Genomic DNA, 57,671 nt, shown 5'->3' on the forward strand with positions numbered 1-57,671 from the left:
CAAATACCATTTCAGCAATTTAGGAGTTTGAAGAATGATTGCTAACGAAACAGTTTCGTCTTACTTGTCTCGTTTAGCATCTAACGCCCCCACCCCAGGTGGGGGGGCTGTAGGTGCTTTACATGTTGCACATGGTGCTGCTTTAATCAGCATGGTTGCCAAATTTACAGTGGGTGAACGATTTGAACATGTTCAAAATCAAATCGAACCATTGATTATTCAATCTGAACAATTAATAGAAGAAGCTTTGCTGATTGCAGATCAAGATGAATATTTATTCAATGATTTGATTCAAGCTTATCGTTTACCACGCGATACTCAAGAACAAAAAGCGTATCGCCTGCAAGTGATTCAGGCCGCCACCAAAACAGCGACCATCCCGCAAATCCGTACCGTTAAGTTGTCTGAGCGCATTTTGCAAAGTGCTGATACCTTGGTTTTAATAGGCAATAAAAGCGTCATCAGTGATGTGGCAGCGGCGGCTGAATCAGCCAAAGCTGCACTTGCAACGGCTTTGGTAACCTTGGAAATCAATATCAATTCTATTGAAGAAAAGCCAACCAAATCTGAATTGATAGATTATGCCAAACTGGCTGAGAAATTGATTCAATTTGCCGACACCATCACGGGCAAAGTTCGTCAAAAACTCAAACCCCAACCCAACAATGATGGTCAGCTAAATTCAACACTCAGCGGCAAACCAGTCGCAGAAAAGCTCAAAACCACCATACAACATCAGGTCGCTGTTTTGGCTCAACAAGATGTGACAGCATGTCTTGCTGTGATTTTGGCAACCGATAATGAAGCCACTATTTGGTATGTCAATTCCATCAAAAAAGCTGCTCAATCACAAGGCATCAAATGTGAGGTCTATACACTTCACAATCCAAGTGAAGAAGCATTAAAAACCCTGATTCTTGAATTGAATCAAAACACTGCTGTACACGGCATTATTTTACAAACGCCTTTGCCAAAAAATATCAATATCAATCATTTGATTAATTTGATTGATAAAAATAAAGACATCGATGGTGCCAATCCGTTGAGTTTGGGCTATTTAAGTGCGGGGCAAAAGGCTTTTGCACCTGCGACGGCTCGCGCTGTCATGGAAATTTTAGACTATTATGATATTCCATTGGCAGGTGAAGAAGTCACAGTGATTGGGCGCTCGAATGTGGTAGGCAAACCATTGACGCAACTGTTACTGAAACACAATGCGACGGTCACTTTATGTCATTCACACACACAAAATTTATCACAACGCACCAAAGCTGCCAAAATCGTGGTCGTGGCGGTGGGACAAATCAATTTATTAAAAGATAGCCATATCACCACCGATTCTATTGTGATTGATGTTGGCACCAATATTGATGAAAACGGCCGATTGGTTGGCGATGTCGCACCAGAAGTAGCAGAGATTGCACATGCTCTTACTCCCGTTCCCGGTGGCGTGGGCACGGTGACGACCACTTTATTGTTGTTACATACTGTGGAAGCGGCAATGAGTTTAAGCAATGCCAATGTGTTAAATGTCGCTTAAATCATTTCATTTATAAAGAAATTCTCCCATTTTTAATGGGAGTTTTTTCTTTATATCGAGCCAATTTGGATTTCAACCATAAAGCCGCCAAAACCATATTGCTTCGAACACACAGCCAATATCTGCAACTTAATCAGTAAAAATACCAATATGAAATCTGTTTTTATGACAAAACCACTCATCAATCATTGCGCCTCATATCACAACCACAGTCATTTTTCGCCCACACCATCAGGATAAAAATGACATGGAACAGTTAAATTCATATTATGAATAAAATGATTTAACAAGCGCCCTGTAAACTTTACAGGCCGCTTGATATATCTTATTACCCTTACAATAAATAATCCAAACCAATATCCAAATACGGCGCACTGTGCGTCACATAGCCCATTGCTAAAAAATCCACGCCCGTTTCAGCAACCGCCACTGCAGTGGCTGGAGTCAAACCGCCTGAAGCTTCTGTTTTGCATTTGCCCTGACACATGGCGACTGCTTGCTTGAGTTGTTCGATATTCATATTGTCCAACAACACCAAAGCCACACCTTCTTGCAATACCGCTTCCAATTGCTGCAAAGTATCGACCTCAACTTCTACTGCAATCAAGTGCCCTGCATACGCTTTGGCTTTTTGAATCGCCTCTGCCATGTCTCCGCCAGCCAAAGCAATGTGGTTGTCTTTAATCAAAATTGCATCGTCCAAACCCATACGATGGTTACGCCCACCGCCCACACGCACGGCATATTTTTGCAAAGCACGCAAACCCGGTATAGTTTTACGAGTACAAGTCAATTGTGCATTTGTATGGGCGATACTGTGTTGAATTTGCTGGGTGATGGTGGCAATACCACTTAAATGAGTTAAAAAATTCAAAGCCGTGCGCTCTGCCGCTAAAATGCCACGCGCATTGCCTTGGATACTCGCCAATACCATTCCTGCTTCTAATACATCACCATCTTGCACTTGCGCTTCAAACAAAACATCCGATTGCAAGGCTTGAAAACTCAAACGTGCCAATTGCATGCCACACACCACGCCGCTTTCACGCGCCACCATGTGTAAAGTCGCTTGCTGATCAATGTCTATCATTGCCTCGCTTGTCACATCACCACGGCGACCCAAATCTTCAGCCAAAGCAGTTTGAACCAAAGGTTGTAATAAAAGATGAGGCAAAGTATGGCGCATGACTGTGTATCCTAGAAATATACTCAAAAAGAGATAATATTCTCAAATTGGGCATAAAAATTCAATATAAATATAATAACAAACGTGAAAAATGATTTATGATGATGTACAAATTCGTCACGCAGTTAAAAAACATGAACACATTTTAAACTATTTCAAGACAGCATTATCATTGATTTTTGCCCTAAACAAATAAGGACATTTACATTTTTTGCATTGGGAATCAACCATACATTCAAAGCCATTGACATATTAAAAATAAAAATTATTTATATACTCAAAAAGATACATATCTAAATACTCAAAATGAGCATATTTTGATTGATTTCAAATCACTCTTACGAGCATAATCTGCTTTCCTTAAAACGTCACATAGATGTCATAAAAACCATGAACACACATACTTCTGAACGTTTGTCTTATCCGTATGAAAAACCGTCGCTTGAACACATGCAAGCCCATGTAAATGCTGCAAAGCAACAACAAGAACAACAAGCATGTATCTTGCATGAAGCTTGGGCAAAAACACCTGCCAAACTCCAAGACAATGCCAAAGCACAAGCCATTGCCCATCTTCAAAACTTACTCACCCAACACAATGCTGTCATGGTAGCGCATTATTATGTTGCGCCTGAATTGCAAGATTTGGCATTGGCTACAGGCGGTATGGTGGGTGACTCTTTGGAAATGGCACGTTTTGGACAAAACCATTCTGCGCAAACCTTGTTGGTCGCAGGGGTCAAATTCATGGGCGAAACGTCTAAAATTCTCAGCCCTGAAAAAACCGTATTAATGCCCGATTTAGAAGCCACTTGCTCTTTGGATTTGGGTTGCCCTGTCGATGAATTCACCGCCTTTTGCGACCAATATCCAGACCGTACCGTTGTGGTTTATGCCAACACCAGCGCCGAAGTCAAAGCGCGTGCTGATTGGGTGGTCACCTCGTCCATTGCTTTGGAAATTGTGACGTTCTTACACAGCCAAGGCAAAAAAATCATTTGGGGGCCTGACCGCCATTTAGGCAGCTACATTCAAAAGCAAACTGGCGCAGACATGATTTTGTGGCAAGGATCATGCATTGTGCATCATGAATTCAAAGGTTTGGAATTGAGCTTACTCAAAGAAAAGCATCCTGAAGCCTTGGTGTTGGTTCATCCTGAATCGCCTGCCGAAGTTGTTGCTCAAGCCGACGTGATTGGTTCTACCAGCAAATTGTTACAGGCCGCTGTTAATCATTCTGCAAAATCCTTCATTGTCGCCACCGACCAAGGCATTTTGCACGAAATGCAAAAACAAGCACCGCACAAACAATTTTTTGCAGCGCCTACTGCAGGCGATGGCGCGACGTGCAAATCGTGTGCATTTTGCCCTTGGATGGCGATGAATGGTTTGCAAAACTGCATCAGCACATTAGAAGACCAAAGCCATGCAGTCCAAGTATCTCACACCACTTTACATGCCGCTCGTCGTTCGATTCAGCGAATGTTGGATTTTTCTGCCGCTTACCGTGAATTTGGTGTGGCGAAAGATGGCGCGGACTTAAATGCCCACATTTCACAATTTCAACAATGGCTGGAACAAAACCATGAACATGCCCAAAAACTCGTATGATGTGGTGATTATCGGTGCTGGTTTGGCTGGTTTGAGCGTGGCTTTGTCGTTACCAACACATTTATCGGTATTGCTATTGAGCAAAGAAGATTTACACACTTGTTCTAGTAACCGCGCTCAAGGTGGCATTGCTGCGGTGATGGATTTACATGACAGTGTAGAAGAACATGTACAAGACACCCTCATTGCAGGAGCAGGCTTGTGTCATGAAACAGCAGTCCGACATATTGTCAGCCAAGGCAAGACCGCCATTGAATGGTTGTGTGCACATGGTGTGCCGTTTACATATGAGCAAGAAGATGCCACACAATTGCATTTAACCCGTGAAGGTGGTCATGGTAAACGCCGCGTGGTACATGCCGCTGACCACACAGGTTTTTCAGTCACACAAACTTTGCAACAACAAGTGCGCCAATATCCCAACATCGACATTGTGTCACATGTTCAAGTAACACAATTACAAGTGCAAAATGGCGTGTGTGTGGGTTTGTCCATACAAGATGCGCAACAACACAACCACAGCATCCAAGCTGCAAAAATCGTACTCGCCAGCGGTGGCGCAGGTCAATTGTTTGCCCTGACTACCAATCCCATCACCGCCACTGCCGATGGCATGGCTTTGGCAGCGCACGCAGGTTGCCATTTGCATCAAATGGCATTTATACAATTTCATCCAACCGCCTTGGCATTGCCACAAAATCCTTGCTTTTTGATGTCAGAGGCTTTGCGTGGTGAGGGAGCGATTTTGCGTAATGCTATGGGCGAGCGTTTCATGCCCGCTTACGATGAACGTGCCGAATTGGCGCCTCGTGATATTGTGGCGCGCGCCATTGCCGACCAAATTCAAAAAACCTCACAAGTGTATTTGGACATCACACATAAGCCTTTAAGCTTCATCCAACACCATTTCCCGAGTATTTATGAGTTTTGTTTGACACAACATCAATTGGACATCAGCCAACAATGGATTCCTGTGGCACCTGCAGCTCATTATGCTTGTGGTGGCGTGGTCACAGACGAACATGCCCGCACCCATGTAACCCATTTGTATGCAGTAGGTGAAGTGGCATGCACAGGTTTACATGGTGCCAACCGTTTAGCGAGCAACTCTTTATTGGAATGTGTGGTTATGGGCCAACAAGCGGCGCAACACATCGTCAGCAATGGCGCTTGGGATGATTTTGAACCACCCTTTTCTAACAGCTTCACATGGCAAAACATCGATTGGCACATGACACTTGATTTACAGGACGCTGAGGATGATTTTTCACCCGAGCTGTTACAACAACAAATGAGCCAATTTTTTGGCATTCAACGTCAAAGCCAAGCAATGCAAGCTTTGTACCAACGCTTATTGACTTGGTGGCAACAAAGTCTTGCCTCTGAACACAAGCGCCGTTTGATGTTGACCGCCGCCATTTTGATGGTGTATGACGGTTTACAACAAACAACCAACCACGGTGCATTTTTCAATGTGGATTTGGAAGCTGTGGTGGCGTGAGTGGGTACAATGGGCATGAAAAAAGCGTCCTGTAAAGTTTACAGGACGCTTTTTAAACATACACAATCGCTTAACGCTTCATTTGATCAAAGAAATCAGCATTGTTTTTCGATGATTTGATTTTGTCTTGCAAAAATTCCATCGCTTCCACATCGTCCATCGGATGCAAGAATTTGCGCAACAACCACATGCGTTGCAATTGATCGTTTGGCACCAACAATTCTTCACGACGCGTGCCTGAGCGGTTCAAGCTGATGGCTGGGAAGACGCGTTTTTCGGCCAAACGACGTTCCAAATGCAATTCCATATTGCCCGTGCCTTTGAATTCTTCGTAAATCACATCGTCCATGCGGCTGCCTGTATCGACCAAAGCGGTGGCGATGATGGTCAAAGAACCACCTTCTTCCAAATTACGCGCCGCACCAAAGAAACGTTTTGGGCGGTGCAAGGCATTGGCATCCACACCACCGGTCAAAATTTTGCCCGATGCTGGTACCACAGTATTGTAAGCACGTGCCAAACGGGTAATCGAATCCAATAAAATCACCACATCTTTGCCATGTTCAACCAAACGCTTGGCCTTTTCAATCACCATCTCAGCCACTTGTACATGACGCTGGGCAGGTTCATCAAAAGTTGACGATACCACTTCACCACGCACAGAGCGGGTCATTTCAGTCACTTCTTCAGGACGCTCATCAATCAACAATACAATCAATTCCACATCAGGATAATTGGTCGTGATGGCAGTGGCGATGTTTTGCAACATCACAGTTTTACCTGTTTTAGGCGGGGCTACCAACAAAGCACGTTGGCCAAAACCAATGGGCGCAACCAAATCAATGGCGCGGCTAGTGACGTTTTTGTCCTCTTTGGTTTTACCATCGCGCTCTAATTTGAATTGGCGCGTTGGGAACAACGGCGTTAAGTTTTCAAACAAAATTTTGTGTTTGCATTTTTCAGGGTCATCGCCATTGATTTTGTCCAATTTCACCAAAGCAAAATAGCGTTCACCGTCTTTAGGTGTGCGGACACTGCCTTCGATAGTGTCACCTGTGTGCAAATTGAAACGGCGGATTTGACTTGGGCTGACATAAATGTCGTCCGGACCTGCCAAATAAGACGTATCTCGACTGCGTAAGAAGCCAAAGCCATCTGGTAAAATTTCCAAAGTGCCTTCGCCTGTGAAGCTTTCGCCTTTTTTGACCAAAGCGCGGACAATGGCAAATACCAAATCTTGTTTGCGCAAGCGGTTGGCATTTTCAATGCCATTTTGTTCGGCCAAAGTCAATAATTCAGAAACGTGTTGTTTTTGTAGTTCGGAAACGTGCATTTTAATGTGTCAGTATAGAATTTTAATTTAGAAAGAATTGTCCGCATCAAGCTATGGCTAGCAGATGTTATTTTGAGCAGAACACCTAAAAGATCCATTCAGTTTATTTGGTGAATTAAGATTGAAAAGATTACTTGAAGATAACGGAAATTATGATGGTGTATGTACAGATATTCCTTTGCATGCTAATTCTTTTTGACCATTTTTGTCAAGCGGAACACCAAGATACAGTAAAGCGTCCATTCCAAAACATCTTCATCTCTTTAGCAATTTTTTTCCAAACCCACACAAAAACAGTCATACCAATAGCAAAACTAAGCAGTTTGTTTTAAAAAACGCTTTTAAGTTCATTTAATCAATCATCATATAAAAATCCCCAACTTTAGCTGGGGATTTTTTATCAGACTGACTCAATCAATTAATTAAGCAATAGAAGCATCAATAAAAGCGACCAATTGACCTTTTGCCAATGCGCCGACTTTGGTTGCTACATTTTGACCGTCTTTGAAAATCATCAAAGTTGGGATGCCACGCACACCATATTGGCCTGGAATGGCTTGGTTGTCATCCACGTTAACTTTAACAATTTTCAATTTGCCTTCGTATTCAGGTGCAATATCGTCCAATACAGGGGCAATCATTTTGCAAGGACCACACCAAGGCGCCCAAAAATCAACCAATACTGCGCCTTCGGCTTTCAATACTTCTTCTTCAAACGTAGCATCAGATACGTGAACAATCAATTCGCTGCTCATAAACATTCCTTTGGATATTGAATCAATAAATTTGACTTAAAAGGATATAGACACTGCCACTTTTTTTCAAGTATGTTGCCTCGCAATAAATTTTAGGTATAAAGCTTATAGTTATTTATGCTTTCATAAGCTGAGCTTGACGCAGATTATGGCGCCATTTAAATATGGCAGATGCTTTTGATTTTTATAAAAAATCACCAAACTTCTGTTAATTCTCATTTAACACGCTATGCCAAAATCTTAAGACAGGTACCTAAACCACACTGTTAAAAAAATTTATTTCAAGCGCAAATAAGCTTGATTAACATATTCCCAATACAAGTAATTTAAAAATTCTAAGGTTTTAGACAAATCAAAATTTCTAATTTGAAATGGCTTAGGATTGCCAACATAATGCAACACTTGAATATCTTTAAATGCCAAAAAGCGCATTTTAATCAAATCTTCAATGCCCATCACAAACACATTCAAAGTCGGCTCTAATTGCAAATGTGGACTGTCCATCCAATGCGGCCACAAAGCACGGAACACGTCTTGATCATAGCCCACTTGTGCGTCCATTAAAGCCAATGCGTTATGATATTCGGATATATTAGGCTCTATCACCAATAACCCACTGTTCAAACCTTGATGACGCGCCATACGGCTTTGACCACACCAATCCCACACCGCACTGGCATGAGGCCTGTCAAACAAATCATCGATATTGGCTCTGACAATCATGTCTGAATCCAAATACACTATTTTTTCATAATCAACCAAAGACAAAATTTTCAATTTGGTGGCGCTGTGTATGACTTCAATCGGCCAAGCATCTTGAGTCATGCGCTCAATAACATCATCATGATATGCCAATGCAGAAACCACACAAACTTGCATACCTAATTTTTCCAAAGTCATCAAAGTCGCAGCCTCTAAAGTTTCGCTTGCCACAACCAACAAAGGATATTTTGCATCTACATTCAACAAACTTTGTTGCAAAGCCAATACACCAGGCAAATAATGGTCAGTAGTTAAGACCGTTACATAAGTTTTGGTTGGGGACATAGCAAGCTCTCTTGATGACATTCAAAATCATTTGTTTGTCATTATTGCCTTTTGTTCCAAACGCAGACACCACTATTTGAAATATTCATTTCAGGACGGTTCTAATCGGCGATGACAAATGTCTGAGCAATTCTTGTGTGTAAGGATGTTCAGCGGCAGTAAAAATTTCATGCACCGTACCCGACTCCACCACACACCCTTGTTTTAGAACCAACATATCAGATGCCAATGCCGCAATCACATCCAAGTCATGGCTGATAATCACCATGCTTAAATCATATTGCTGTTGCAATTTTAATAATAATTTCAATATTTGTTTTTGTAAGCGCACATCCAAAGCGCTGGTGGGCTCATCCAATAACAATATTTTAGGTCTGACCACCAAAGCACGAGCAATCGCCAAACGCTGTCGCTGTCCACCTGAAAATTCGTGTGGATAACGCTGCAAGCTGTCATGTGGCAAGCCGACATCATCCAAAACTTCTAACAAACGTGCTTGCTGTTGCTCAGGGCTTAAATGGCTTTTTTGAATGAAAAATGGTTCTAACAACGCCGTTTGCATATTCATGCGTGGATTGAACGCAGAAAATGGATCTTGAAACACCATTTGCATGTTTTGTCTGTGGACAACCAAATCATTCAAACCCAAAGCCAGCCAGTCTTCCGCACCCACCACGACTTTTCCTGTCGCAGGCATCAAACGCATCAAAGCTTTGGCAAAAGTGGTTTTGCCACTGCCTGACTCACCCACAATGCCCAAAGTTTTGCCAGCTTGCAATTGTAAAGATAGCGGTTGCAATAACACTTTGTTGCTGTGACGCCACCATGATTGTTTTTGTTGGATGCTCACACTGACATTCTGTACATCCAAAACAACTGCACTGCTGTTTTTTTCTGCCGCAACAAGATTCAAAGCTTCAGGGCGGGCATTCAATAAATCTTGCGTATAAACATGTTGCGGCTGAGCAAAAAGTTGTGCTGTCGCAGCTTGCTCCACCACATGCCCTTGTTGCATCACCACCACCTCATCAGCAAAACGTTCCACCAAGCGCAAATCATGGCTGATGTACAACAATGCCATTTGATACTGGTTTTGTAAACGTTCAAGCAAAGCCACAATTTGTGCTTGCACCGCCACATCTAAAGCGGTGGTGGGTTCATCTGCAATCAACAATTTCGGTTGCGCCGCCACAGCCATGGCAATCATCGCTCTTTGTCTTTGACCACCTGACAATTGAAACGGATAGGCTTTGACCTTATCACAAGCGTCCTGTATGCCCGTTTCTTGCAAAATTTCAATCGCGGCTTGCCAAGCTTGTTTGGCGGTTAAACCCAAATGCTGTTGGTAGACCTCGGCAATTTGGTTGCCAACTGTATACACAGGATTCAAAGCCGTCATCGGCTCTTGAAACACCATGCCAATATCGCGTCCACGGATTTTACCCAGATGTTTTTCAGACAGAGTCAACAAATCTTGCTCTAAAAAATCAATGTTGCCATTCAAACTCACCATCGGATTCAAGCGCATGATACCTTGAGCCAACACAGTTTTACCACTGCCTGACTCACCCACTATCGCTATCTTCTGCCCACGAGCGACCTGTAAATTCACATCGAACAATACTTGTGTTTGACCAAAATAAGCATTCACATTTTTTGCCGACAACAAAACATCCATGTCATTTTTCCTTATGATTTGCAGACTTTATAGCAGATGGATTTGATTTTGAGCAATGCTTGTTACGTTTACTTTGTAGCATAAGCGTTTTAGTATGTTCATTCACAATATTTAAGTATGCATTAAATGCGTTATGTTAATTAAGGAATAAGATATGAAGCAGTATTTATGGATGTTGGGATTGGTTTTGGGATTCAGCCAAGCTGCAAGCGCAGCTCCCGTCAAAGATGTGTCCAAAGAGTTAGACCAAGCCACCTACGCCGCCATCAATGTGTATCGCAATCAAGGCATGACAGGATTGCAAAAAGCCGTCAATGATTGTTATCGCCAAGTCGGTTATGCCACACCGTTTTGCGTGTATTTAGATGCGGCAGGACGTGAAATTGATTTCACTGTCGCGCGCGCTTACAAGGAATTGGGACGCAATGTGTTGCCAAGTACTTTTTTCCAAGCCAAATCTTTTGGTGAGCGCACTGCTTCTTTTTACATTTTGCACCAACACACGCGCAAAGAATCCAACGCACACATGCAAAAAATTCAAAAACAAATCCAAAAACAAGTGAATAAAAACCTGTTCCCACAAGATTGAAATATCTAAAAAAAGCGTCCTGTAAAGGTTTACAGGACGCTTGATCCAGCAAAATTGAATCAATGAGCCAAACGGTATAATTGATACCCAGCTATTGCACCACCCACATCGTAGGCCAAATCTTTCCAACTGAAACCACTGCCTTGCGCACGAGCATCATACAACTCTTTACCCAAACCCATAGAGACGCTAAAGCCAATAGCCGCAGTGGCTCGATGAGATGGCGGCATGTGGTTGCCGTGCAAAGATTGTGCCGCTGCAGCACTTAAACCTGCGGACACGGCAAAATGTTTGACTTTGTCTGGACCGACCCAAGCATCGTTGGCTGAGTGCCAAGTGCTGCAAGCACCTAAGCCCAAGCTGATGATAATGAAACCAATGTAACGAAACCACTTCAACCAATAATCCCTTCCACGTTTTGCCCTTGTATGTGTTGCTCTAATGTTTGCACATATGCTAGCAATTGCTCGATATACGCTTGTTGCTGTTCCATGTAAATTTGCTGCTGCGCCACCAAAGCTTCTTGTTGATGCAATTTTTGCATCGCATCACTTACAACAGGCTCATCTTTTTTATGCACCACCACCACATCACTGATGTCCACACCATGCATGTTTTTGATGTTTGGCAACACATGGAACGTTTGACCGACCACCACTCGCTTACCCAAAACATTGTGAGCGGCAGATTTTTTACGAATAATGCACATTGAATTATTGAAAGTGATGGAATGTATCACACTCAAATCCACTTGATCTATGCCTTGCGCAGCTGCAAAGGCTTGGAATAAGTCCGCACGAGAAGCACTGACATCCCAATGTTCATAATTGACCACGTCAGCCAGCAATTTTAAAAATTGCATGGCCGAGCTTTCACGATTGACGCCACCTTCCCAATTTTGCCAATAACTACAACACAAATCTTCAGCAATATAAATACCGTCCTCTTTTAGCAAAGGAAACAAGCGCACAAATGCAGCAATAATATCAGAGCTGATGTGTGAACCATCGTCAATGATGATGTCAAACTGTGGGCAAATGGCAGTAATTTGATGGACCGTATCATGATTTTTAACATCACCAATGACCACATCAATATGACGACCATTCAACGCAATATTTTGACATTCAGGATTGATGTCACAGCCAACGATGTGTTGAGCATAAGGAAAATAACGCTCCCATATTTCCAAAGAGCCACCGTTACACACGCCCACTTCCAACAAAGACACATCTTCACCTTGAAAAGGCTTCAAAACCTCATCGTAAGTGTTCAAATAATGTTGCCATTTATCCGAACCATTACCAGTATGTGCTGTATTCACTTGACTAAACAATTTCATATTGGCTCCTCAATAGTCATATTTATGCTTCTCAAATATGATGACCCACTAATTGCCTAACAGTTTCAAAATGCCTTTAATTTGTTTGATGCGCTCTTGCACGCTGTCATTGCGCAAATACACTCGCAGCTTATCCGCGCCCAATAATTGGAAATCACGGTTGGTTTGAATCAGTTGTATGATTTGCGTTGGATCTATGTGATTGTGTTTGTCTATCATCAAAGTCATCGACTCAGAATGGGCATCAATGCTGCTGATACCCAATGCTTTGGCCATCAAACGCAAACGGTGTGACTCCAATAAAGTTTCTACCGCTTGTGGCAACAAGCCAAAACGATCGACCAACTCCTCATGAATATCATTGATTTGATTTTGAGTTTCACATGTTGCCAAACGCTTGTACAACACCAAACGCTCATGAATATCTGGACAATATTCTTCTGGTAGCAAAGCCGGGCTGTGCAATTTGATTTCTGTCGTCACACCCAAAGGCGCATCCAAATCGGGCACACGCCCTTTTTTCAAATCACGTACCGCTTGCTTGAGCATTTCGGAATACAAAGTCAAACCGACCTGTAAAATTTCGCCCGATTGCCCATCACCCAAAATCTCACCCGCCCCTCGAATTTCCAAATCTTGCATCGCCAAAGTAAAACCTGAACCCAATTCATCGGCTGCGGCAATGGCATCTAAGCGCTTTTCAGCATCTTTGGTGATGTATTCAGGTGTGAGCAAATAAGCATAGGCTTGATGGTGCGAACGCCCGACACGACCACGCAATTGATGCAATTGCGCCAAGCCAAATTTGTCAGCACGATTGATGATAATGGTGTTGGCGTTCGGAATGTCGATGCCTGTTTCAATGATGGTCGAACACAGCAACACATTGTAACGATGTTGCATAAAATCACGCATCACTTGTTCCAATTCACGCTCACGCAGTTGACCATGCGCAATCGCAATTTTGGCTTCAGGCACCAAACTGCTCAAGCGTTCATACGCGTTTTCAATGGTGTCCACTTCATTGTGTAAAAAATACACCTGCCCGCCACGTTTAAGCTCACGCAAAACCGCTTCGCGAATGGTGCCTTCTGAAAACGGCTTCACAAACGTCTTAACCGCCAAACGCCGACTTGGCGCGGTAGTAATCAATGAAAAATCGCGCAAACCTTCCAAAGCCATAGACAAAGTGCGTGGAATAGGCGTTGCCGTCATCGTCAACACATCAACATTGGCACGCAAACGCTTGAGCTGTTCTTTTTGGCGCACACCAAAACGGTGCTCTTCATCGATAATCACCAAGCCTAAATTGTGAAACTCAATATCAGGCTGCACCAATTTGTGCGTACCAATCACAATATCTACTTTACCGTCCTGTAAGCCTGCCAAAGCTTCTTTGGTTTGCTTACTGGAATTAAAACGCGACAATTGCGCCACTTTCACTGGAAAATCTGCAAAACGGTCGGCAAAGTTTTGAGCATGTTGCTCGACTAACAACGTTGTGGGAGCCAACACTGCCACTTGTTTGCCACCCATTACCGCCACAAATGCCGCTCGCAACGCCACCTCAGTTTTACCAAACCCGACATCGCCACAAATCAATCTGTCCATTGGTTTGCCGCTGATTAAATCTTGGATAGTTGCTGCAATCGCTGCTGCTTGGTCTTCGGTTTCTTCATAACCAAAACCATCGGCAAATTGTTGGTAATCGGCCTCATCCAAAGCAAACGCATGACCTTCTAATGCCGCACGTTGCGCATATAAATTCAGCAATTCTGCGGCTGTGTCATGCGCTTTTTCAGCGGCCTTACGTTTGGCTTTGGCCCAAGAAGCATGACCCAACTTATGCAAATGGACATTGTCCGCAGCGTGTCCTGCATAACGTGAAATCAAATGCAATTGCGCCACAGGCACATACAATTGGCTGCCACCCTCGTATTCCAACAACATCATTTCATTGTCACCATCGCCCAAATCCAAATTCACCAAACCCATATAGCGACCAATGCCATGCTCTTCATGCACCACAGGATCACCAAGATTGATTTCGGCCAAATCACGTAAACTGCTGTCGGAAGATTGGGCATGTTTGCGGCGACGATGACGCTTACTGCCACGTACCACATGTTGGTATAAATCGGCTTCACTGATGACGGCAACACCAGCTTGTGGCATTTGAAAACCACGCGAGATAGCAGATACAGTGACATTTAACCGCGCATCCGATGCCAAAAACGCTTGCCACGATGCCACTGTTTTGACAGCCAATTGTTGCTGCTGCAAAAATGCCAACATGGTTTCACGTCTACCTAAGCTTTCAGCACACAACAAAATTTTGCCATCAAAAGCGGCCTGAAAGTCTTGTAAAGCTTGCAAAGGCTGTTCTTTTTGGCGATTCACAGCCACATTGGGCAAAGCTTGTTCGCTAGCCTGAGGCTGAATATTGATGTGTGGCAAAGCTTTGAGCTTGGCACCAAACTCATCTTCGCTTAAAAATAAGCTTTGCGGTGACAATGGTGGGTAGCTGGCATCGGCTTGCGCCATATTAAAACGCGATTTGACATCCAGCCAAAAACCATGCGTTTGGGCATGGACATCATTCAAAGACAGCACCACACTGTTAGCAGGTAAATAATCAAACACAGTGGCCAATGGCGTTTCAAAAAACAAGGGTAGGTAATATTCAACGCCACCGCCAAACTGACCTTTGCTCACGGCTTGATACACATACGCTCGTGTTGGATCACCTTCTATTTCTTCTCGAAAGCGGTGGCGAAAAATAGTCTGTGCCGCTTCATCCGTTGGAAACTCATGCGCAGGCAATAGGCGGATTTCGGTCACATCATCTAATGTACGCTGCGTATCCGCATCAAACGTCTTGATGCTGTCAATTTCATCACCGAACAAATCAATGCGATACGGCCACTCTGAACCCATAGGAAAAACGTCTAACAATCCACCACGCAAAGCAAATTCGCCCGCCGCCACCACATTAGAAACATGCTGATAACCAGCATTGACCAATTGCGCTCGAAACATGTCCGCATTTAAGGTTTCACCACTTTTCAACCAAAACGTGCGGCCTTGAATAAAAGACAATGGTGATAAGCGCTGCATCGCAGTAGCCACAGGCATCAAAACACAGTCGAGTTGCTCATGGCTCAATTGCCACAACGCCGACAAACGCTCAGATACCAAATCTTGATGTGGCGAGAAACGTTCATACGCCAACGTTTCCCAATCAGGCAAAAAAGCTGTTCGCCATTTGGGACAAAAAAATGCCAAAGCTTCTTGCAAACGCAAGGCTTGGTCGGCATCTTCGGTTAAAAAAACCACTGTATTTTTCTGCAACGATGTTTGCGCCAAATACCATGGCAAACTTCCTAAAGAAACTTGAGTCAAAACGCTTTTCTGACCGGATTGGGGAATGGTCAATACTGTCACTGCATCATCCTTGTTGATTATTCTGAAAGGCTTTGGTGCTGATATTGGCATAAAATATGGGTCATCAGAAAAATTTCAAATTAGATGTATTTACACACTCATTTGTATTATTTACCTGTTATATCTCGCCATACCATACCTTTATTCTAAAGTTTGTATTAAAATAACCGACTTCGAAAATGAAAACTTCTCTCTTTACACCCACATTTGCACGCTAAACATCTAACATATTCCTTCTAAAATGGCTTTCCCATGGCAACACAGGCCCTTCTACAAGAAATCAATTAAATAAATGCAAAGAAAAGAGCTTTCCTCACTCATCTAATGATTACTTTGGAAAAATAAATGAGCTTCAATATTACAACAACTGACGATGCAGATTTAGCAGAATTTTTAAGCCACAACGGTTTTAGCCAAATCGATGCTGACTGTTTGCAAACTTTATTCCCATTGGTTAGCCCTGCATTACCTGCAATGACCGAAGCGTTCTATGAACGCATTTTAAATTCAGATGCCATGCGCCCTTTTGTAGAAGGCAAAGTCGATTCTTTAAAACAAACTCACTTGCGCTGGATGGGCATGTTGTTCAGTGGTCCATTTGATGATCAATTTGTCAAAATTCACGAACACATTGGCGAGGTACACTTAAAGCAAAAAATTCCACCTTTATTTGTGGCAGCAAGTATGGCTTTTTTGCGTGCAGAAATGCCAAAATTGTTAACCCCTGACTTATTGGCCAAAACCTCTTACCAATACGCAGATTGCACTGCATCATTATTGCGTTTGATTGACTTGTGCCAATTTTTGGTAGATCGCACCTACTACCGTTCTTTAATGGATTTGCTAGGCATTTCACCAAAATTATTCTTGCGTCTGATGACCACATCTAAGACCCAATAAAAAAACCATAAAACCACCTAATACGGTGGTTTTATGGTTTTTTTGAAACTATTTGCTGCTAACCCACACGGTAAAAAGCCAAACTGCCTAACAAATTGGGCATAAATTCAATACGCTGACCGCCTGTCATCACAGCACGCTCTAATACCGACAAGCCTGTTTTGGCACACAGCGCATCAAAATCCGCCAATGTACACCAATGAATATTAGGCGTGTTATACCATTCATACGGCATAGATTCAGACACAGGCATGCGTCCTTGTGCAATTTGCACACGGTTGCGCCAATAACCAAAATTGGGAAACGTCACAATCGCTTGGCGGGCAACACGCTTCATTTCATACAAAATATGCTCGGTATTTTTCATCGCCTGAATCGTTTGTGACAATACCACCACGTCAAAACTGTGGTCGGTAAAAGCACTGCGCAGACCTTGTTCCAAATCGACTTGGATCACGTTCACGCCCTTATTCATCGCCGCAATCACGCTGTCCGTATCCAATTCAACACCATAACCTTGACAACCTTTGTCTTGTACCAAAGCCGCCAATAATTGCCCATCACCACAACCCAAATCCAATACTTTGGAGCCAGGTGCAATCCAGTCATATACCAAACGCAAATCCTCACGCAATTGCTGCATCAGGCCACCTCTTTCGCTACTTTATCCAAATAAGCATACATACCACGCATATACGCCTCATCTTCCATCAAAAACGCATCATGACCATGATGAGACTGTACTTCCAAATATTGCACCGATTTTTCTGCCGCAATCAAAGCCCGCACAATCTCATGCGAACGCTCAGGGCTAAAACGCCAATCAGTACTAAAAGATGCCACAAAACATTGGGCTTGAATGCGTTGGAAAGCGTCCTGTAAACAATCTTGGTAATCACCGGCAGGATCGAAATAATCCAAAGCCTTGGTCATCAACAAATACGTATTGGCATCGAAGATTTCAGCGAATTTATCCCCTTGATAGCGCAAATAAGATTCCACTTCAAAATTGACATCGTAATTGAATTGATAATCACCATGACGCAATTGTCGACCAAACTTATGACCTAAGCCATCCTCAGATAAATATGTGATGTGACCCATCATGCGCGCAATGCGCAAGCCTCGACGTGGCAAAGTCTCATATTCAGAGTAATGTCCTGCATGAAAATCAGGATCGGTCAAAATCGCTTGGCGTGCCACATCGTTAAATGCGATGTTTTGCGTTGACAATTTTGGTGCAGAAGCAATGATGATGGCGTGGCGCACACGCTCAGGCAAATCAATCGCCCATTGCATGGTTTGCATGCCGCCCAAACTGCCGCCGACTATCGCTGCCCATTGCTCAATACCAAAATAATCCGCCAAACGCGCTTGCGAATGAACCCAATCTTTGACCGTCACCATGGGGAAATCCGCCCCATAAGGTTTACCAGTGACAGGATTGATGCTCAACGGTCCGCTGCTGCCATGGCAACCACCCAAATTGTTCAAACCCACCACAAAAAAACGCTCGGTATCAATCGGCTTACCCGGACCGACCATATTGTCCCACCAACCACTGTGTTTGTCGTTTTCATGGTGCTTGCCAGCGACATGATGATGTCCCGACAAAGCATGGCAAATCAATATGGCATTGCTTTTTGCCGCATTCAGTTGCCCATATGTTTCTACCATCAACTCAAAGCGCGGCAACACTTGCCCATTTTGCAAAGGCAATGCCTCTTCAAACGCAATCAATTGCGGCTTTACCAAACCTACACTACCTGATTTTTTATTCATCGTTTCAACACACCAAAAGCCATGTCGCAAAATGCCCATTATAGCGATTTTATTCCCATTGGGCAGATGCCAACAGTTCCAATTGGCACAAAAATCCTTCTTAATGCGGTTTAAAGCTGCCGCTATTGCCATGACAGCCATTCAAAGCCCCACCCATTAGCCCTCACTTTCGTTTTGACCCATGCCCCAGCCTGTAAGATAATGAGAGCCTGTCTTGGCACCAAGCTTACAGCTGGCCATACCATTCTGACTTATCCATTGAGAACACCATGTCCCGTATCAGCGTTTTAATCCTCGCCAAAAATGAAGCTCACAACATCCGTGAATGCATAGACAGTTGCAGCTTTGCCGATGAAGTCATCATCATTGACGACTCCAGCACCGATGACACCCGCGCCATTGCTGAAAGCTTGGGTGCACGCGTGATTGAACGCAATATGAATGGTGATTGGGGCGGTCAACAAACGTTTGCCATCTCACAAGCCTCACACGAATGGATTTTTTTCATTGATGCCGATGAGCGTTGCACACCATCATTGTGTACCGAAATTCGCCAAGTGGTACAAAGCGGTGAACAATATGGTTATTGGATCAAGCGCATCAACCATTTCCAACACAAACTGGTGCAATACGGTCCGTTAAGCCCAGATTGGGTCTGCCGCTTGATGCCTACTAAAGGCAGTTATGTCGAAGGTTTTGTCCATCCTAAAATTGTGCACCAACACACAGACAAAAAATTGAGCCAAACCATGTTGCATTACACCTATGAAACGTGGGAGCAATATTTGCGTAAAATGAACCAATATTCGACTTTGGCTGCCGAGAAAAATTACCAAGAAGGCAAACGTTGCAACGTATTGCTCGATGTGGTGTTGCGCCCTGCTTTTGCTTTTTTCAAAATGTATGTGTTGAAAAAAGGCTTTTTAGACGGTGCTATCGGCTATATGTTGTCTAAAAATTATGCCAATTACACCATGAACAAATACGTCAAACTCAAATATTTGCAAGACCAAGCTAGCCAAAACCGTTAATCTGGCTAATCTATATAAGTATCATTCAAGCACAACATTTGTCCAAGCGTCCTGTAAGTTTACAGGACGCTTTTTAATGCCTCTTATCCACGCTTAGAATCATTGTATTAATAAATAGGATTTAATGATTAGAAAATATCCATATTGTGATATTTATACAAATAAACCACCCAATTTAATTGTACATTAGCAAGTATCCATCTTTGTTATTTTTATACAATTTGTCTAAAAATAACAATTTGTCTAAAAAGTTCCGTCAAATAATGAAATAATTCACATTATCTTGGACAAATTCTTGCCAAATTTCGTCCAAACGCCTAATATACAGCCTCGAAACAACATCATAACAATTCCAGCCAACCCAAACCGGATGCACCGAATGAGCGCTTTTACCTTATACGATAAATTATGGAACAGCCACATTGTCGAACAAGCCGATGATGGTACTGTTTTGCTTTATATTGACCGCCATTTGGTCCATGAAGTGACCAGCCCACAAGCCTTCGAAGGCTTGAAGCTGAACGAACGTCCTTTATGGCGCCAAGACAGCATAGTCAGCACTGCCGATCACAACACCCCAACTGACCATTGGGATGAAGGCATTAAAGACCCCATCTCTAAATTGCAAGTAGACACTTTGGATGCCAACATCAAAGAATTTGGCGCATTGGCTTATTTTCCATTTAAAGACAAAGGTCAAGGCATTGTGCATGTGATGGGTCCTGAACAAGGCGCAACCTTGCCTGGGATGACTGTGGTGTGTGGCGACTCACACACTTCAACACACGGTGCCTTTGGTGCTTTGGCACATGGTATTGGCACATCAGAAGTGGAACATGTCATGGCGACCCAATGTATTACCGCCAAAAAATCCAAATCTATGTTGATTGAAGTCAACGGTGAATTGGCGCAAGGCGTGACCGCCAAAGACGTGGCTTTGTACATCATTGGTCAAATTGGCACTGCAGGAGGCACAGGCTACGCCATCGAGTTCGGTGGCAGCGCCATTCGCTCTTTGTCCATGGAAGGTCGCATGACGCTGTGCAATATGGCCATTGAAGGCGGTGCACGCTCAGGCTTGGTGGCCGTTGACCAAACCACAATGGATTATGTTCAAGGTCGCCCATTTGCACCCAAAGCAGAACAATGGGAACAAGCGGTTGCATACTGGAAAACTTTGGTGTCTGACGAAGGTGCAGAATTTGATTCGGTCTTCCATTTTGATGCCGCTGACATTCAGCCACAAGTGACTTGGGGCACATCGCCTGAAATGGTATTGGCTGTCGATGGCATTGTCCCTAATCCTGAAGACGAAACCGATGCTGTCAAACGCGAAAGCATCACTCGCGCTTTACAATACATGGGTTTAGAAGCTGGCACGGCATTGACCGACATTCCTGTGGACATCGTATTCATTGGTTCTTGTACCAATAGCCGTATTGAAGACTTGCGTGAAGCTGCAAGCGTTGCCAAAGGCCATCAAAAAGCCGACAACGTTTCTCGTGTATTGATTGTCCCAGGTTCTGGCTTGGTGAAAGAACAAGCCGAACAAGAAGGCTTGGACAAAATCTTCATCGAAGCGGGTTTTGAATGGCGTGAACCGGGCTGCTCTATGTGTTTGGCAATGAATGCCGACCGCTTAGAAGCAGGTCAACGCTGTGCATCGACTTCAAACCGCAATTTTGAAGGTCGTCAAGGCAATGGTGGTCGCACCCATTTGGTAAGCCCAGCGATGGCAGCAGCAGCAGCCATCAAAGGTCACTTTGTAGACGTGCGCCAATTATTGGCTTAAATATTAAAACAGCAGGAACCATTTGCCACCGCCCCATCTCTGATTCCTCGTTAAAATGCTTTATTTATTTTGTATAAAGCATTGAAACCTAGTGTATGTTAACCAAACACTCACTTTTAAAAGAATCGGAAAATTGAAACATGTGAAAATTACAATTGGATTTTCACATGTAGGTGACAATCGTTCTGTTAGCAAATTTATTTGCAAAAGGTGCGAATCAGGACATTAAAGCCAGCGGTTAACCGCTCAATTATCCCTTTTCACGTTGATTTAAATAGATTAGAGGACAATATCATGAAACATTTGGCTTTGATTGCTTGTGCAGCTATTGTATTTTTAGCTGGGTGTAACACTGTAAAAGGTATCGGTCGCGACATTTCCGGTGGTGGTCAAGCTGTCTCAGGTGCAGCCAAATCTGTCCATCCGAATATGTAACGACCAAATTGATTGCGGTGTTTCGGGCGGTTTCAGGCCGCCTCTTGCTTGCCCGGCTTTTATTGGAAAATAAACATGAAAGCCTTTACTACATTGACCGCATTGGTCGCGCCTCTCGACCGTGCCAACGTTGACACCGATGCCATCATTCCTAAACAATTCTTAAAATCCATCCAACGCTCAGGCTTTGGTCCTAATTGTTTTGATGAATGGCGCTATCTTGACCATGGCGAACCGGGTATGGACAATACAGGCCGCCCATTGAATCCTGATTTCTCATTGAACCAAACCCGTTATCAAGGTGCCAATATTTTGTTAACACGCAAAAACTTTGGCTGCGGCTCTAGCCGTGAACACGCACCTTGGGCTTTGGACGACTACGGCTTTCGCGCGGTGATTGCACCATCGTTTGCCGACATTTTCTTCAACAACTGCTACAAAAATGGCTTATTGCCCATTGTTTTGTCAGAAGAAATCGTCGAACAATTGTTCCAAGAAGTGGAACAAAACGAAGCTTATCAATTGACCGTCGATTTGACAGCACAAACCGTGACCAGCCCTAGCGGCGCAGTCTATTGTTTTGACATCACCGACCATCGCAAACATTGCTTGCTCAATGGCTTGGATGAAATTGGCTTGACTTTGGCGCACGCTGACAATATCAAAGCATTTGAAAGCCAACACCGCGCTGCACAACCGTGGCTTTTCCACAATTAAATAATCAATTAAAATATCCAGACCCTTACAGGACGGCCATTAAGCGTCCTGTAAACTTTATTCATTGTGTTTCAAGGTTCAAACATCATGACTCAAACCATCGCAGTTTTACCCGGTGACGGCATCGGCCCAGAAATCATTGCACAAGCGGTACGTGTCTTAGAAGTTTTCCAACAAAAAGGTTGGGACATTCAGTTTCAATACGCACCTTTAGGCGGTGCAGCTTACGATGAATATGGTGTACCTTATCCAGAATTCACGCAAAACATTTGCCGCCAAGCCGACGCCGTATTGCTAGGTGCGGTAGGTGGTCCACAATATGACAATCTTGACCGCCCTTTGCGTCCTGAACGTGGTTTGTTGGCCATTCGCAAAGATTTGAATTTGTTTGCCAATTTGCGCCCTGCTATTTTGTATCCAGAATTGGCGAATGCTTCGACTTTGAAACCAGAAGTGGTAGCGGGTTTGGACATTTTGATTGTGCGTGAACTCACTGGTGATATTTATTTTGCCGAGCCACGCGGTATCAGCCAATTGGCAGATGGCACGCGCGAAGGCGTGAACACCATGCGTTACCATGAATCTGAAATTCGCCGTATCGGTCATATTGCGTTTCAAGCAGCACAAAAACGCAACAAAAAATTGTGTTCTGTAGACAAAGCCAATGTTTTGGAAACCACAGAATTGTGGAAACAAATCATGAACGAAATTGCAGCCGACTATCCTGACGTTGAATTGAGCCATATGTATGTGGACAATGCGGCAATGCAATTGGTCAAAGCACCCAAACAATTTGATGTGATGGTTACAGGCAACATTTTTGGTGATATCTTGTCTGATGAAGCGTCTATGTTGACAGGCTCTATTGGCATGTTACCATCGGCCTCTTTAAACGAAACAGGCAAAGGTTTGTACGAGCCATCACACGGTTCCGCACCTGATATTGCTGGTCAAAACAAAGCCAACCCATTGGCAACGATTTTGTCAGCGGCGATGATGTTGCGTTACTCGTTCAATCAAGATGGCTTTGCTAATGCAATTGAACAAGCCGTACAAAGCGTCCTGAAACAAGGTTTGCGCACTGGCGACATTTACGAAGATGGCTGCCAATTGGTTAGCTGTTCAGAAATGGGCGATGCAGTGGTGGCAGCTTTACAAAGCATCTGATGATTAAATTTTCTGTCTTCAAGAGGTGGTGGTCACAAAAACGCCACCTCAGCATGGCAAGCTTGCCAACGCACACCACTCAATGCCCTTGCTGTGGCCTTGAGTCGGTGGTGCCTCAAATGTCTCAAGGTGAGTCAGCCAATTGCCCGCAATGCGGGCAATTATTGGTTAAAATCAACCGCAATCCTTATTACCGCGCCCTTGGCTTTTGTCAGTGCGGCATGGATTTTAATGCTTTTGGTCGGCAGCCAAGTGTATTTAAACATGGACATGATAGGCGTGTCCGAGCATCTGTCTGTCATCGATATTTTCCAAAACCTCAAACACCATGAATATGGATTTTTAGCCACTGTCATGTTGCTGCTGGTATTTTTCACGCCCGTTTTATTCATGTCCATGTATATGTACGTGCACATTGCCCTATACCGCCAACACTATCTGCCAGGAACCAATCTTTGCGCGCGTCATATGATACGTTTGCGACCATGGTTAATGGTCGATGTGTTTTTTGTCGCGACCTTAGTTGCCTTAGTCAAAATTGCTGCTGTCAGCGATTTTACAGTGGGTCCTGCCTTTGGCTTTGTATTTGTCTATGCTTTGTTTCTCATTCACATGGGCATCAATATCCATCCTCATTGGCTGTTTTACCAATTGTCACAATTACAACCTGATGCCCAACCTTTGTGCATCAGTCAACACAAACCCAATACTTTGTATTGCACCCGCTGCTTGCACGCTCAAAATCATACTGACAACGAATGCGATGTCTGCGGCGCATTTTTATACCACCGCATTCCCAATAGCATTCAAAAATCTTTGGCCTTGCTGATTACCGCCATGATTTTGTTCATTCCTGCCAATACATTCATCATGATGTCTACTGACAGTTTGCTCAGCAGCGCACAAAGTAATATCTTTGATGGTGTCTTGATTTTGTGGAAAGAAAAAGACCATTTGGTCGCTGTCATTGTGTTTATTGCCAGCATTTTGATTCCAGTGGTCAAAATTTTGATGTTGATGATTTTATTGTACAGTGCCCGCTTTCAGCTTTTATTGCCACCCAAAGTTTTGAACAAAATGTACCACTTTGTCGAATTCATCGGCAGATGGTCTATGATAGATATCTTTGTCATCATTTTGTTGATGGCGGTTTACCGTACGAACATTGCCTCTGTCACCCCTGGTATGGCATCAGTCTATTTTACCTTGGTCATTTTTGCTACTATGTTGTCTGCCGAGGTATTGGATTTGCGTTTAATCTGGGATCGATACCACCAACAACAACGAGCCAAAAAACATGCAAGCCACCGACCCTGATACCTCAACACCGCCACCATCTGAGCCTCCTGTAGCTCAGGTGAGCAAAAGCCGCACTTTATCAATTATTTGGTTGGTACCTATTGCCACATTGATTGTCGCCATCGTCTTGCTCGTTAGCTATTTGCGTAACAATGGTACAGAAGTCACTTTGCATATGCCCAGTGCAGATGGCGTAGAAATCAATAAAACGCCCATCAAAATTTTAAATGTCGAAGTCGGTAAAGTGATTGATGTGCGTTTGAACGATGCTGGCGATGGTGTGTTATTGACCGCTAAAATCAATGGCAATATGCAACACCAATTGCGCTCAGATTCTCTATTTTGGATTGTTAAACCAGAGTTTGACCAACGTGGCATTCGTGGCTTGGGAACCTTGGTTTCTGGTGCGTACATAGGCTTTAAACCAGGTAATGCGGCAGAAATCAAAAATGAGTTCATCATCAGCGATGATCCTCCTAGCGCTGATTTAGGTGAAGGTTTGCATCTAAAATTGAGCAGCACGCGCGCCAAAATGTTGCCTAACGGCGCGCCTGTATTTTATGAAGATTTACAAGTAGGCCAAATTACCCAATCAACGTTTGATACCAAAAATCAGCATGTCCATTATGATATTTTCATTCAAAAAAGCCACCAAGATTTGGTGGGTGATCATGTCAAATTTTGGATTAAATCAGGGGTAAACATCCAAACCAACAGCCAAGGCATACAAATTGATGCGGCCCCTATTGGCTCTATTTTGAGCGGCGCTATTGCCTTCACTCAGCCACTGAGCACTGGTAAAGGTGCTTCAGTCAAAGATGGTCATACCTTTACGTTACACAGCAATATCAGTGATGTGATGGAACCTGCTTCCCCCCGAGCCTTTTATTTGGTCGCTTTTTTTGACCAAAGCATGCGCGGTGTGAGCGCAGGTGCCACAGTGGAATACAAAGGTTTACCCATTGGCGTGATTGAAAAAACCCCGTTTTTTCACAACAATGACCAATTAAATCTACTGGAAAACCGCTATATTCCCGTTCAATTGCGCATTGAACCAAGCGCCATAGAAATGGGCGCCAATCCGATAGAAACCAAACAATGGCAGCAAAAATTTGACCAAGCCATTCGCCAAGGATTGTACGCTACCATCATCAGCAACAATATCGTCACAGGCAATATGTCGATTGAATTAACCGATGAGTTGTCTGCCGATCCAAGTTTGAAACCACAAGACCGTTATGCAGGACTAAGCGTCATTCCTACGCGTGCAGTGGGCTTGAATGCCACAGTGAAAAACTTGAACCGCTTACTGGTCAAATTCAACCATTTGCCATTAGAACAAACAGTGGGTCAATTGAATCAAAATTTAGCCGAATTGCAAAAAACCTTGGGTTCAGTCAACCAATTGCTCAACACCCCCAATACCCAAAGCATCCCCAAAGAACTGAATCAAACTTTGAAGCAATTGCGTGGTACTTTAGAAGGGGTCTCGCCTGACTCACCAGCGTATCGTGATGTCCAAAACACATTACAAAGTTTGGATCGAACCTTGCAAAAATCCAATCCATTATTGAAAAAACTGGGTGAGAAACCAAACTCTTTCATTTTTGACAGCAAATCTGCCGATCCTATTCCGAAAGGACAACCATGAAACTCTGGTTCATCACCGTGTGTTTGGCATTGGCTGTGGGTGCTTGTGCCAGTGCGCCGACCACTCAGTATTACCGTCTGTCCGATACGGCTTACCGCTTGCCAGCCACCCAAAAATCCAATGTGGTTTTGCGGGTGGTGGTAGCTGAACCATTAAAAGGTCAAAATTTGCTCTACCAAACCGATGCACACACGCTGCATTTTGCCAAACAACACTTATGGGCAGAACCTTTAGATATTGCCATACGCAACCAATTGGCCAATGCACTCAACCAACAAAATCGTCCCGTTCGCTTTGTGCCACCAAGTTTGCAAAACAACGACACGCCCGAGTTAACCGTTTACATTGAGCAGTTTCATGGTCGCTTTGATGGGCAGACCCAAATAGAAGGTTACAGTGTCTTCAAACACCAAGGCAAAACCACAGCAGGCTCCAATTTCAGTGTTTTGACGGCGCAACAAGGCGATGGTTATGCTGCCATGATTGACTCATTAAGCACAGGCTTGCAACAAGTGGCCACTCAAATTGCACCTTAAAACTTAATACTCATTATTTAAAGATTTAAAGCGTCCTGTAAATATTTACAGGACGCTTTAAATGAACCATGCACAGCATCATCATGCCATGCCAATCTGTGATTTTTACTTATTCTTTTTCATGGAAAAAGTCATAAGTAACATCATGGAACACATCCGCATAAGGATGGTCATGGTAATTGAGCTCACCCGATGCATTTTCAAATGCAATTTGGATAGATTCCACCACGTCACCTGCCAAATCTTGCGGTAAGCCTTTCAAAATCCCTTTCAAAGCCGTACTCAAGACACGGTTTTCCATGCGCAAGATTTCGATTTGCTCTTCCATATATTCTAAGCGCTGTGTTATTTCATGTGACATTTGATTTTCCTATTTTGATGTACCATTCCAACGCATTTTAACGTGTTTGACACCACCATCGTCAAATACATCGCCAAAAGTTTCAAAACCAAATGCCTCATACCATGTTTGCAAATGAATTTGTGCCGACAAATGCACAGGTAAATTGGGAAATTGACGCTTGGCTGTATCCAAAACCACTTGTAACAACTCGCTGCCCATGCCTTGTGAACGCAATGCTTCGACCAAAGCGATTCTGCCAATTTGCACGTATTCCATGCTCAAGTGTGGCGGCACAATCCGCGTATAGCCAACGAGCTTCGGTCCGTCATACAACATGATGTGCGTGGCATCCAAATCATCGTTGTCAGCATCCAAATACAGGCTTTGCTGCTCCAACATGAACACACGTTGGCGCAATTGCAAAATTTGGTGCAATTGGTATAAATTCAAAGCGATAAAAGGTTCTATGATTAACTCATATTGATTCAACATACACAAACTCCTTCAAACAATGCCCTTAACCTTAATACCATTTGAACGCTTCGTCTAATCAATCCGCACTATCACCATGTTGCGACAAACCACACAGACGCTCGATTTTTATCTGTTCTAACATTCTGACACCTATGCCTTAGCAGGCTCGTGTTATATTCAATCTTCATGAATATTATCTAAAACATACTCAATATACCTTGTATCGACACTTTTAAAAGGCAAGGCTATTTTATTAACACATTGTTTTTATAAGCAAGGCTAAGACACATCATGACAAACATGAGCACACAAGACAAAATCGGCGCTTTATTGGTGGTGGTTTTATGGGGTTTGAATTTTTATTTCATCTATCTAGGCTTACAGGACGCATCGCCTTTATTATTAGGCTGTTTGCGCTTTATCTTTGTCAGCTTTCCCGCAATTTTCTTCATCAAAAAACCCAATATTCCATGGCGTTGGCTCATCACTTATGGTTTGTTAATCAGTTTTGCGCAGTTTACCTTCTTGTTTTGGGCCATAGCCGCAGGCTTACCCACAGGCTTGGCAGCGATTGTCTTGCAATCACAAGCTTTCTTTACCATTATCATTGCTGCCATTATGATGGGCGAAAACGTCAAAGCTTATCAAATCATCGCCATGGTCGTTGCCGCACTGGGCTTGGGTTTGATTGCTTATGGTCAATATCAAGGGCAATTGCCCGTCCTTGCAGTATTTTTAGTGGTTATAGGCGCATTCGCTTGGGCATGTGGCAATATTACGGTCAAACATATTGGCAGTTTAAAACGCTCGGTCAATCCTTTGGCACTGGTCGTTTGGGGCAATTTGATTTGCCCATTGCCATTTTTCATCGGGGCGGTCGCAATAGATGGCTGGGAACAAGTACACGCTCAATTGACCCAATGGAGCGTGAACCGTGTCATTGCTTTGGCGTATTTAAGCTGGGTTGCCAGCATTATTGGCTACGGCTTATGGGGCAAACTCATGAGCAAATACGATGCAGCCAGCATTGCACCATTGTCTTTGTTTGTCCCTGCGGTGGCTTTGGTCGTGGCTTTTTTGGTATTAAACGAGCCTTTGAATCGTTGGCACAGCATTGGTATTGCGGTTTTAGCAGTTGGTTTGTGCATTCATTTGCTTTTACCCAGCTGGATTCAATCTCAAAAAACCAAAATGTGAAGATTTTTTCATTCTAAAATGGGCTGTTTTGACCACACAGTCCATTTTTAACACCCAATTTATACCTGCACAATCACCGTAAAAATCACAAATTCACCCCATTTTTGCATTTCAGGACGCTTAAAAATGCTTTTTTTGCCTGTTTTTTAAAATTTTTTAGACATGAGACTTCTTAAAACAAAAATGAAATGGCTCAAATACTTGATGTTGTGAAACTGCCGCTTATTGCGCAACAGACTGCCATTTACGCTCCATAAATTCAAAAATAATTACAAAAACTGCTTGCCAATATACAAAGTCATCTCTATAATTCGCCTCCGTTGTCGCAGTTAAGCAATCACAAGCACTGACAAGTGATAGCAATGCACCCGTAGCTCAGTTGGATAGAGTATTTGGCTACGAACCAAAGGGTCGGGCGTTCGAATCGCTCCGGGTGCACCAACAAGCTCGCAACCAGATGCGCCCATCGTCTAGCGGTTAGGACACTGCCCTTTCACGGCGGCAACCGGGGTTCGATTCCCCGTGGGCGTACCACAGAATTTCAAAAATTCCAGCCAACAGCTGGTTTTTTTAACCAAGCTTAAATGCACCCGTAGCTCAGTTGGATAGAGTATTTGGCTACGAACCAAAGGGTCGGGCGTTCGAATCGCTCCGGGTGCACCACAGTTTACAATCAATCTTTGATTGATACCGCGCCCATCGTCTAGCGGTTAGGACACTGCCCTTTCACGGCGGCAACCGGGGTTCGATTCCCCGTGGGCGTACCAATACCGAAGCAGGCTTTTACAGCAAGTTTCAAAATAAGTTTTACAGTCAATCTTTGATTGATGCCGCGCCCATCGTCTAGCGGTTAGGACACTGCCCTTTCACGGCGGCAACCGGGGTTCGATTCCCCGTGGGCGTACCAACACCGAAACAGGCTTTTACAGCAAGTTTCAAAACAGGTTTTACAGTCAATCTTTGATTGATGCCGCGCCCATCGTCTAGCGGTTAGGACACTGCCCTTTCACGGCGGCAACCGGGGTTCGATTCCCCGTGGGCGTACCACAGAATTTCAAAAATTCCAGCCAACAGCTGGTTTTTTAACCAAGCTTAAATGCACCCGTAGCTCAGTTGGATAGAGTATTTGGCTACGAACCAAAGGGTCGGGCGTTCGAATCGCTCCGGGTGCACCACAGTTTACAATCAATCTTTGATTGATACCGCGCCCATCGTCTAGCGGTTAGGACACTGCCCTTTCACGGCGGCAACCGGGGTTCGATTCCCCGTGGGCGTACCAACAAAAAAGACCAGCTTTTAAGCTGGTCTTTTTTGTTGTCATGGCAATACATCACATTCATTCAATCTTTCAAAACCGATTCACAACACCATTGTCATACGTTATCTTAGACAAGCACTATCACATCATCATTTTGCATTCAATGCTCTCACTAGGGGAAACACATGTTAAAAAAAATGGGCTTTTTGATGACTTTAATCGGATGTAATGTTTACAGCATGGCAGCAGATCAAACAACTTCTTGGTCTTATCACGGTAACAGTGCGCCCGAATATTGGGGTATTTTGGCACCAGAATATGCCACCTGTAATGGTTACAACCAAACACCTATCAACATTACTGGCAGTATCGATGCCCAATTGCCCAATCTCAATATTGACTATCCATCTCATGCACACACCATCATCAACAATGGTCACACCATCCAAATTGCTTATACTGATGGCAGCAGCATTGAAGTCGATGGCGAACGCTTTGCGCTGAAACAAATGCATTTTCATACCCCAAGCGAAAATCACATCGAAGGCCAATCTTTCCCTATGGAATTGCATTTGGTGCATGCCAACGCTGCAGGTGCTTTGGCGGTGATTGGTGTGATGTTTGAATATGGTCAAGCACATCCTCAATTGAAACAACTGTGGCAAAACATGCCCAAAACCAAGAATCAACCCAAAGTAATCCACACCCCAAACCCGATAACAGCCACCGAATTTTTACCTAAAAAACAAGACTATTATCGTTTTAGTGGCTCTTTGACCACGCCACCTTGTTCAGAAGGTGTGCGTTGGTTGGTGATGAAACAACCGTTGCAAGCTTCAAAAGATCAAATCCAACAATTTGACGAAGTCATGGGCACTCACACCAATCGCCCCTTACAAAATTTAAATGGTCGAATGATTGTTCACTGATGATATGTAATTTGAAACCAATATTAATAGGCGTTCTGTGACTTTACAGGACGCTTTTATGTTAATTTTAATAAAATATTTTCACTTTGATTAAAAATGGGTTTAAAACCGTATCAAACTTGACCCAATACAATCCCATCTTCACAATCTTGGGTACAATAGAAGGTTAAGATACCAATTTCAAATTGTACAGAGAACACCATCATGAATTTTTTGTCACGCCAAGCACCTGCTACGCGCATGCGCCGCATGCGCCGCGATGCTTTTTCACGCCAATTGATGCAAGAAAACACCTTAACTGCCAAAGATTTGATTTTACCAGTCTTCATTTTAGAAGGCAGTAACATCGAGCAAGACATCAGCGCGATGCTAGGGGTCAAACGCCAAAGCTTGGACAAATTGTTTGCCACTTGTGAGCGTTGCGTTGAACTGGGCATTCCATTGATTGATTTGTTTCCTGCCGACTTAAGCGGCAAAAGCCTGATGGCAGAAGAAGCTTACAATCCTGATGGTTTGGTGCCACGAGCGGTGCGTGAAATTCGCCAGCGTTTTCCACAATTGGGCGTGATGACCGACATTGCCTTAGACCCATACACCACGCATGGACAAGACGGGATTATTGACGATACCGGCTATGTTTTAAATGACATCACCATTGAAGTATTAATCAAACAAGCTTTGTGCCACGCCGAAGCAGGCGTACACATCATCTCACCTTCGGACATGATGGACGGTCGTATTGCGGCACTGCGTGAAGCTTTGGAAGCCAACGGCCATGATTTGGTGCGCATCATGTCTTATTCTGCCAAATACGCCTCTTGTTTTTATGGCCCCTTCCGTGAAGCAGTGGGTTCTGCTGGCAGCTTGGGCAAAGCCGACAAAAAAACCTACCAAATGGATCCTGCCAACAGCAACGAAGCGTTGCACGAAGTGGCTTTGGACATCCAAGAAGGTGCAGACATGGTAATGATTAAACCGGGTATGCCATATTTGGACATAATTCGCCGTGTCAAAGACGAGTTTGCCGTACCTACATTCGCCTATCAAGTATCAGGCGAATATGCAATGTTACAGGGAGCCATTCAAAACGGTTGGTTAGAGCGTGACCAAGCGATTTTAGAAAGCTTGATGGCTTTCAAACGCGCGGGTGCCGATGGCATTTTGACGTATTACGCCATTGAAGCAGCGCAATTGCTACAACAATCAGCCTAATCATGGTTCATCTTGGGCTGTCATGCAGCCCAAGAATATCAATAAAGACAATATCATGACACTCAAACCTTTATGGCAACTCGGTTTCAGCACAGCCATCATGATGGCAATCTCTGCGTGTTCCCAAGAGCCTGCCCCCGCTTCTGTCGCCATTCCGCCGACACCTGCCTCCATACCACACACCAACCACACCATGGCAAGCTCACCTGAAGCTGCATCCACACCAACGTCCCATACCAGCCAAAACGATTGTGAAATTGCTTTAAATGGCACCGATGCGATGCAGTTTAGCCTCAAACAAATCGAAATTCCTGCGCATTGCACGCAAGCGACCATACATTTGAGCCATACAGGCAAGTTACCCAAAACTGCCATGGGTCACAATGTCGTGATTACCAGCCAAGCCCATTTACGTGGTGTATTGTCCGATGGTTTGCAAGCGGGCAAAGAGCATGAGTTTGTAAAGCCAAACGATGAGCGTGTATTGGCGCACAGCAAATTGCTTGGCGGCGGCGAGTCAGACAGCATCACTTTTGACACTGCGCTACTGAAAACCGAACCTTATGTGTTTGTGTGTAGCTTCCCCGGCCATAGCGGTCCGATGCGTGGCACAATTGTCATCCAATAAAAATAAGCGTCCTGTAAACATTTACAGGACGCTTGTTGTACATACCCATTCACATCACACTATTTACCACCACATATGGCTTAATTGATTGCTGATGTGGGCAATCTCCACAAAAGCCTCACGAGCGACTTTGCCTTCGTGATTGTGCAAAACGGTATCCCCTCGCACCAACAGCAAAGCCTGTTTGGTCGGTTCATAGACAAATTGCCACTGTGTATCGCCACAATCATGCGGCTTACAAAAAGTACCCGTAAAAACAGTCGGGCCACCTGTTAAGATGGGTTTCACTGGCGTCGTCACCATGCCACCACCATTAAAACCTTCTACCACCCAATCTTCTAACTGACCATGGTTGCCCAAAACTTCCAAAATATTCAATTTCAAAGCAGGTGTAGATTGTAAAACCTCAGGCAAATACGGCGCACCAAGATGTTGATTCAAATTGGGATTCCAAGTATTTTGCGCTTGCGCAACCAACGCCACTGTACCCAATACCCAACCACAACACCACTTGATTGCTTGCATGATTTATTCCTCATTATATAAAACCACAAAAAAGCGTCCTGTAACCTTACAGGACGCTTAATTTATACCATCAAATTCATGACGATGTATTGATATTAGCCATAACGTTTTTGGAATTCGCCCATGAATTCAATCAACGCTTCCACGCCTTGCAACGGCATGGCATTGTAAATGGAAGCACGCATTCCGCCCATAGTCTTATAACCTTTGAGCAAACGCAAACCGCGCGTGGTCGATTCTTGTGCAAACAATTTATCCAATTCAGGCGTTGGTGCGTGGAAAATCACGTTCATTTGCGAACGTGCACGCGCTGCGACTTTGTTGGTATAAAAACCGCCACTGCCATCAATCGCTTCATACAATTTGCGGGCTTTCAAAGCATTGATGGTTTGCACCGCCGACACACCGCCTTGCGATTGCAACCAACGGAATACCAAGCCAGAAATGTAAATTGGATAAGTTGCAGGTGTGTTGTACATGCCTTGACGCTCGACGTGTGACTTGTAATTCCACACATCAGGAATGCGGTCTGAACAACGCTCTAACAAATCCTCACGAATGATAACTATCGTTGCGCCTGATGGACCAATATTTTTTTGCGCACCAGCGTAAATCAAACCAAAATCAGAGACATTGATAGGACGTGACAAAATTTCACTCGACATGTCACACACCAATGGCGGCATTTGATTGGCAAACGGCTTAGGCACATCACGGTATTGCAAACCATGTACGGTTTCATTGATGACGTAATGCACAAAAGCCGAATCAGGGCTGATATCCCAGCTTTCAGGGTCAGGCAAATCGGTATAATCGTATAGCTCACCACCATGAGCGGCCAAATGGATTTTGGCATCGGACAATTTACCCATTTGATTGTGGGCAATGCGGCTCCAATTGCCTGTGACCACAGAGTCCACACGCTTGAAACCATTGGCCAAATTCATCACAGCCATATTGAATTGCGAACTGGCACCGCCTTGCATGAACAAGACTTTGTAATTGTTTGGAATGTTCATCAACTGACGCAAATCTTGCTCAGCATGGTACATAATGCTCATGAACACATCTGAACGATGGCTCATGGTCATGACTGAAAAGCCAGTACCATTGTAATCAAACATTTCCGACTGCGCTTGGCGCAAGACAGAATCGGGTAAAACTGCAGGACCTGCTGAAAAATTGTAAATGGGCATGCTCATGGTGAATCGGCCTTTCGGCGGGAATTTGCAAATAAAACGGCGTTGCCTTCTTAAACCCTTGCAACGTCACACTGTTGTGACCCCTTTTTGCCGCGCAAACATTATGAGATTAACAATGTTGACAACAAATGTTTTCAATCGTTTCAAACTTTAGAGGGGCTTGTTCCGATTTTAGTGCGTTGCAACACCTGAGGCAAGTCATAGTTGTTACCTGTTTCGTGCCATAAATGTCTTATAAACAAGCTTAATGCTTTCTTTTCCCACTCAAAGCGAGTAAAATCCAACTTGTTTTTCAATTACGAGAAATGGGCACTTGCCCATTTTTTTATTTGCGGGAGCCAAATGGACGTCCAAACCATATTAGACAAGACCTTACCTGGTTTAGGTTATGAGTTGGTTGATTTCGAATTAACCGCCCAAGGGGATTTGCGTGTTTTCATCGATAGCCCAACTGGCATTACTGTGGAAGACTGTGCCACAGTAAGCAACCACTTAAGCCGTGTGTTTTTGGTAGAAGACATTGATTACAAGCGCTTGGAAATTTCTAGCCCAGGCTTAGATCGCCCTTTGAAAAAAGCAGCAGATTTTGCTCGCTTTAACGGTCATATGACCAAATTAAAAACCCGCTTGCCAGTGGATGGCCAAAAAAACTTTTTGGGTCGCATTGTTGCCAGTGATGAAGAAAATGTGACTTTGGCCTTTGATGGCAAAGAAGCCACCATCGCCATTAACAACATTGACAAAGCGCGTTTGAAGCCAGAATTCTGATCCATCGGAAAACACGTTTGGAGAAACCATAATTATGAGTCGTGAAATTTTAACCTTGGTTGATGCCTTGGCAAGTGAAAAAAATGTAGACCGTGAAATTGTATTCGGCGCATTGGAATTTGCTTTGGCAACAGCTGCTAAAAAGAAGTTTGATCAAGAACACATTGAAGTTCGCACTGAAATCAATCGTGAAAACGGTGAATACCAAAATTACCGTCGTTGGTTGGTAGTCAAAGACGAAGACTATACTTACCCTGATGTTGAAGTGACTGAAGAAGAGTTAGAAGAAAAATTCCCTAACGACGCTAGCAAGCACTTACCAGCAGGCGAATATTACGAAGAAAAAATTGAAAATGTAGAATTCGGTCGCATTGGTGCGCAAACAGCCAAACAAGTTATTTTGCAACGCATCCGTGATGCCGAACGCGAGCAAATTTTAAACGAGTTTTTACAACGTCGTGAAAACTTGGTTTATGGCACAGTCAAACGTGTGGAACGCCATGGCGCGGTAATTGAAATTGGTCGCTTAGAAGCATTATTGCCACGCGATCAAATGATTCCAAAAGAAACATTGCGTTCAGGCGACCGTGTACGTGCTTACTTGAAAGAAGTCGTACAACAAGGTACCCGTCCTGTAGTGATGTTGACCCGTACTTCAGGCGAATTTTTGCGCAAACTGTTTGAAATTGAAGTTCCTGAAATCGAAAACGATTTATTGGAAATCAAAGAAGTCGCTCGTGACCCAGGCTTTCGCGCGAAGATTGCAGTAAAATCCAATGATCCTCGCATTGACCCACAAGGCACTTGTATCGGTGTGCGTGGTTCACGTGTGAATGCGGTGACCAATGAATTGGCGGGTGAACGCATCGACGTGGTGTTGTGGTCTCCTGACACAGCACAATTCATCATCAATGCATTGTCGCCTGCCGAAGTCACACGCATTGTGATTGATGAAGACCGTCACACAGTAGATGTTGTGGTCGCAGAAGATCAGTTGGCTTTGGCCATTGGTCGCGGTGGCCAAAACGTGCGCTTGGCAGCTGAATTGACCGGTTGGAGCCTCAATATTATGACGGTAGCCGAAGCCGATGAGCGCCACCAAGAACAAGATGCTCAAGTACGTGCTTTGTTCGAACAACATTTGAACATCCAAAGCGATGTGGCTGAAATCTTGGTACAAGAAGGTTTTGTGACTTTGGAAGAGGTAGCATACGTACCCGTTAGCGAAATGTTGGCCATTGAAGGCTTTGATGAAGAATTGGTCAGCCAATTGCGTAATCGTGCACGCGATGCCATTTTGACTTTGGCAATCGAGTCTGAAGAGCAATTGGAAAAAATGGATGAAGACTTAAAATCATTGGCTGGTGTGGATCAAGAAATGTTACGCGATTTGGCTCAAAGCGGCATCACCACTCGTGATGACTTGGCTGAATTGTCGATTGATGAATTGATTGAAATCACTGGTGTAAGTGCTGAAGCGGCCAAAACCATTATTTTGGATGCAAGATCGCACTGGTTTACTGAAGAAGGAGGTGCGAATGAGTAATAATACAGTACAACAATTTGCTTCAGAAATGAAAATGGCGGAAACACGCCTGCTAGAACAATTGCGTGCCGCAGGTGTGAACAAACAATCAGCTTCTGATGAATTGAGTTCTGACGACAAGCAAAAATTATTGGCTTATTTAAAGCAATCGCATGGTAACGAAGCTGAAAACAGCCAAATTACAGTCAGCCGCAAACAAACCAGTTCAGTGAAAACAGCTGGTCGTACGGTTGAAGTACAAACGCGTAAAAGTCGCAGCATTCAAATTGAAGTGCCTGTGACTGCAGCTGAAGAAACAGCTGAAATAACTGCACCTGCACCTCCTGCATCTATTGTCGCTGAAACAGTACAAGCAACGCCTGTAACTGAAATGCCTCAAGACGATGCTGAAAGCATTCGTGCTGCTAAAAAAGCACAAGCAGAAGCGGAAAAAGAGCGTATTTCTCGCTCTAAAAACAAACCTGCTCCTGCGCCAACTAAAAAAGAAGAAGCACCAGAAGCCCAACCCGTAGAAACAGCTGCGCCAGCACCTGTTGCTGAGGTTCCAGAGGCTCCTGTTGTTGTCACTCCGGAGCCAGCACCGCAAGTGGTAACTAAAGCGCCAACACCTGTTGCCGCTGTTGCCCAAGAAACGGTTGCTAAAACTCCCGTCAAAAACGAAGCCAAACAGGAAAAACCAAAAGAAGTGTCTAATCAACCAGCCAAGCCAGCTGCTACACCAGCACCAGCAGCACCGAAAGCGCCTATTTCTATCATTTCTGCAGAAGAGCAAGCGACGCGTGATGCCGAAGTCAAACGTGCAGAAGCCTTAAGAGCGCACCAAGAAGCCTTATTGCGTGAAAAACAAGAGCGTCAAGCACGTCGTGAAGCTGCTAAAAAACAAGCTTTAGCAGATGCTTTGGCTCAAAAACAGCAAAAAGAAAACCGCTCAGCCTCTCCTTCTGCGAAAAAAGCAGAAGAAACGGCAGCCAAAGCACAAAACGCGCAAAAATCCACAGCCAAACCTGCTGATAAAACAGCGGCAGCAACACCTAATGCAGCAGCAAAGCCTGAGAAAAAAGCCAATACCGATCGTCCAGCGCGTACCACTCAGCCTCAAAATGAAGACAATCGTGGTGGCAAGCCTAAGTCTAAGTTAAAAGGTCGCAGCGAAAGTAGCAATCAACGTGACGATAGCAAATGGCGCTCAGGTAAAAAAGGCAGAAAAGGTGGTCGTCATCAAGTAGACATCGACAACCAACACACTTTCCAAGCCCCTACTGAACCTGTGGTACATGAAGTATTGGTTCCTGAAACCATTACCGTCGCTGATTTGGCACACAAAATGGCTGTTAAAGCCGTTGAGGTGATCAAAACATTGATGAAAATGGGCTCTATGGTCACCATTAACCAAGTGTTAGACCAAGAAACTGCCATCATTTTAGTAGAAGAAATGGGTCATATTGCCAAAGCAGCACAACCTGATGATCCAGATGCATTCTTGTTAGACGGCGAAGAAGCAGCACAAGCGGAATTGTTACCTCGTGCGCCAGTTGTTACCGTTATGGGTCACGTTGACCATGGTAAAACCTCTTTGTTGGATTCGATTCGCAAAGCCAAAGTGGTTGCAGGCGAAGCCGGTGGTATTACTCAGCACATCGGTGCTTACCACGTAGAAACCCCACGCGGCATGGTGACTTTCTTAGACACTCCAGGTCACGAAGCGTTTACCGCCATGCGTGCTCGTGGTGCCAAAGCCACTGACATCGTTATTTTGGTAGTTGCAGCCGACGATGGCGTGATGCCACAAACGATTGAAGCAATCAACCATGCCAAAGCAGCAGGCGTGCCTATGGTGGTTGCAGTGAACAAGATTGACAAAGATTCAGCCAATCCTGAAAAAATCCGTCAAGAGTTGAGCATTCACGGTGTGAACCCAGACATTTGGGGCGGTGATACTCAATTTATCGATATCTCAGCGAAAAAAGGCATCAACATTGATGGCTTATTAGAAGCTGTCTTGTTGGAAGCAGAAGTATTGGAGTTGACTGCAGCGATTGAAGCACCGGCTAAGGGCATCATCGTTGAAGCACGTTTGGACAAAGGTCGCGGTGCAGTAGCCATCTTATTGGTTCAATCTGGTACTTTGCGCAAAGGTGACATGTTATTGGCTGGCTCTGTGTTCGGTAAAATCCGCGCGATGACCGACGAAGACGGCAAAACCATTACTGAAGCAGGTCCTTCTATCCCAGTAGAAATCTTAGGTTTGTCTGACGTACCAAATGCGGGTGAAGATGCGTTGGTATTGGCTGATGAGAAAAAAGCACGTGAAATCGCTTTGTTCCGTCAAGGTAAATACCGCGATGTACGTTTGGCCAAACAACAAGCAGCCAAAATGGAAAACTTGTTTGCCAATATGGGCGAAGGCGAAGTACAGAAATTGTCTGTCATCATCAAAGCCGATGTTCAAGGTTCTTACGAAGCTTTGGCTGGCAGCTTGCGCAAATTGTCTAACGGTGAAGTTCAAGTAGACGTCTTGCACAGCGGTGTAGGTGGCATCAATGAATCTGACGTGAACTTGGCCATTGCATCTAACGCAACCATTATCGGCTTTAATACCCGTGCGGATGCGGCAGCGCGCAAATTGGCTGAGAGCGAAGGCATTGACATTCGCTACTACAACATCATTTACGATGCGATTGATGATGTGAAAGCAGCGATGAGCGGCATGTTGGCACCTGAGAAGAAAGAACAAATCTTGGGTACTGCTGAGATTCGCCAAGTCATTAGCGTGTCTAAAGTGGGCAATATTGCCGGCTGTATGGTGACCGATGGCGTGGTGAAACGCGATGCACAAGTCCGTTTAATCCGCAACAACGTTGTGGTTCACACTGGCGCGTTAGACTCTTTGAAACGCTTCAAAGACGACGTCAAAGAAGTGAAACAAGGTTACGAATGTGGCTTGATGTTGAAAGCTTACAACGAGATTATCGAAGGCGATACTTTGGAATTCTTCGAAATCATCGAAGTCGCTCGTAGCTTGTAATTTAAGACACAGCGTCATGTAACAAAAAGCTGTCTGGACGCTTGGCATTCAGGCAGCTTTTACTTTAGGAAAAAACATGAAAAAACAACAACGTGGTTATGCCCGCCAAGATCGGGTACAAGAACAAATCATGCGTGAGTTGGCGGAATTGACCCGTACAGGTTTAAAAGACCCACGTGCAGGTTTCATTACCATCACCGAAGTCGAGTTAACCCGCGATTACAGCCACGCCACTATTTGGTGGACAGTGATGAACAGCAGCACTCGCGAAGTAACGGCAGAAGCTTTGGACAATGCACGCGGTCATTTGCGTTCAGAATTGGCCAAACGCATCAAAGTATTCAAAACGCCTGAATTGCATTTTGAATACGATGAATCACTAGAGCGCGGTATGAGTATTTCTAGCTTGATTGACCAAGCCAACAGTGAAAAACCTGTACAAGACTAAAATGGTGATGGCAGTCATCTAAACCAGTTTTCAATATTTACAGGCCGCTTATATTGCATAAGCGGCCTGTAAACATCAACACAAATAAAAAAACTATCGTTTGCGGTAGACTTGCCAATGGGTTTTCAATTCTCGCATCAACAAATATTCCTCAGCTTTTAAGTCTGCCAATTTAATCCACAAAATGGCATCGCTTGATTTTTCATCCAATTGCGGGTAGACCGAAATGGCAATATCAGGAATATAAGAATCATCTCTAGCGTATTATTTGCCTACGCGTATATCCACAATGTGTTCCCATCTGACCGACCTTCTTTTGTATTTGACGCCTCGCTCATTCAATACCAATAGAGGCTTATTGTTACCAGCCAAAGTCAACACTCGCAACGTCCAACTGACAATGGCGGCTGAAACAGGCAGCAAAATAAACAACGCCATAAAAATCATTGCCCCAAGACTGTATTGGCCTTGCACCAATATCGTCCACAGCCAATGTGCCCAAACATACAACACCACACAAAATAAAAACACCGCAAATGGCAGTTGTATCCAAGCCGAAGTACTTCGACTGTAATATTTAATCGGCAAGGTTTTGTTCACCGTGTAAGGCATACTCAGCTCCTATTTATCGGCCATCTGCAACCAGTCATCAAGCAGCATCAAAAAATGAATCCGCAATGCGCCAAGCTTTGAAAGCTTGACTTTTATCCTAAGGCATCCATATTTAAATGACCTTAGCATAAAAACAGTTTATTCACATAAGTCATCAATCGATTGATTTAAGATGCCACAAATTAACCTGTCCGATGTTTAGATATCATCGTTCAAAGAGAGTCTTACATACATCAAAGCGACCTGTAAGCCCCAAACACTTCACATTGACTCTTGCATGGCCTCCCACGCAGGCAAAGCCGCATACACCGCAGCAGGCGCATGGGCATCGTTGGCGGCATAGCGAATTTGGGCTTCGTTCAATTGTTTTTTCGCCCAATTACTGGTCGATTGGCGCTTGGATTTGTGAAAATTTTGCCCTAGCACCAAGGCCACTGCCCCACGCACACCGACAGAAGCAATGTATCCATGGCGCTTGAATACCCTATCTAAATCAACAACATTGTTCAATGCCATGCCCAAACGTTTAGGCAAACTGGCTGTATCGTGTTGTAAACCAAAACCAATTTTACAAATGCTGTCTGAATTCAAAATTTCAGCCGCCAAAGCCAACGCTTGCGAATGATGCAATTGTAAAATCCAAGCAGCCTGCGTGCTTGCCAATTGCACAATGTGCGGCCCTGTATCCACCTCACCTACTTTGAATAAAGGCTTGCTTTCGGTATCAAAGCCCAACACTGTTTGCGCCAGCAAAACCTCTCTGGCTTGGGCAAATTCTGCGGGAGTTTGTGGAATGAAAATATCAGATTCAGATAAAATATCAAAATCAGGCAATAATTGGCTAACTTCTTTAGAAGGTGGTTTCAATCTTGGTGGCATATCAATATTCATGTGCATTTAATATTGTGAAGTTTACAGGACGCTTGGCTTTTAAATAAGCGGCCTGTAAAGATATTTTTTTAATATCGAAACCACATTCTGATGGCATTTCAAACACATTGAGTTAAAAAAACAACCAGAGCTGAGCTCAAAAACCATCAAAGCCATTGAATTTCAAGAGCTGTATCTTCTGCGTTGCCGTTAGGAGGAATTCATATTCAATTGAGGCACATTCAATGGTAAACTTGCTGGCAATTTTTTTTGAAATGCTTGCATGACCACCTCAACCAAACCACCCAAACGCCGCATCAATGGCGTCTTGCTTTTGGACAAACCCAAGGGCAAATCCAGCAACACCGCGTTGCAAATCACCAAACGCCTGTTTCAAGCTGAAAAAGCCGGTCATACTGGGGTACTAGACCCATTGGCAACGGGCTTATTGCCTGTGTGTTTTGGTGAAGCGACCAAATATGCGCAGTATTTATTGGATTCGGACAAGGCCTATATTGCCGATTTAAAATTCGGCATCGAAACCACAACAGGCGATGTAGAAGGTGAAGCATCTTCAACCACCGATGTGCGCATCAATGCCCAACAGTTTCAGGACGCTTGCGTGGCATTTACGCGCTCGTATGAACAAATGCCACCGATGTTTTCTGCTTTGAAACACAATGGCAAGGCTTTGTACGAATACGCCCGCCAAGGCATTAACATTGAACGCAAACGTCGCACCATCACCATTTACCAAATTGATGTGTTGGCGTTTGACGAAGCGGCTCAAACCGCGCAAATTGCTGTGCGCTGCTCAAAAGGCACTTACATTCGCACCTTGGCTGAAGACATCGCCCGTCACGCAGGCTCTTTGGCACATTTGACCGATTTGCGCCGCACTGCCACAGCAGGTTTTGGTATCGAACACGCTTATAGCATTGAAACATTGGAAAGCTTGAACTTAGAGCAAAAAGATGGTTTATTGTTGCCATGCGAGGCTTTGGTGGCACATTTACCTGCCATTACACTGCAAAATGCTGAAATTGAGCGCTTGCAATATGGACAACAGGTGCAAAGCGATGCAATTTGTGAAATAATGTCGCCCTTACGGGTATATGACGATGCGCAGCAATTTATGGGCTTGATCGAAGCGTCTGCTGAAGGCGTATTGAAGGCTTTGCGATTGATGAGTACTCAGAACAATCTGTAATTTTTTCGGAGACAGCGAGGGTTTCGGCTCTGTTGTCTTGCCGGGCTTGTAGCCCTGATATTTAAATGGAGTAATACCAAATGGCTTTGACCGTTGAACAAAAAGCGCAAATCGTTAAAGATTTCCAACGCCAAGAAGGCGACACTGGTTCTAGCGAAGTGCAAGTTGCATTGTTGACTTTCCGTATCAATGATTTGACTCCTCACTTCAAAGCAAACATCAAAGACCACCACAGCCGTCGTGGTTTGTTGAAAATGGTTAGCCAACGTCGTCGTTTGTTGAGCTACTTGCGTCGCACTGATGCGGAAACTTACCGCACTTTGATCGGTCGCTTGGGCTTGCGTAAGTAAGATCCTTTTAAAGTCGCAACTTCGGTTGCGACTTTATTTTCATTTGTATTTTCAAAATCTTGGGGTTAGGCTCTGAATAACTAACCATGCACATCTAGCAATATTTGATATGTGTGCATCATTAGGAATTCAGGTCGCCACCCAAACCATTCCAAAGGAAACTCATGTTTAACAAATTCGTTAAATCATTCCAATACGGTGATCAAACGGTCACCATCGAAACAGGCGAAATCGCACGCCAAGCCACTGCTGCTGTTAAAGTGTCTATGGGTGATACTGTCGTTTTGGTATCAGTGGTTGCAGCTAAAAAAATCAAAGAAGGTCAAGACTTCTTCCCATTGACTGTGGATTACTTCGAGCGTACTTACGCTGCTGGTAAAATCCCTGGTGGCTTCTTCAAACGTGAAGGCAAACAGTCTGAAAAAGAAATTTTGACCAGCCGCTTGATTGACCGCCCAATTCGTCCTTTATTCCCAGAAGGTTTCTACAACGACATCCAAATCATTGCAATGGTGGTGTCTGTAGACCCTGAAATCGATTCTGACATCCCTGCAATGATTGGTGCTTCTGCTGCTTTGGTTTTGAGCGGCGTGCCTTTCTCAGGCCCTATTGGCGCTGCGCGCGTGGGTTATATTGACGGTCAATACGTTACCAACCCAACCAAAGCCCAATTGACTCAAAGCCAATTGGATTTGGTCGTTGCTGGTACTGCCAAAGCCGTATTAATGGTGGAATCTGAAGCACAAGAATTGTCTGAAGCCATTATGTTGGGCGCAGTAGTACATGGTCACGAGCAATTGCAAACCGTCATCACTGCTATCAATGAATTGGCTGATGAAGTGAATCCTGCGGTTTGGGAATGGACAGCTCCAGTAGAAAACACTGAGTTAAAAACCAAAGTCCAAGAAATTGCTGGTGCCATTGTGGCTGAAGCATTCACCATTCGCTCGAAACAAGAACGTTCTGCCAAATTGAACGATGCTTGGGCTGCATTGGAAGCGGCTTTGATCACCGAAGAAAGCAGCACTTTGGAAGTGAACGAAATCCGCACTTTGTTCAAACATTTGGAAGCGAATGTGGTTCGTACCCAAATTTTGGATGGTCAACCGCGTATTGATGGTCGTGATACACGCACCGTACGCCCTATCGACATTCAAACCAGCGTATTGCCACGCACCCACGGTTCGTCTTTGTTCACTCGCGGCGAAACCCAAGCTTTGGCAACCGCTACTTTGGGCACACAACGTGACGAGCAAATCATTGATGCTTTGAGTGGCGAATATACAGACCGCTTCATCATGCATTACAACTTCCCTCCATACTCAACAGGTGAAGTGGGCCGTGTCGGTATTCCGAAACGCCGCGAAATCGGTCATGGCCGTTTGGCAAAACGTGCTTTGATTGCTGTGTTGCCAGCGCAAGAAGATTTCAACTATACCATGCGTGTGGTGTCTGAAATCACCGAATCTAACGGTTCGTCTTCTATGGCATCTGTTTGTGGCGGTTGCTTGGCATTGTTGTCAGCAGGCGTACCATTGAAAGCGCACGTTGCGGGCATCGCGATGGGCTTGATTTTGGAAGGCAACAAGTTTGCGGTATTGACTGACATCTTGGGCGACGAAGACCACTTGGGCGACATGGACTTCAAAGTAGCAGGTACTGAAAACGGCGTGACTGCTTTGCAAATGGATATCAAAATCCAAGGCATTACGCCTGAAATCATGCACATCGCTTTGGAACAAGCCAAAGAAGGCCGTGCGCACATTTTGGGCTTGATGAAAGATGCAGTGGAAGGTCCTCAAGAAATGTCGACCCATGCACCACGCTTGTACACTTTGAAAATCAATCAAGACAAGATTCGTGATGTGATTGGCAAAGGCGGCGAAACCATTCGTGGCATCATCAAAGACACTGGTACTGAAATCAACATCGACGACACAGGTACTGTGGTGATTGCAGCAACCACTGCTGAAGCGGGCGAAGCGGCTAAAAAACGCATCGAAGAAATCACGGCTGAGGTGGAAGTGGGCGCAGTATACGAAGGCACTGTGTTGAAGATTTTGGACAACAACGTTGGCGCGATTGTGTCTGTGATTCCAGGCAAAGATGGCTTGGTACACATCAGCCAAATCGCTCACGAACGTGTGAAAAACGTGTCTGATTACTTGCAATTGGGTCAAGTTGTGAAAGTTAAAGCTTTGGAAGTAGACGACCGTGGTCGCATCCGCTTGTCTATCAAAGCTTTGTTGGACAAACCAGAAGCAGAATCTGCTGAATAATTCAGCATTTTGTCACACAAGCCACTCTTTGTAGAGTGGCTTTTTTCATGCATAAAGTTTACAGGACGCTGAATATCTCTTACAGAAGCGGCCTGTAACAACAGATGACATGACAAAAATCATATTTTAAATAAATTCTTTGAAAACAAACAAATATTCTATTGATTTATACCATTAAGATGGATAAAACATGAATATTCATCATCCAATATGGCACTAAAAGGAATCCAGCATATGTCTTTATGGTCATGGCAATACTCATTTGGCAAGTGGCTTTCATGGGCTTTCATGGGTGTCAGCATGTATGCTCATGCAGAGGCGACCGTTCACCCTAAAGCCATGTTACAAGCACACAATCAAGTACGCGGTGTGGAGAATTTGCCATCATTGACGTGGTCGCCACAATTGACACAATATGCCCAAGAATGGGCACAATATTTGGCTCGCAATAACCGCTGCGAAATGCAACACCGTAAAGGCAAAAATAATCCGTTGCAAGCTGGTGAAAACATTTATTGGAGTGGTCCCTTACAATACTCCAATGGCAAACGCGCTGTGGCATCTGTAAACGACAGACAAGTGGTACAAGACTGGGCGAGCGAAAAAGAATATTATTCTTATAAAAATAATAGCTGTCGCACAGGGGAGCAATGTGGACATTACACCCAAATCGTTTGGCGCAATACTCAAAAAGTCGGTTGTGGCGCAGCTTTGTGTTCCGATCAAGGGCAAATTTGGGTTTGTAATTATGACCCACCCGGCAATTGGCAAGGTGAGCGCCCTTATTGAATTGAGGTCACTATTTCAATCAGCATTAGACATAATAAAATAGTATGGAGAGACAAAAAATACAGCGGTATTGGCAAACAAAATTCTCTACCAATCATCCGACTTCATATAAATTAATACGATATTAATAATGGTGCAATGCACAAATGCAATTAAATACAATTTGATTGTAAAACAAGACACGACATATATAAAATAACTATGCTTAATGATGGACACTGACAACGATTTTTATATAAAATTAACATGAGTATATTAATCGGTGTCATGGTGATTTGGATGGTTTTGTAATTTAATATCAAGAAAATTTTAAAAGTAAGAGGATTATCAAAACAATCCTCATTCAATTAGAATAAAATCCAAAAAAATCTCGCAATCTGCATATTTTTTTCTTAAAAAATACCTGTTTCATAGTCAGTTACATTGACTGAAAAGCTGTGAAGGTCGATACTCTCAACGTTTCATAAAAGCAAATGGTTTATCAAGGCTGCGACACACAAACAGCCTAACCAATTAACTCAAGCAAGGAGCTCTATAATGACTGGTGAAAAGTCAACCATCTTTTATACAATGACCGATGAAGCGCCATTGTTGGCCACTTACTCGTTCCTTCCTATTGTCGAGACTTTCACACAGCCTGCTGGTGTTGAAATTATCAAAAGCGACATCTCTGTTGCCGCTCGTGTTTTGGCTGAGTTTTCAGAATTTTTGACTGAAGAGCAAAAAGTAGAAGACACTTTGGCCAAATTGGGCAAATTGACTCAAAACCCAGACACCAACATCATCAAATTGCCTAACATCAGTGCTTCTGTAGCGCAATTGACTGCTTGTGTCAAAGAATTGCAAGCCAAAGGCTACAACATTCCTAGCTACCCAGAAAATCCAACGACTGATGAAGAAAAAGCCATCAAGACACGTTTTGGTAAATGTTTGGGTTCTGCGGTGAATCCTGTATTGCGTGAAGGCAACTCTGACCGCCGTGCACCTGCTGCAGTGAAAAACTATGCGAAAAAACACCCTCATTCTATGGGTGAATGGAAACCTTGGTCACAAACCCATGTATCGCACATGCAAGAAGGCGACTTCTACCACGGTGAAAAATCCATCACTTTAGACCGTGCTCGCAACGTACGCATGGAGTTGGTGACTGAAGCTGGCGAAACCATCGTATTAAAAGAAAAAGTGGCGTTGCAAGACAAAGAAATCATTGACTCAATGTTCATGAGCAAAAAAGCTTTGTGCGACTTCTACGAAAAAGAATTAGAAGATTGCAAAGAATCAGGCATTTTGTTCTCATTGCACGTGAAAGCGACCATGATGAAGGTATCACACCCTATCGTGTTCGGTCACTGTGTCAAAATCTATTACAAAGATGCGTTTGAAAAACACGGTAAATTGTTCGACGAATTAGGTGTGAACGTCAACAATGGTATGGCGGGTTTGTACGAAAAAATCGAAACCTTGCCAACTAGCCAACGCGAAGAAATCATCCGTGATTTGCATGCTTGTCAAGAAAACCGCCCTGCTTTGGCGATGGTTGACTCTGCCAAAGGCATCACCAACTTCCATTCTCCTAACGATGTGATTGTGGATGCCTCTATGCCTGCGATGATTCGTGGCGGCGGTAAAATGTGGGCAGCAGATGGCAAGCCTTACGATTGTAAAGCGGTCATGCCTGAATCTACGTTTGCACGTATTTACCAAGAAATGATTAATTTCTGCAAATGGCATGGCAACTTTGACCCTAAAACCATGGGTACCGTACCTAACGTGGGCTTGATGGCGCAAAAAGCAGAAGAATACGGTTCACACGACAAAACTTACGAAGTGCCTGCTGCTGGTGTTGCTAACATCACCGACATTGAAACTGGCGAAGTATTGTTGTCTCAAAACGTAGAAGCTGGCGACATCTGGCGTATGTGTCAAGTCAAAGACGCTCCAGTACAAGACTGGGTGAAATTGGCTGTGACGCGCGCTCGCAACTCTGGCATGCCAGCAATTTTCTGGTTGGACCCATACCGTCCACATGAAAATGAATTGATCAAAAAAGTAGAAACTTACTTGCAAGACCACAACACTGAAGGCTTGGACATCCAAATCATGTCTCAAGTACGTGCAATGCGCTTTACTTTAGAACGTGTGGCGCGCGGTTTGGATACCATTTCTGTGACTGGTAACATCTTGCGTGACTACTTAACCGACTTGTTCCCGATTATGGAATTAGGCACATCTGCGAAAATGTTGTCTATCGTGCCTTTGATGGCAGGTGGCGGCATGTACGAAACAGGCGCAGGTGGTTCAGCACCGAAACACGTACAACAATTGGTAGAAGAAAACCATTTGCGTTGGGACTCTTTGGGTGAATTCTTGGCTTTGGCGGTATCTTTGGAAGAGTTGGGCATCAAAGAAAACAATTCTAAAGCCAAATTGATTGCTAAGACTTTGGACCAAGCAACGGGTCAATTACTGGACAACGACAAATCGCCTTCACGTCGCACTGGTGAATTGGACAACCGTGGCAGCCATTTCTACTTGGCCAAATATTGGGCAGAAGCTTTGGCAGCACAAGACGAAGATGCTGAGTTGAAAGCACAATTTGCGCCTTTGGCAAAAGCTTTGGCTGAAAACGAAGACAAAATCGTGGCTGAATTGTCTGCGGTTCAAGGTCAAGGCGTGGACATCGGTGGTTACTACAAAATCGATCCAGTAAAAGTAGAAGCGATTATGCGCCCTAGCGCGACTTTGAACGCGGCTTTGTCTGCAATCTAAGCAATATTTTCGTATTATCCAAAGCCGATGTGTTCGCACATCGGCTTTTTTTATCTCTGATTGACGCAATCATAGACATGCTACTCAAGCGAATTGACACCTAAATGAATCTTGAAAATACAGTGATATTTTATTTACAGGACGCTTCATATTAGAGATTGCCAATGCCAATGCATTGGTATTAATATGCCATATCACTAAAAATGAGAAAACATCATGAGCGGCTCACAACCAAAATTGCGTCATGTATTTTGTTTAGAAGGCGATTGGAACAGCGATTTGCGCGCACAAAGTTCGATTTTGGCTGGCTTGGAATTGGTCAAATCCATTAACGACATCGACTACATTTACAAAACCTGCATCACCAGCGAAGAATTTTATCAACGTTTGGACTGTCTGCTAGCAGGAAGTCATACTGAGCGCTCAAAATACGGCAAATTCAAAATTGTCTATTTGGCATTTCATGGCGACGAAGGCTGTTTGTATTTAAGTGAAAATTCCGAACAAAGCATAGAATTAAATGATTTTGTCGAACGTTATGCAGGCTGCTTCAGCGGCAAAATCATCCATTTTGGCAGTTGTGAAACCTTGAATTTACCAGAAGCCGAGTTACGCCAACTCTTGCGTCAATTGGATGCCGATGCCTTGGTCGGTTACACTACTGAAATTGATTTTTTATCCAGTACCTTAGTGGATTTGTTATTTTTTGAAATCTGCCAAGCTTATACCACCATGTCAGCCATTAAAAGCAATATGTTTAAAAAATATGCTGGCTTGTGTGCAGATTTGGGATTTGTAATGGTACACCGATCATCATGACCGTCCTGTAACCATCCAAACTGACCATTAAGGATACCAAACATGAAACCTTCACGACTGTTACAACCTGTATTCATCAGTGGATTAAGCTTGTATCTGTTCAGCCCCATGGCTTTTGCCGACACCTCACAACATCCTACTTACCGCTACGCCCAACACCACCATTTTGATGTTTTTTATCAAGATTTCAAAACCGCTTTACAACACGAAGACAAACATGCCGTTTTTAAAATGACTCAAATGCCTTTTGTTTGTCATGCTATCGAATGTGGTGCTTTGTCGCGTGAAAATGGCGAAGAATATGATAAAAGCAAAGATTTGAGCATGCACAATCAAAAAGAGTTTTTACAAAAATACAACCAAGTCTTCACCATGCGCATGCAAGACTTCATGCGTGGAAAATTTATGAATTTACATGAAGCAGGCGATGATGAAAACGTGCGCCAGTTTTTTTCCCAAACCGAGCAAGTATTGCAAAGCTTTTATCAAGACTCTGACTACAATGAATCCGATGTGTTTAGCTTTGATGTGAACAATCAAGGCAAATACCAATTGCAAAGTATTCCTTATCGTCCTTAAAAAGGGTTTACAGGACGCTTTAAAATATGCCATTTACCAATGATTGATTGGTACAAATGGCATATTTATTTTGCATGAAACGGATGAAGATTAACGAATGTCTATCTGCCCCATCATGCCCAAGGCTTCATGTTCTAAAATATGGCAATGAAACATTCTCAAACCTTTAAAATCCTGTTTGCATCGAACCCTGACGCTTTGCAAAGGTTTTACATTCACCGTATCTTTCAAAGCACGATACGGCGGTTGGCTGCTTTCGCCAAACTCCATGAATTCGATGACTTCAAATTGTGTGCCATGCAAATGAAATGGATGATCCATGTGCGATGCATTGGTAATCAACCAATCTTCTGTGGCATGTACTTGTCCTATCAAATCGATTCGGTTCATGTCAAACGTTTGTCCATTGACTTTGAACATTTGCTCCAAAGCCACATTATGCTCTTCACTGAAATTGACGATGTGCTCCGCAGTCGGCGTTGCAAATCGCGGCAATGAGCGCAAGGTTTTCGGCAAATTGAATTCAGGCATGGCAAGATGAATAGATGCCAATTCAGATGTTTTTGTATCAAAAGTTGTCATCATTTTTTTGCGGTCATACGGCAGATTTTGCAACACCAAACGCCCTTGTTTGCGCGGTTTTAAAATGATTTCATAACGCTCAGCAGGCACAACCAACAATTCTGACACAGGCGCTTGTGGCTGCTCTAACAAGCCGCCATCCGTTCCCACAACGATGATGTCACAATCGGGAATGTGCAAACGCAAATAACGGGCATTGCACATATTCCATACCCGAATGCGTGTGGTCTCTTTCAGTTCGATTTGAGGTTTGTATGCCCCATTCATCAATACAAATTCGCCCTCGCGCCCATTGATCCAATCCATTTGCGTGTTTTCAGGTATTTGAGCGTGCGCATCCAAACGCAAATCACTGAAAACCCAATGTTGTTCAGGCAAAGCGGCCAAAGGATCGTTGCGGCTTTTAACGATACAAGTACCCGCCAAGCCACGAAATGCTTGCTCTGCCGACAAACCATGCGCATGGGTATGATACCAATATGTGCCTGCCGAACCTTTCGGCAATTTGAACGTGTAAGTACGGGCTTTGCCCGATAATACGGCATCGTGAGGATTGCCGTCTTGCGATGGCGGAATGGGCAAACCATGAAAATGTACGGTCGTCGGTTGGTCTAATTCGTTGACAAACAAAATGCTCACTTCATCTTCTTCATACAACACAATTTGCGGCCCACCCAAAATGCCGTTGTACAACCAAAATTCGGTTGGCATGCCTTTGACCAATTCCAAAGTCTGTTTTTTGGCTACCAAGCGTCCGACAAACTGCTGCGCACGTTTGGATTCGTTTTTTAGCAAGGGCATCATCGGCAACAAGCCTGCCACAGGAAAATGTGTTTCATCCAGCAGTTTTTGTTCTTCAGGACGCATCAGCAAGGTTTTTTGATTATACAAGCTGTTGTTCATACCCATATGGCTGTCTAAATGCGATGCAGCAGTATGTTCAGCGCCTGAAGCTGGTACATTTTCAAGCTTGGTATTGGAGGATCTTTGACAGCTTGCCAACAAACCCATGGCACCCAAACTGAGTCCATAACTTAAAAAACGCCTTCTATTGATCATATACTTGCCTAAAAATCAGTTGTTAGAAATGACGATGATGTCCCACATACCATCAAGCGGCTTAATATCATTTTATTTGATTGACTTAAACATTAGCCAATCCAAGCATCTCAATGCAATATTACCAATGCCATGAACATTTTACAGGACGCTTCATTCATTGACATGACCGTTTTAACACCACATACAGATGTTATCAAACCCAATCGAAACACACACAAAATACAGTACAATAAAGCCACTTATTTTTAGGAGTGTTTTGTTATGCCAGCTCAATCGGTGATTGTCCCTCTTGCTTCACAACATGCGCGTTTCATGACATTGCGTTTTACTTCAGGCAGCAACGCCCATCTTAAAGCAGCCATCGGTGCGCTGCTTGATGCATGTGAAGCATTGCGCCAACAATATCCGCAAGCAAACATCAAAACAGGCATTGCCTTTGGCTTGGCGCAATGGCAACAATTGTATGCTCATAGTCCTGAGCATTGGCACGATTTGCAAGCACGTGCGGGAGACTTTGCCATGCCTGCCATCGCTGCCGATGTCTTTTTACACATTGCCAGTGAACAAGCCGATGTGTGTTTTGCTTTGGTGCAAGCATTCATGCAAGCGTGTGGCGATGTGGTGACGGTCTTGAACGAAACCACAGGTTTTCGCTATTTGGACAGCCGTGATTTGACTGGTTTTATTGATGGCACCGAAAACCCGCAACAAGCCGATGAACGTGCGCAAGCGGCTTTATTAACTGAAGACGCGGGCGAATTTGCCGAGGGTAGCTTTGTGATGGCGCAGCGCTATGTGCACCATATGAAAACATGGCATGAGCAATCAATAGACAGCCAAGAGAAAATCATTGGGCGCACCAAACCAGACAGCATTGAGTTAGACGATGCTGTGCGCCCTGCCAACTCACATATTTCACGTGTCATTATTGAAGACGACACAGGCGAAGAATTGGCGATTTTGCGCCACAGTTTGCCATATGGCAATGCCAGCGGTGAACAAGGTTTGTATTTCATCGCCTACACGCCTGATTTGGGTATTTTGGATGCGATGCTGGACAATATGTTTGGTACCTCAGGCGATGGCTTGCACGACCAATTTTTGCATTACACCACGCCTGTCGATGGGGCTTATTTCTTCATGCCATCTGAACAATTGCTTGCCAAAATCATCGCATAATCAATTTCAATAAAATAAGCGTCCTGTAAACTTACAGGACGCTTATTTCAATACCTTGACCACATCAATTACAATTTAGTGCCTTTGTGCAACGCCACCACACCTGCAGTCAAATTATGATAATCGACCAAATCAAAACCCACGTCATACATCAATTGTTGCAAGGTTTCTTGGTCTGGATGCATGCGAATTGATTCTGCCAAATAACGGTAAGATTCGGCATCTTGTGCAATCACTTGACCAAATGTTGGCAAAAATTTGAACGAATAAAAGTCATACACAGGTGCTAAAGGCTTGGCAACCTTAGAAAATTCCAAAACCAACAATTGACCGCCGGGCTTTAACACGCGGTACATTTCCTTCAAAGCTTGGTCTTTGTGTGTCATGTTGCGCAAACCGAACGCCACCGATACCAAATTGAAATAATTGTCAGGAAACGGCAATTTTTCTGCATCGCACAAAGCCACAGGCGTAATCGTACCCTCGTTAAGCAAACGGTCACGACCCACGGTTAACATCGATGAGTTGATGTCTGTCAACCACACTTCGCCTTTATCGCCCACACGTTTTTTCCAACCACGCGACAAATCGCCCGTACCACCTGCGATATCCAAAACTTTATCGCCTTTTTTCAATCGCGCGGTGTTGATGGTGAAATGTTTCCACACACGGTGCAAACCGCCTGACATCACGTCGTTCATGATGTCGTATTTGCTTGCCACAGAATGGAACACCTCGGCCACTTTGCCCGCTTTTTCTTCTTCATTGACGGTTTTGAAACCGAAATGGGTTTGTTTGTCTGTCATATTTTTCTTCCATACGGCATGTTTACTGCCCGATTGTAACCGATTTACCCATTTACAGGACGCTTAAACGTCACGCGAAGCGCCTGCTTGCGCCAAACGCGCCTCATATGCTTGCCATTTGGCTTCTTGAGTGGTGGCCAATTCATGCAAATATGCCCAATCGTACAAACCTGAATCATGCCCATCGCTGTACACAATTTTCAAAGCATAATTGCCACTCATTTCCAAACCGACAATGGTGACCAAGCGTTTGCCCGTTTGCAAAACTTCTTGTCCCACACCATGACCTCGCACTTGGGCGCTGGGCGAATGCACACGCAAATATTCAGCACTCAAACCATAGGTTTGACCTGCATATTCCAAATGTAAGATGCTTTTGTTTTTGTCCAAACGGATGGTTTCGGGCATCTGCACCATATTTAATCCTTATTGAATGTTTGACGGGTTAACACCATCGCGTCGCCATAACTGAAAAAGCGGTATTCGTTTTCGATAGCATGTTGGTACAACGCCATGATTTTTTCATAACCATGAAACGCACTGACCAGCATCATCAACGTGGATTTAGGCAAATGGAAATTGGTAATCAAGCGATCGACCACTTTGATTTCAAAGCCGGGCGTAATAAAAATATCGGTGTCACCCGAACCCGCTTGCAAGCGTCCTGTAAGCGCAGCAGACTCCAAAGCGCGCATACTGGTGGTGCCTACTGCCCAAACATGGTTGCCACGCGCTTTCGCTTCATCAATGGCATCAACCACGCTTTGTGCGACCCAAAAACGCTCTGAATGCATGTGATGCTCTTCAATATTATCCACTTTCACAGGTTGGAACGTGCCTGCGCCAACGTGCAAAGTCACAAAATGCAAGGCCACACCTTTGTCTTGCAATTGTTGCAAAATTTCAGGTGTGAAGTGCAAACCTGCAGTCGGAGCGGCTACTGCACCATCGTTTTGCGCATACACCGTTTGGTAACGCTCATCGTCATCTGCATCATCTGCACGCTCAATATACGGCGGCAAAGGCATATGTCCTTGCTCTTCTAACACTTCCCACACCGTTTTTTCGCCTTGAAATTGCAAGACAAACAAAGCGTCTTTGCGCTCAACCATCACTGCCTTGTCTTCGCCAAACTCCAAGACCATGCCAGGCTTAGGCGATTTAGACGAACGTACGTGCGCCCAAACCGTATGATCATCCATCACACGTTCCACCAAAACCTCAATTTTGCCACCGCTGGCTTTTTGACCAAACAAACGGGCTTTGATGACTTTGGTGTCATTCATCACCAACACGTCGCCAGATTTGAAAAACGAAACGACATCTGGAAAATGTAAATTTTGGAAGGCTTGGTCTTGCCAAGAAGCCAACAAACGGCTACTGCCACGAACCTCAGGAGGGTGTTGCGCAATCAAAGCTTCAGGAAGCTCAAAGTCAAAATCATTAATGTGCATTGTAATATGCTTATTCAAACAACAGAAAAACGGCATTATACGCCTGTATACAACAAATAGCGTCCTGTAAAACTGAAATTACACTCGAATATTTTGTATTTTTTTCATAGCAAGAATGCCCACAAAACAGTACAATGCGCTTCTTTTATCTATTTGGTGTTTTTACTTCAATCGCAAAAAACAGTATTTCTAAGCTGTATTTTATCGACAATACTAGCTTTTTCGCTGCAGTTGAGTAAAAATGATGAATTACTTTATCGAAACCTGTGTATGAGCGACTTATTGGTCTTACACGGCCCTAACTTGAATTTATTAGGCAGCCGCGAACCTGAAATCTATGGTGCCACCACTTTAGCAGACATCAATGCCCAACTGACACATATGGCGAAAGAGGCTGCTTTAAGCATTGATACCTTACAAAGCAATGCTGAATATGTCTTAATCGACCGTATCCATGCCGCCCGTTTAGACGGCACACGCATGATACTCATCAATCCTGGTGCTTTTACCCATACCAGTATCGCTTTGCGCGATGCTTTGACTGGTGTAGCATTACCATTTCTTGAAGTTCATTTGTCCAACGTTCATGCACGCGAACCGTTTCGCCAACATTCATATTTATCCGATGTGGCCAAAGGTGTCATTTGTGGTTTAGGAGTACACAGCTATTATCTTGCCATGCAATACGCCATCACCACATTAAAAGCATAACAAAAGGAAAACTTTCCATGGATTTACGTAAATTAAAAAAATTGATTGATTTGGTTGAAGAATCTGGTATTGCCGAAATCGAAGTGACCGAAGGCGAGGACAAAGTTCGTGTGACACGCACTTACGCTGCACCTGCTACCACTTATGCAGCACCTGCACCAACTTACAACATCCCAGCTGCGGCACCTACGGCAGTCGTGGCAGAAGTTGCGGCGGCACCTGCGGCAGTTTCTACTGCCAACGCTTTGAAATCACCTATGGTCGGTACTTTCTATCGTGCGGCCAGCCCAACTGCGGCTGTGTTTGTCAGCGAAGGTCAAACCGTTAAAGTGGGTGATACTTTGTGTATCATCGAAGCGATGAAATTGATGAATGAAATTGAAACCGACCGTGCTGGTGTGGTGAAACAAATCTTGATTACTGACGGTCAACCGGTTGAATACGGTGAACCATTGTTCATCATCGAATAATTCTCCCCCCCATTCCTGACACAGTGCTCTGTATAGAGCACTTGTACTCTCAAGGCTCAAGACCATGTTCAAAAAAATTCTGATTGCCAATCGTGGTGAAATTGCATTGCGCGTATTGCGTGCTTGCCGCGAATTAGGCATTGAAACCGTGGCTGTTCACTCTGAAGCCGACCGTGAAGCGATTTACGTGAAAATGGCCGATGAATCAGTGTGTATTGGCCCAGCCCAATCGGCTCAAA

At 44.1% G+C, this 57,671-nt stretch carries 54 protein-coding genes and 8 tRNA genes (2 of these 62 cut by a window edge); 41 read left to right on the plus strand and 21 right to left on the minus strand.

Features of this window, described 5'->3' with window-relative positions; translation table 11 throughout:
* On the plus strand, nucleotides 1–23 hold the 3' end of the coding sequence (locus tag ADP71_RS06100; RefSeq protein ID WP_104931743.1) for a GcvT family protein. Its footprint begins 2,482 nt before the window's first position; the window shows 23 of its 2,505 coding nt (coding positions 2,483–2,505); its start codon lies beyond the left edge, outside the window; it ends in the stop codon at nucleotides 21–23.
* Between the two features lie 11 nt (nucleotides 24–34).
* Nucleotides 35–1,540, plus strand: a complete 1,506-nt coding sequence (locus tag ADP71_RS06105; RefSeq protein ID WP_019958835.1) for a cyclodeaminase/cyclohydrolase family protein — start codon at nucleotides 35–37, stop codon at nucleotides 1,538–1,540.
* A 334-nt stretch (nucleotides 1,541–1,874) separates the two neighbouring features.
* Here ADP71_RS06105 and nadC read toward each other — a convergent pair whose 3' ends face one another.
* Nucleotides 1,875–2,726: a carboxylating nicotinate-nucleotide diphosphorylase gene (gene nadC, locus ADP71_RS06110; RefSeq protein WP_019958837.1), complete on the minus strand. Its 852-nt coding sequence runs from the start codon at nucleotides 2,724–2,726 to the stop codon at nucleotides 1,875–1,877.
* A 390-nt stretch (nucleotides 2,727–3,116) separates the two neighbouring features.
* Between nadC and nadA the strand changes: the two genes are divergently transcribed.
* Together nadA and nadB are read left to right on the plus strand one after the other, a co-directional pair.
* On the plus strand, nucleotides 3,117–4,337 hold the full coding sequence (gene nadA, locus ADP71_RS06115) for a quinolinate synthase NadA (RefSeq protein ID WP_019958838.1): 1,221 nt from the start codon (nucleotides 3,117–3,119) through the stop codon (nucleotides 4,335–4,337).
* Complete coding sequence (nadB, locus tag ADP71_RS06120) at nucleotides 4,312–5,838, plus strand: L-aspartate oxidase (RefSeq protein ID WP_104932383.1); 1,527 nt, start codon at nucleotides 4,312–4,314, stop codon at nucleotides 5,836–5,838. Before nadA ends, nadB begins: the two co-directional genes overlap by 26 nt.
* Before the next feature lie 70 nt (nucleotides 5,839–5,908).
* Here nadB and rho read toward each other — a convergent pair whose 3' ends face one another.
* From rho to ADP71_RS06140, 4 genes are all read right to left on the minus strand, one after another.
* Entirely contained in the window at nucleotides 5,909–7,171 is a 1,263-nt protein-coding gene (rho, locus tag ADP71_RS06125; RefSeq protein WP_019958840.1) for a transcription termination factor Rho, read from the minus strand.
* A gap of 422 nt (nucleotides 7,172–7,593) precedes the next feature.
* Nucleotides 7,594–7,926 carry a thioredoxin TrxA gene (trxA, locus tag ADP71_RS06130; protein ID WP_019958841.1) on the minus strand — a complete coding sequence of 111 codons (333 nt, stop codon included), beginning with the start codon at nucleotides 7,924–7,926 and terminating at the stop codon, nucleotides 7,594–7,596.
* A gap of 276 nt (nucleotides 7,927–8,202) precedes the next feature.
* Entirely contained in the window at nucleotides 8,203–8,973 is a 771-nt protein-coding gene (locus tag ADP71_RS06135) for a glycosyltransferase (RefSeq protein WP_019958842.1), read from the minus strand.
* An 85-nt stretch (nucleotides 8,974–9,058) separates the two neighbouring features.
* Nucleotides 9,059–10,651, minus strand: coding sequence for a dipeptide ABC transporter ATP-binding protein (locus ADP71_RS06140; protein WP_019958843.1), 1,593 nt, complete (start codon nucleotides 10,649–10,651; stop codon nucleotides 9,059–9,061).
* 154 nt (nucleotides 10,652–10,805) lie between these two features.
* Here ADP71_RS06140 and ADP71_RS06145 point away from each other — a divergent pair, with 154 nt between their 5' ends.
* The gene (locus tag ADP71_RS06145; protein WP_104931747.1) at nucleotides 10,806–11,240 is read left to right on the plus strand and encodes a hypothetical protein; all 435 of its coding nucleotides are present in this window, start codon (nucleotides 10,806–10,808) and stop codon (nucleotides 11,238–11,240) included.
* A 59-nt stretch (nucleotides 11,241–11,299) separates the two neighbouring features.
* Here ADP71_RS06145 and ADP71_RS06150 read toward each other — a convergent pair whose 3' ends face one another.
* From ADP71_RS06150 to mfd, 3 genes are read right to left on the minus strand one after another with little or no spacing between them, the layout of a single operon-like run.
* Nucleotides 11,300–11,638, minus strand: coding sequence for a YfiM family protein (locus ADP71_RS06150; RefSeq protein ID WP_019958845.1), 339 nt, complete (start codon nucleotides 11,636–11,638; stop codon nucleotides 11,300–11,302).
* The gene (locus ADP71_RS06155; protein ID WP_019958846.1) at nucleotides 11,635–12,582 is read right to left on the minus strand and encodes a class I SAM-dependent methyltransferase; all 948 of its coding nucleotides are present in this window, start codon (nucleotides 12,580–12,582) and stop codon (nucleotides 11,635–11,637) included. Before ADP71_RS06155 ends, ADP71_RS06150 begins: the two co-directional genes overlap by 4 nt.
* Nucleotides 12,583–12,630: 48 nt before the next feature.
* The gene (mfd, locus tag ADP71_RS06160; RefSeq protein ID WP_104931748.1) at nucleotides 12,631–16,026 is read right to left on the minus strand and encodes a transcription-repair coupling factor; all 3,396 of its coding nucleotides are present in this window, start codon (nucleotides 16,024–16,026) and stop codon (nucleotides 12,631–12,633) included.
* Nucleotides 16,027–16,371: 345 nt separating this feature from the next.
* On the opposite strand from mfd, the gene ADP71_RS06165 reads away from it, so the two are divergent.
* On the plus strand, nucleotides 16,372–16,926 hold the full coding sequence (locus tag ADP71_RS06165; RefSeq protein ID WP_019958848.1) for a protoglobin domain-containing protein: 555 nt from the start codon (nucleotides 16,372–16,374) through the stop codon (nucleotides 16,924–16,926).
* Between the two features lie 58 nt (nucleotides 16,927–16,984).
* On the opposite strand, the gene metW is transcribed toward ADP71_RS06165, so the two are convergent.
* Together metW and metX are read right to left on the minus strand one after the other, a co-directional pair.
* Nucleotides 16,985–17,569 (minus strand): methionine biosynthesis protein MetW, encoded by a 585-nt coding sequence (gene metW, locus ADP71_RS06170; RefSeq protein WP_104931749.1) that lies wholly within the window; start codon nucleotides 17,567–17,569, stop codon nucleotides 16,985–16,987.
* Nucleotides 17,569–18,708: a homoserine O-succinyltransferase MetX gene (metX, locus tag ADP71_RS06175; RefSeq protein WP_171460990.1), complete on the minus strand. Its 1,140-nt coding sequence runs from the start codon at nucleotides 18,706–18,708 to the stop codon at nucleotides 17,569–17,571. The genes metW and metX overlap by 1 nt, the downstream gene beginning before the upstream one ends.
* 269 nt (nucleotides 18,709–18,977) lie before the next feature.
* Here metX and ADP71_RS06180 point away from each other — a divergent pair, with 269 nt between their 5' ends.
* The 8 genes from ADP71_RS06180 (at nucleotide 18,978) to ADP71_RS06215 (ending at nucleotide 27,336) form a co-directional block, all read left to right on the plus strand.
* On the plus strand, nucleotides 18,978–19,739 hold the full coding sequence (locus ADP71_RS06180; RefSeq protein ID WP_019958852.1) for a glycosyltransferase family 2 protein: 762 nt from the start codon (nucleotides 18,978–18,980) through the stop codon (nucleotides 19,737–19,739).
* Between the two features lie 379 nt (nucleotides 19,740–20,118).
* Entirely contained in the window at nucleotides 20,119–21,531 is a 1,413-nt protein-coding gene (gene leuC, locus ADP71_RS06185) for a 3-isopropylmalate dehydratase large subunit (RefSeq protein WP_019958853.1), read from the plus strand.
* Between the two features lie 294 nt (nucleotides 21,532–21,825).
* Nucleotides 21,826–21,966, plus strand: coding sequence for an entericidin A/B family lipoprotein (locus ADP71_RS06190; RefSeq protein WP_019958854.1), 141 nt, complete (start codon nucleotides 21,826–21,828; stop codon nucleotides 21,964–21,966).
* A 75-nt stretch (nucleotides 21,967–22,041) separates the two neighbouring features.
* A complete protein-coding gene (gene leuD / locus ADP71_RS06195; RefSeq protein WP_019958855.1) occupies nucleotides 22,042–22,683 on the plus strand; it encodes a 3-isopropylmalate dehydratase small subunit in 642 nt (213 codons plus the stop codon).
* Nucleotides 22,684–22,770: 87 nt separating this feature from the next.
* Entirely contained in the window at nucleotides 22,771–23,850 is a 1,080-nt protein-coding gene (gene leuB / locus ADP71_RS06200; RefSeq protein ID WP_026353625.1) for a 3-isopropylmalate dehydrogenase, read from the plus strand.
* A gap of 129 nt (nucleotides 23,851–23,979) precedes the next feature.
* On the plus strand, nucleotides 23,980–25,167 hold the full coding sequence (locus tag ADP71_RS06205) for a paraquat-inducible protein A (protein WP_104931752.1): 1,188 nt from the start codon (nucleotides 23,980–23,982) through the stop codon (nucleotides 25,165–25,167).
* Entirely contained in the window at nucleotides 25,148–26,800 is a 1,653-nt protein-coding gene (locus ADP71_RS06210) for a PqiB family protein (protein ID WP_171460991.1), read from the plus strand. Before ADP71_RS06205 ends, ADP71_RS06210 begins: the two co-directional genes overlap by 20 nt.
* Nucleotides 26,797–27,336, plus strand: a complete 540-nt coding sequence (locus tag ADP71_RS06215; protein WP_104931755.1) for a PqiC family protein — start codon at nucleotides 26,797–26,799, stop codon at nucleotides 27,334–27,336. Before ADP71_RS06210 ends, ADP71_RS06215 begins: the two co-directional genes overlap by 4 nt.
* 109 nt (nucleotides 27,337–27,445) lie before the next feature.
* Here ADP71_RS06215 and ADP71_RS06220 read toward each other — a convergent pair whose 3' ends face one another.
* Together ADP71_RS06220 and ADP71_RS06225 are read right to left on the minus strand one after the other, a co-directional pair.
* Nucleotides 27,446–27,697 (minus strand): NGO1151 family protein, encoded by a 252-nt coding sequence (locus ADP71_RS06220; protein ID WP_019958860.1) that lies wholly within the window; start codon nucleotides 27,695–27,697, stop codon nucleotides 27,446–27,448.
* A gap of 9 nt (nucleotides 27,698–27,706) precedes the next feature.
* Entirely contained in the window at nucleotides 27,707–28,171 is a 465-nt protein-coding gene (locus ADP71_RS06225) for a GNAT family N-acetyltransferase (protein ID WP_104931756.1), read from the minus strand.
* A gap of 282 nt (nucleotides 28,172–28,453) precedes the next feature.
* Here ADP71_RS06225 and ADP71_RS06230 point away from each other — a divergent pair, with 282 nt between their 5' ends.
* The 11 genes from ADP71_RS06230 (at nucleotide 28,454) to hemB (ending at nucleotide 32,749) form a co-directional block, all read left to right on the plus strand.
* Nucleotides 28,454–29,350: an EamA family transporter gene (locus tag ADP71_RS06230; RefSeq protein ID WP_019958862.1), complete on the plus strand. Its 897-nt coding sequence runs from the start codon at nucleotides 28,454–28,456 to the stop codon at nucleotides 29,348–29,350.
* Nucleotides 29,351–29,714: 364 nt separating this feature from the next.
* Nucleotides 29,715–29,791: transfer RNA gene (locus ADP71_RS06235), tRNA-Arg, on the plus strand.
* An 18-nt stretch (nucleotides 29,792–29,809) separates the two neighbouring features.
* A tRNA-Glu gene (locus ADP71_RS06240) sits at nucleotides 29,810–29,884 on the plus strand.
* A 52-nt stretch (nucleotides 29,885–29,936) separates the two neighbouring features.
* Nucleotides 29,937–30,013: transfer RNA gene (locus tag ADP71_RS06245), tRNA-Arg, on the plus strand.
* A gap of 29 nt (nucleotides 30,014–30,042) precedes the next feature.
* A tRNA-Glu gene (locus tag ADP71_RS06250) sits at nucleotides 30,043–30,117 on the plus strand.
* Between the two features lie 65 nt (nucleotides 30,118–30,182).
* A tRNA-Glu gene (locus tag ADP71_RS06255) sits at nucleotides 30,183–30,257 on the plus strand.
* A 65-nt stretch (nucleotides 30,258–30,322) separates the two neighbouring features.
* Nucleotides 30,323–30,397, plus strand: a tRNA-Glu gene (locus ADP71_RS06260).
* A gap of 51 nt (nucleotides 30,398–30,448) precedes the next feature.
* A tRNA-Arg gene (locus tag ADP71_RS06265) sits at nucleotides 30,449–30,525 on the plus strand.
* A 29-nt stretch (nucleotides 30,526–30,554) separates the two neighbouring features.
* Nucleotides 30,555–30,629 (plus strand) — tRNA-Glu (locus ADP71_RS06270).
* A gap of 164 nt (nucleotides 30,630–30,793) precedes the next feature.
* Entirely contained in the window at nucleotides 30,794–31,537 is a 744-nt protein-coding gene (locus tag ADP71_RS06275) for a carbonic anhydrase (RefSeq protein WP_171460992.1), read from the plus strand.
* Nucleotides 31,538–31,741: 204 nt separating this feature from the next.
* Nucleotides 31,742–32,749, plus strand: a complete 1,008-nt coding sequence (gene hemB / locus ADP71_RS06280; protein WP_171460993.1) for a porphobilinogen synthase — start codon at nucleotides 31,742–31,744, stop codon at nucleotides 32,747–32,749.
* Here hemB and ADP71_RS06285 read toward each other — a convergent pair whose 3' ends face one another.
* A complete protein-coding gene (locus tag ADP71_RS06285; RefSeq protein ID WP_026353628.1) occupies nucleotides 32,750–32,944 on the minus strand; it encodes a hypothetical protein in 195 nt (64 codons plus the stop codon).
* Here ADP71_RS06285 and azu point away from each other — a divergent pair.
* Nucleotides 32,943–33,377 carry an azurin gene (azu, locus tag ADP71_RS06290; protein WP_040755856.1) on the plus strand — a complete coding sequence of 145 codons (435 nt, stop codon included), beginning with the start codon at nucleotides 32,943–32,945 and terminating at the stop codon, nucleotides 33,375–33,377. The genes ADP71_RS06285 and azu overlap by 2 nt on opposite strands.
* 63 nt (nucleotides 33,378–33,440) lie before the next feature.
* Here the strand turns inward: azu and ADP71_RS06295 are convergent, their stop codons facing one another.
* Together ADP71_RS06295 and serC are read right to left on the minus strand one after the other, a co-directional pair.
* Nucleotides 33,441–33,902, minus strand: a complete 462-nt coding sequence (locus ADP71_RS06295) for an Ivy family c-type lysozyme inhibitor (RefSeq protein WP_019958868.1) — start codon at nucleotides 33,900–33,902, stop codon at nucleotides 33,441–33,443.
* Between the two features lie 95 nt (nucleotides 33,903–33,997).
* A complete protein-coding gene (gene serC, locus ADP71_RS06300; RefSeq protein ID WP_019958869.1) occupies nucleotides 33,998–35,104 on the minus strand; it encodes a phosphoserine transaminase in 1,107 nt (368 codons plus the stop codon).
* 342 nt (nucleotides 35,105–35,446) lie between these two features.
* On the opposite strand from serC, the gene rimP reads away from it, so the two are divergent.
* The 4 genes from rimP to rbfA all read left to right on the plus strand — a co-directional run bounded on the left by rimP (nucleotide 35,447) and on the right by rbfA (nucleotide 40,891).
* Nucleotides 35,447–35,872, plus strand: a complete 426-nt coding sequence (rimP, locus tag ADP71_RS06305) for a ribosome maturation factor RimP (RefSeq protein WP_019958870.1) — start codon at nucleotides 35,447–35,449, stop codon at nucleotides 35,870–35,872.
* A gap of 34 nt (nucleotides 35,873–35,906) precedes the next feature.
* Nucleotides 35,907–37,418: a transcription termination factor NusA gene (nusA, locus tag ADP71_RS06310; RefSeq protein ID WP_171460994.1), complete on the plus strand. Its 1,512-nt coding sequence runs from the start codon at nucleotides 35,907–35,909 to the stop codon at nucleotides 37,416–37,418.
* The gene (infB, locus tag ADP71_RS06315) at nucleotides 37,411–40,443 is read left to right on the plus strand and encodes a translation initiation factor IF-2 (RefSeq protein WP_171460995.1); all 3,033 of its coding nucleotides are present in this window, start codon (nucleotides 37,411–37,413) and stop codon (nucleotides 40,441–40,443) included. Before nusA ends, infB begins: the two co-directional genes overlap by 8 nt.
* Before the next feature lie 76 nt (nucleotides 40,444–40,519).
* Nucleotides 40,520–40,891, plus strand: coding sequence for a 30S ribosome-binding factor RbfA (gene rbfA, locus ADP71_RS06320; RefSeq protein ID WP_019958873.1), 372 nt, complete (start codon nucleotides 40,520–40,522; stop codon nucleotides 40,889–40,891).
* 264 nt (nucleotides 40,892–41,155) lie between these two features.
* Here rbfA and ADP71_RS06325 read toward each other — a convergent pair whose 3' ends face one another.
* Nucleotides 41,156–41,503, minus strand: coding sequence for a hypothetical protein (locus tag ADP71_RS06325; protein ID WP_019958875.1), 348 nt, complete (start codon nucleotides 41,501–41,503; stop codon nucleotides 41,156–41,158).
* A 261-nt stretch (nucleotides 41,504–41,764) separates the two neighbouring features.
* Nucleotides 41,765–42,394 (minus strand): 3'-5' exonuclease, encoded by a 630-nt coding sequence (locus tag ADP71_RS06330; protein ID WP_216604051.1) that lies wholly within the window; start codon nucleotides 42,392–42,394, stop codon nucleotides 41,765–41,767.
* 262 nt (nucleotides 42,395–42,656) lie between these two features.
* On the opposite strand from ADP71_RS06330, the gene truB reads away from it, so the two are divergent.
* The 7 genes from truB to ADP71_RS06365 all read left to right on the plus strand — a co-directional run bounded on the left by truB (nucleotide 42,657) and on the right by ADP71_RS06365 (nucleotide 51,168).
* Nucleotides 42,657–43,583, plus strand: a complete 927-nt coding sequence (truB, locus tag ADP71_RS06335) for a tRNA pseudouridine(55) synthase TruB (protein WP_104931760.1) — start codon at nucleotides 42,657–42,659, stop codon at nucleotides 43,581–43,583.
* A gap of 80 nt (nucleotides 43,584–43,663) precedes the next feature.
* Entirely contained in the window at nucleotides 43,664–43,933 is a 270-nt protein-coding gene (gene rpsO / locus ADP71_RS06340) for a 30S ribosomal protein S15 (RefSeq protein ID WP_019958878.1), read from the plus strand.
* A 164-nt stretch (nucleotides 43,934–44,097) separates the two neighbouring features.
* Nucleotides 44,098–46,212 (plus strand): polyribonucleotide nucleotidyltransferase, encoded by a 2,115-nt coding sequence (gene pnp / locus ADP71_RS06345; protein ID WP_019958879.1) that lies wholly within the window; start codon nucleotides 44,098–44,100, stop codon nucleotides 46,210–46,212.
* 234 nt (nucleotides 46,213–46,446) lie between these two features.
* Complete coding sequence (locus ADP71_RS06350; protein ID WP_019958880.1) at nucleotides 46,447–47,001, plus strand: CAP domain-containing protein; 555 nt, start codon at nucleotides 46,447–46,449, stop codon at nucleotides 46,999–47,001.
* 537 nt (nucleotides 47,002–47,538) lie between these two features.
* Nucleotides 47,539–49,770 (plus strand): NADP-dependent isocitrate dehydrogenase, encoded by a 2,232-nt coding sequence (locus ADP71_RS06355; protein WP_019958881.1) that lies wholly within the window; start codon nucleotides 47,539–47,541, stop codon nucleotides 49,768–49,770.
* Nucleotides 49,771–49,986: 216 nt separating this feature from the next.
* The gene (locus ADP71_RS06360) at nucleotides 49,987–50,589 is read left to right on the plus strand and encodes a DUF6642 family protein (RefSeq protein ID WP_104931762.1); all 603 of its coding nucleotides are present in this window, start codon (nucleotides 49,987–49,989) and stop codon (nucleotides 50,587–50,589) included.
* Between the two features lie 42 nt (nucleotides 50,590–50,631).
* Nucleotides 50,632–51,168: a hypothetical protein gene (locus tag ADP71_RS06365; protein WP_019958883.1), complete on the plus strand. Its 537-nt coding sequence runs from the start codon at nucleotides 50,632–50,634 to the stop codon at nucleotides 51,166–51,168.
* A gap of 90 nt (nucleotides 51,169–51,258) precedes the next feature.
* Here ADP71_RS06365 and ADP71_RS06370 read toward each other — a convergent pair whose 3' ends face one another.
* Complete coding sequence (locus ADP71_RS06370) at nucleotides 51,259–52,809, minus strand: multicopper oxidase family protein (protein ID WP_155970537.1); 1,551 nt, start codon at nucleotides 52,807–52,809, stop codon at nucleotides 51,259–51,261.
* A 264-nt stretch (nucleotides 52,810–53,073) separates the two neighbouring features.
* Here ADP71_RS06370 and ADP71_RS06375 point away from each other — a divergent pair, with 264 nt between their 5' ends.
* Nucleotides 53,074–53,991, plus strand: a complete 918-nt coding sequence (locus ADP71_RS06375) for a Dyp-type peroxidase (RefSeq protein WP_171460996.1) — start codon at nucleotides 53,074–53,076, stop codon at nucleotides 53,989–53,991.
* A gap of 68 nt (nucleotides 53,992–54,059) precedes the next feature.
* On the opposite strand, the gene ubiE is transcribed toward ADP71_RS06375, so the two are convergent.
* The 3 genes from ubiE to queA form a co-directional block, all read right to left on the minus strand.
* The gene (gene ubiE / locus ADP71_RS06380) at nucleotides 54,060–54,797 is read right to left on the minus strand and encodes a bifunctional demethylmenaquinone methyltransferase/2-methoxy-6-polyprenyl-1,4-benzoquinol methylase UbiE (RefSeq protein WP_019958886.1); all 738 of its coding nucleotides are present in this window, start codon (nucleotides 54,795–54,797) and stop codon (nucleotides 54,060–54,062) included.
* Between the two features lie 63 nt (nucleotides 54,798–54,860).
* Complete coding sequence (locus tag ADP71_RS06385; RefSeq protein WP_019958887.1) at nucleotides 54,861–55,214, minus strand: gamma-butyrobetaine hydroxylase-like domain-containing protein; 354 nt, start codon at nucleotides 55,212–55,214, stop codon at nucleotides 54,861–54,863.
* 2 nt (nucleotides 55,215–55,216) lie between these two features.
* Nucleotides 55,217–56,251: a tRNA preQ1(34) S-adenosylmethionine ribosyltransferase-isomerase QueA gene (queA, locus tag ADP71_RS06390; RefSeq protein WP_019958888.1), complete on the minus strand. Its 1,035-nt coding sequence runs from the start codon at nucleotides 56,249–56,251 to the stop codon at nucleotides 55,217–55,219.
* Between the two features lie 270 nt (nucleotides 56,252–56,521).
* Between queA and aroQ the strand changes: the two genes are divergently transcribed.
* The 3 genes from aroQ to accC all read left to right on the plus strand — a co-directional run.
* Nucleotides 56,522–56,962, plus strand: a complete 441-nt coding sequence (gene aroQ / locus ADP71_RS06395; RefSeq protein WP_104931765.1) for a type II 3-dehydroquinate dehydratase — start codon at nucleotides 56,522–56,524, stop codon at nucleotides 56,960–56,962.
* A gap of 17 nt (nucleotides 56,963–56,979) precedes the next feature.
* Nucleotides 56,980–57,432: an acetyl-CoA carboxylase biotin carboxyl carrier protein gene (gene accB / locus ADP71_RS06400; protein WP_171460997.1), complete on the plus strand. Its 453-nt coding sequence runs from the start codon at nucleotides 56,980–56,982 to the stop codon at nucleotides 57,430–57,432.
* 64 nt (nucleotides 57,433–57,496) lie between these two features.
* Nucleotides 57,497–57,671, plus strand: partial view of an acetyl-CoA carboxylase biotin carboxylase subunit gene (accC, locus tag ADP71_RS06405; RefSeq protein WP_019958891.1) — the beginning only. 1,187 nt of this gene lie beyond the right edge of the window; the window shows 175 of its 1,362 coding nt (coding positions 1–175); it begins with the start codon at nucleotides 57,497–57,499; its stop codon lies off the right edge, out of view.

Origin of the sequence: Vitreoscilla sp. C1 (genome assembly GCF_002951955.2) — a bacterium.
Taxonomy (GTDB): domain Bacteria; phylum Pseudomonadota; class Gammaproteobacteria; order Burkholderiales; family Neisseriaceae; genus Vitreoscilla; species Vitreoscilla stercoraria.

What these genes read in the sequence shown, in the direction of transcription:
- ADP71_RS06105 (WP_019958835.1), top strand. Translation starts at nt 35, where the DNA reads ATGATTGCTAACGAAACAGTTTCGTCTTACTTGTCTCGTTTAGCATCT.
- nadC (WP_019958837.1), bottom strand. Translation starts at nt 2,726, where the DNA reads ATGCGCCATACTTTGCCTCATCTTTTATTACAACCTTTGGTTCAAACT.
- nadA (WP_019958838.1), top strand. Translation starts at nt 3,117, where the DNA reads ATGAACACACATACTTCTGAACGTTTGTCTTATCCGTATGAAAAACCG.
- nadB (WP_104932383.1), top strand. Translation starts at nt 4,312, where the DNA reads ATGAACATGCCCAAAAACTCGTATGATGTGGTGATTATCGGTGCTGGT.
- rho (WP_019958840.1), bottom strand. Translation starts at nt 7,171, where the DNA reads ATGCACGTTTCCGAACTACAAAAACAACACGTTTCTGAATTATTGACT.
- trxA (WP_019958841.1), bottom strand. Translation starts at nt 7,926, where the DNA reads ATGAGCAGCGAATTGATTGTTCACGTATCTGATGCTACGTTTGAAGAA.
- ADP71_RS06135 (WP_019958842.1), bottom strand. Translation starts at nt 8,973, where the DNA reads ATGTCCCCAACCAAAACTTATGTAACGGTCTTAACTACTGACCATTAT.
- ADP71_RS06140 (WP_019958843.1), bottom strand. Translation starts at nt 10,651, where the DNA reads ATGGATGTTTTGTTGTCGGCAAAAAATGTGAATGCTTATTTTGGTCAA.
- ADP71_RS06145 (WP_104931747.1), top strand. Translation starts at nt 10,806, where the DNA reads ATGAAGCAGTATTTATGGATGTTGGGATTGGTTTTGGGATTCAGCCAA.
- ADP71_RS06155 (WP_019958846.1), bottom strand. Translation starts at nt 12,582, where the DNA reads ATGAAATTGTTTAGTCAAGTGAATACAGCACATACTGGTAATGGTTCG.
- ADP71_RS06165 (WP_019958848.1), top strand. Translation starts at nt 16,372, where the DNA reads ATGAGCTTCAATATTACAACAACTGACGATGCAGATTTAGCAGAATTT.
- metW (WP_104931749.1), bottom strand. Translation starts at nt 17,569, where the DNA reads ATGCAGCAATTGCGTGAGGATTTGCGTTTGGTATATGACTGGATTGCA.
- metX (WP_171460990.1), bottom strand. Translation starts at nt 18,708, where the DNA reads ATGAATAAAAAATCAGGTAGTGTAGGTTTGGTAAAGCCGCAATTGATT.
- ADP71_RS06180 (WP_019958852.1), top strand. Translation starts at nt 18,978, where the DNA reads ATGTCCCGTATCAGCGTTTTAATCCTCGCCAAAAATGAAGCTCACAAC.
- leuC (WP_019958853.1), top strand. Translation starts at nt 20,119, where the DNA reads ATGAGCGCTTTTACCTTATACGATAAATTATGGAACAGCCACATTGTC.
- ADP71_RS06190 (WP_019958854.1), top strand. Translation starts at nt 21,826, where the DNA reads ATGAAACATTTGGCTTTGATTGCTTGTGCAGCTATTGTATTTTTAGCT.
- leuD (WP_019958855.1), top strand. Translation starts at nt 22,042, where the DNA reads ATGAAAGCCTTTACTACATTGACCGCATTGGTCGCGCCTCTCGACCGT.
- leuB (WP_026353625.1), top strand. Translation starts at nt 22,771, where the DNA reads ATGACTCAAACCATCGCAGTTTTACCCGGTGACGGCATCGGCCCAGAA.
- ADP71_RS06210 (WP_171460991.1), top strand. Translation starts at nt 25,148, where the DNA reads ATGCAAGCCACCGACCCTGATACCTCAACACCGCCACCATCTGAGCCT.
- ADP71_RS06215 (WP_104931755.1), top strand. Translation starts at nt 26,797, where the DNA reads ATGAAACTCTGGTTCATCACCGTGTGTTTGGCATTGGCTGTGGGTGCT.
- ADP71_RS06220 (WP_019958860.1), bottom strand. Translation starts at nt 27,697, where the DNA reads ATGTCACATGAAATAACACAGCGCTTAGAATATATGGAAGAGCAAATC.
- ADP71_RS06225 (WP_104931756.1), bottom strand. Translation starts at nt 28,171, where the DNA reads ATGTTGAATCAATATGAGTTAATCATAGAACCTTTTATCGCTTTGAAT.
- ADP71_RS06230 (WP_019958862.1), top strand. Translation starts at nt 28,454, where the DNA reads ATGAGCACACAAGACAAAATCGGCGCTTTATTGGTGGTGGTTTTATGG.
- ADP71_RS06275 (WP_171460992.1), top strand. Translation starts at nt 30,794, where the DNA reads ATGTTAAAAAAAATGGGCTTTTTGATGACTTTAATCGGATGTAATGTT.
- hemB (WP_171460993.1), top strand. Translation starts at nt 31,742, where the DNA reads ATGAATTTTTTGTCACGCCAAGCACCTGCTACGCGCATGCGCCGCATG.
- azu (WP_040755856.1), top strand. Translation starts at nt 32,943, where the DNA reads ATGGCAAGCTCACCTGAAGCTGCATCCACACCAACGTCCCATACCAGC.
- ADP71_RS06285 (WP_026353628.1), bottom strand. Translation starts at nt 32,944, where the DNA reads ATGGTGTGGTTGGTGTGTGGTATGGAGGCAGGTGTCGGCGGAATGGCG.
- ADP71_RS06295 (WP_019958868.1), bottom strand. Translation starts at nt 33,902, where the DNA reads ATGCAAGCAATCAAGTGGTGTTGTGGTTGGGTATTGGGTACAGTGGCG.
- serC (WP_019958869.1), bottom strand. Translation starts at nt 35,104, where the DNA reads ATGAGCATGCCCATTTACAATTTTTCAGCAGGTCCTGCAGTTTTACCC.
- rimP (WP_019958870.1), top strand. Translation starts at nt 35,447, where the DNA reads ATGGACGTCCAAACCATATTAGACAAGACCTTACCTGGTTTAGGTTAT.
- nusA (WP_171460994.1), top strand. Translation starts at nt 35,907, where the DNA reads ATGAGTCGTGAAATTTTAACCTTGGTTGATGCCTTGGCAAGTGAAAAA.
- infB (WP_171460995.1), top strand. Translation starts at nt 37,411, where the DNA reads ATGAGTAATAATACAGTACAACAATTTGCTTCAGAAATGAAAATGGCG.
- rbfA (WP_019958873.1), top strand. Translation starts at nt 40,520, where the DNA reads ATGAAAAAACAACAACGTGGTTATGCCCGCCAAGATCGGGTACAAGAA.
- ADP71_RS06325 (WP_019958875.1), bottom strand. Translation starts at nt 41,503, where the DNA reads ATGCCTTACACGGTGAACAAAACCTTGCCGATTAAATATTACAGTCGA.
- ADP71_RS06330 (WP_216604051.1), bottom strand. Translation starts at nt 42,394, where the DNA reads ATGAATATTGATATGCCACCAAGATTGAAACCACCTTCTAAAGAAGTT.
- truB (WP_104931760.1), top strand. Translation starts at nt 42,657, where the DNA reads ATGACCACCTCAACCAAACCACCCAAACGCCGCATCAATGGCGTCTTG.
- rpsO (WP_019958878.1), top strand. Translation starts at nt 43,664, where the DNA reads ATGGCTTTGACCGTTGAACAAAAAGCGCAAATCGTTAAAGATTTCCAA.
- pnp (WP_019958879.1), top strand. Translation starts at nt 44,098, where the DNA reads ATGTTTAACAAATTCGTTAAATCATTCCAATACGGTGATCAAACGGTC.
- ADP71_RS06350 (WP_019958880.1), top strand. Translation starts at nt 46,447, where the DNA reads ATGTCTTTATGGTCATGGCAATACTCATTTGGCAAGTGGCTTTCATGG.
- ADP71_RS06355 (WP_019958881.1), top strand. Translation starts at nt 47,539, where the DNA reads ATGACTGGTGAAAAGTCAACCATCTTTTATACAATGACCGATGAAGCG.
- ADP71_RS06360 (WP_104931762.1), top strand. Translation starts at nt 49,987, where the DNA reads ATGAGCGGCTCACAACCAAAATTGCGTCATGTATTTTGTTTAGAAGGC.
- ADP71_RS06365 (WP_019958883.1), top strand. Translation starts at nt 50,632, where the DNA reads ATGAAACCTTCACGACTGTTACAACCTGTATTCATCAGTGGATTAAGC.
- ADP71_RS06370 (WP_155970537.1), bottom strand. Translation starts at nt 52,809, where the DNA reads ATGATCAATAGAAGGCGTTTTTTAAGTTATGGACTCAGTTTGGGTGCC.
- ADP71_RS06375 (WP_171460996.1), top strand. Translation starts at nt 53,074, where the DNA reads ATGCCAGCTCAATCGGTGATTGTCCCTCTTGCTTCACAACATGCGCGT.
- ubiE (WP_019958886.1), bottom strand. Translation starts at nt 54,797, where the DNA reads ATGACAGACAAACAAACCCATTTCGGTTTCAAAACCGTCAATGAAGAA.
- ADP71_RS06385 (WP_019958887.1), bottom strand. Translation starts at nt 55,214, where the DNA reads ATGGTGCAGATGCCCGAAACCATCCGTTTGGACAAAAACAAAAGCATC.
- queA (WP_019958888.1), bottom strand. Translation starts at nt 56,251, where the DNA reads ATGCACATTAATGATTTTGACTTTGAGCTTCCTGAAGCTTTGATTGCG.
- aroQ (WP_104931765.1), top strand. Translation starts at nt 56,522, where the DNA reads ATGAGCGACTTATTGGTCTTACACGGCCCTAACTTGAATTTATTAGGC.
- accB (WP_171460997.1), top strand. Translation starts at nt 56,980, where the DNA reads ATGGATTTACGTAAATTAAAAAAATTGATTGATTTGGTTGAAGAATCT.